Origin of the sequence: Kitasatospora sp. NPDC101447 (genome assembly GCF_044767225.1) — a bacterium.
Classification (GTDB): domain Bacteria; phylum Actinomycetota; class Actinomycetes; order Streptomycetales; family Streptomycetaceae; genus Kitasatospora.
This window is the reverse complement of sequence record NZ_JBIWNL010000045.1, coordinates 1-57,671: the sequence shown is the minus strand read 5'-3', so window position 1 is coordinate 57,671 and position 57,671 is coordinate 1. Positions and strand designations below refer to the sequence as shown.

The 57,671-nt window shown below is 73.9% G+C and carries 40 protein-coding genes and 1 pseudogene (1 of these 41 running past the window's edge); 20 read left to right on the top strand and 21 right to left on the bottom strand.

The window, feature by feature from the left end; translation table 11 throughout:
- The 3 genes in view from ACIRST_RS37330 to ACIRST_RS37320 are tightly spaced (each overlapping or abutting the next) and all read left to right on the top strand, a layout consistent with a single transcriptional unit that may run on beyond the window.
- Positions 1–2,675, top strand: the 3' portion of a protein-coding gene (locus ACIRST_RS37330) for a hypothetical protein (RefSeq protein ID WP_402808276.1). The gene continues 607 nt to the left of window position 1, outside the view; only the last 2,675 of its 3,282 coding nucleotides appear in the window; the start codon falls outside the window, past its left edge; the stop codon is at positions 2,673–2,675.
- Positions 2,657–7,942: a hypothetical protein gene (locus ACIRST_RS37325; RefSeq protein WP_402808274.1), complete on the top strand. Its 5,286-nt coding sequence runs from the start codon at positions 2,657–2,659 to the stop codon at positions 7,940–7,942. Before ACIRST_RS37330 ends, ACIRST_RS37325 begins: the two co-directional genes overlap by 19 nt.
- The gene (locus ACIRST_RS37320) at positions 7,935–9,773 is read left to right on the top strand and encodes a hypothetical protein (RefSeq protein WP_350525819.1); all 1,839 of its coding nucleotides are present in this window, start codon (positions 7,935–7,937) and stop codon (positions 9,771–9,773) included. The genes ACIRST_RS37325 and ACIRST_RS37320 overlap by 8 nt, the downstream gene beginning before the upstream one ends.
- Before the next feature lie 115 nt (positions 9,774–9,888).
- Here ACIRST_RS37320 and ACIRST_RS37315 read toward each other — a convergent pair whose 3' ends face one another.
- Entirely contained in the window at positions 9,889–11,049 is a 1,161-nt protein-coding gene (locus ACIRST_RS37315) for an iron-containing alcohol dehydrogenase (protein WP_402808271.1), read from the bottom strand.
- A 135-nt stretch (positions 11,050–11,184) separates the two neighbouring features.
- On the opposite strand from ACIRST_RS37315, the gene ACIRST_RS37310 reads away from it, so the two are divergent.
- A complete protein-coding gene (locus ACIRST_RS37310; protein ID WP_350525821.1) occupies positions 11,185–12,153 on the top strand; it encodes a LysR family transcriptional regulator in 969 nt (322 codons plus the stop codon).
- Positions 12,154–12,320: 167 nt separating this feature from the next.
- Here ACIRST_RS37310 and ACIRST_RS37305 read toward each other — a convergent pair whose 3' ends face one another.
- The 5 genes from ACIRST_RS37305 to ACIRST_RS37285 all read right to left on the bottom strand — a co-directional run bounded on the left by ACIRST_RS37305 (position 12,321) and on the right by ACIRST_RS37285 (position 17,955).
- Positions 12,321–14,321 carry a putative Ig domain-containing protein gene (locus ACIRST_RS37305; RefSeq protein WP_402808268.1) on the bottom strand — a complete coding sequence of 667 codons (2,001 nt, stop codon included), beginning with the start codon at positions 14,319–14,321 and terminating at the stop codon, positions 12,321–12,323.
- Between the two features lie 485 nt (positions 14,322–14,806).
- Positions 14,807–15,622: an anti-sigma factor family protein gene (locus tag ACIRST_RS37300; RefSeq protein ID WP_402808265.1), complete on the bottom strand. Its 816-nt coding sequence runs from the start codon at positions 15,620–15,622 to the stop codon at positions 14,807–14,809.
- Positions 15,619–16,179 carry a sigma-70 family RNA polymerase sigma factor gene (locus ACIRST_RS37295; protein ID WP_402808262.1) on the bottom strand — a complete coding sequence of 187 codons (561 nt, stop codon included), beginning with the start codon at positions 16,177–16,179 and terminating at the stop codon, positions 15,619–15,621. The genes ACIRST_RS37300 and ACIRST_RS37295 overlap by 4 nt, the downstream gene beginning before the upstream one ends.
- Positions 16,180–16,236: 57 nt before the next feature.
- Positions 16,237–17,244 carry a DUF1996 domain-containing protein gene (locus ACIRST_RS37290; RefSeq protein WP_402808260.1) on the bottom strand — a complete coding sequence of 336 codons (1,008 nt, stop codon included), beginning with the start codon at positions 17,242–17,244 and terminating at the stop codon, positions 16,237–16,239.
- A gap of 72 nt (positions 17,245–17,316) precedes the next feature.
- Entirely contained in the window at positions 17,317–17,955 is a 639-nt protein-coding gene (locus tag ACIRST_RS37285) for a hypothetical protein (RefSeq protein ID WP_402808257.1), read from the bottom strand.
- 396 nt (positions 17,956–18,351) lie between these two features.
- Between ACIRST_RS37285 and ACIRST_RS37280 the strand changes: the two genes are divergently transcribed.
- On the top strand, positions 18,352–19,692 hold the full coding sequence (locus ACIRST_RS37280; RefSeq protein WP_402808255.1) for a GH1 family beta-glucosidase: 1,341 nt from the start codon (positions 18,352–18,354) through the stop codon (positions 19,690–19,692).
- 175 nt (positions 19,693–19,867) lie between these two features.
- Here ACIRST_RS37280 and ACIRST_RS37275 read toward each other — a convergent pair whose 3' ends face one another.
- Entirely contained in the window at positions 19,868–20,356 is a 489-nt protein-coding gene (locus ACIRST_RS37275) for an inorganic diphosphatase (RefSeq protein WP_350524457.1), read from the bottom strand.
- A 219-nt stretch (positions 20,357–20,575) separates the two neighbouring features.
- On the opposite strand from ACIRST_RS37275, the gene ACIRST_RS37270 reads away from it, so the two are divergent.
- Complete coding sequence (locus tag ACIRST_RS37270) at positions 20,576–22,969, top strand: sodium-translocating pyrophosphatase (RefSeq protein WP_402808253.1); 2,394 nt, start codon at positions 20,576–20,578, stop codon at positions 22,967–22,969.
- Positions 22,970–23,087: 118 nt separating this feature from the next.
- Here ACIRST_RS37270 and ACIRST_RS37265 read toward each other — a convergent pair whose 3' ends face one another.
- The gene (locus ACIRST_RS37265) at positions 23,088–23,582 is read right to left on the bottom strand and encodes a universal stress protein (RefSeq protein ID WP_402808250.1); all 495 of its coding nucleotides are present in this window, start codon (positions 23,580–23,582) and stop codon (positions 23,088–23,090) included.
- A gap of 251 nt (positions 23,583–23,833) precedes the next feature.
- Entirely contained in the window at positions 23,834–24,061 is a 228-nt protein-coding gene (locus ACIRST_RS37260) for a hypothetical protein (protein ID WP_350524404.1), read from the bottom strand.
- A gap of 502 nt (positions 24,062–24,563) precedes the next feature.
- Here ACIRST_RS37260 and ACIRST_RS37255 point away from each other — a divergent pair.
- Together ACIRST_RS37255 and ACIRST_RS37250 are read left to right on the top strand one after the other, a co-directional pair.
- The gene (locus ACIRST_RS37255) at positions 24,564–24,767 is read left to right on the top strand and encodes a cold-shock protein (RefSeq protein WP_045694210.1); all 204 of its coding nucleotides are present in this window, start codon (positions 24,564–24,566) and stop codon (positions 24,765–24,767) included.
- Positions 24,768–25,138: 371 nt separating this feature from the next.
- Entirely contained in the window at positions 25,139–26,644 is a 1,506-nt protein-coding gene (locus ACIRST_RS37250) for a DEAD/DEAH box helicase (RefSeq protein ID WP_402808247.1), read from the top strand.
- A gap of 141 nt (positions 26,645–26,785) precedes the next feature.
- Here the strand turns inward: ACIRST_RS37250 and ACIRST_RS37245 are convergent, their stop codons facing one another.
- Positions 26,786–27,520, bottom strand: a complete 735-nt coding sequence (locus ACIRST_RS37245) for a DUF899 domain-containing protein (protein WP_402808245.1) — start codon at positions 27,518–27,520, stop codon at positions 26,786–26,788.
- A gap of 272 nt (positions 27,521–27,792) precedes the next feature.
- On the opposite strand from ACIRST_RS37245, the gene ACIRST_RS37240 reads away from it, so the two are divergent.
- Genes ACIRST_RS37240 through ACIRST_RS37220 form a run of 5 tightly spaced genes read left to right on the top strand, consistent with a single transcriptional unit; the run spans position 27,793 to position 31,975 of the window.
- Positions 27,793–28,353, top strand: a complete 561-nt coding sequence (locus ACIRST_RS37240) for an RNA polymerase sigma factor (protein ID WP_402808242.1) — start codon at positions 27,793–27,795, stop codon at positions 28,351–28,353.
- Complete coding sequence (locus ACIRST_RS37235) at positions 28,350–29,174, top strand: zf-HC2 domain-containing protein (protein WP_402808241.1); 825 nt, start codon at positions 28,350–28,352, stop codon at positions 29,172–29,174. Before ACIRST_RS37240 ends, ACIRST_RS37235 begins: the two co-directional genes overlap by 4 nt.
- A 28-nt stretch (positions 29,175–29,202) precedes the next feature.
- Positions 29,203–30,012, top strand: coding sequence for an ABC transporter ATP-binding protein (locus ACIRST_RS37230; RefSeq protein WP_402808239.1), 810 nt, complete (start codon positions 29,203–29,205; stop codon positions 30,010–30,012).
- Positions 30,009–31,406, top strand: coding sequence for a hypothetical protein (locus tag ACIRST_RS37225; protein WP_402808237.1), 1,398 nt, complete (start codon positions 30,009–30,011; stop codon positions 31,404–31,406). The genes ACIRST_RS37230 and ACIRST_RS37225 overlap by 4 nt, the downstream gene beginning before the upstream one ends.
- On the top strand, positions 31,403–31,975 hold the full coding sequence (locus tag ACIRST_RS37220; RefSeq protein ID WP_402808235.1) for a hypothetical protein: 573 nt from the start codon (positions 31,403–31,405) through the stop codon (positions 31,973–31,975). The genes ACIRST_RS37225 and ACIRST_RS37220 overlap by 4 nt, the downstream gene beginning before the upstream one ends.
- A gap of 83 nt (positions 31,976–32,058) precedes the next feature.
- Here ACIRST_RS37220 and ACIRST_RS37215 read toward each other — a convergent pair whose 3' ends face one another.
- The 4 genes from ACIRST_RS37215 to ACIRST_RS37200 form a co-directional block, all read right to left on the bottom strand.
- On the bottom strand, positions 32,059–32,532 hold the full coding sequence (locus ACIRST_RS37215; protein WP_402808233.1) for a hemerythrin domain-containing protein: 474 nt from the start codon (positions 32,530–32,532) through the stop codon (positions 32,059–32,061).
- A gap of 108 nt (positions 32,533–32,640) precedes the next feature.
- The gene (locus ACIRST_RS37210; protein ID WP_402808230.1) at positions 32,641–33,852 is read right to left on the bottom strand and encodes a nitrate/nitrite transporter; all 1,212 of its coding nucleotides are present in this window, start codon (positions 33,850–33,852) and stop codon (positions 32,641–32,643) included.
- 111 nt (positions 33,853–33,963) lie between these two features.
- Positions 33,964–34,410, bottom strand: a complete 447-nt coding sequence (locus ACIRST_RS37205; protein WP_402808228.1) for a hypothetical protein — start codon at positions 34,408–34,410, stop codon at positions 33,964–33,966.
- Positions 34,411–34,414: 4 nt separating this feature from the next.
- On the bottom strand, positions 34,415–34,873 hold the full coding sequence (locus tag ACIRST_RS37200; RefSeq protein WP_402808226.1) for a radical SAM protein: 459 nt from the start codon (positions 34,871–34,873) through the stop codon (positions 34,415–34,417).
- 187 nt (positions 34,874–35,060) lie between these two features.
- Here ACIRST_RS37200 and ACIRST_RS37195 point away from each other — a divergent pair, with 187 nt between their 5' ends.
- The 6 genes and pseudogenes from ACIRST_RS37195 (at position 35,061) to ACIRST_RS37170 (ending at position 43,497) form a co-directional block, all read left to right on the top strand.
- Complete coding sequence (locus ACIRST_RS37195; RefSeq protein WP_402808224.1) at positions 35,061–38,756, top strand: nitrate reductase subunit alpha; 3,696 nt, start codon at positions 35,061–35,063, stop codon at positions 38,754–38,756.
- Positions 38,756–40,285, top strand: coding sequence for a nitrate reductase subunit beta (gene narH, locus ACIRST_RS37190; RefSeq protein WP_402808221.1), 1,530 nt, complete (start codon positions 38,756–38,758; stop codon positions 40,283–40,285). Before ACIRST_RS37195 ends, narH begins: the two co-directional genes overlap by 1 nt.
- A complete protein-coding gene (gene narJ, locus ACIRST_RS37185; protein ID WP_402808219.1) occupies positions 40,282–41,094 on the top strand; it encodes a nitrate reductase molybdenum cofactor assembly chaperone in 813 nt (270 codons plus the stop codon). Before narH ends, narJ begins: the two co-directional genes overlap by 4 nt.
- Positions 41,091–41,849: a respiratory nitrate reductase subunit gamma gene (gene narI, locus ACIRST_RS37180; protein ID WP_402808217.1), complete on the top strand. Its 759-nt coding sequence runs from the start codon at positions 41,091–41,093 to the stop codon at positions 41,847–41,849. The genes narJ and narI overlap by 4 nt, the downstream gene beginning before the upstream one ends.
- A gap of 119 nt (positions 41,850–41,968) precedes the next feature.
- Positions 41,969–42,238 (top strand): annotated as a pseudogene (locus ACIRST_RS37175) (DUF6457 domain-containing protein); the annotation flags it as partial.
- Complete coding sequence (locus ACIRST_RS37170; RefSeq protein ID WP_402808215.1) at positions 42,235–43,497, top strand: molybdopterin molybdotransferase MoeA; 1,263 nt, start codon at positions 42,235–42,237, stop codon at positions 43,495–43,497. The pseudogene ACIRST_RS37175 and the gene ACIRST_RS37170, both read left to right, overlap by 4 nt.
- Positions 43,498–43,767: 270 nt before the next feature.
- Here the strand turns inward: ACIRST_RS37170 and ACIRST_RS37165 are convergent, their stop codons facing one another.
- Positions 43,768–46,404, bottom strand: a complete 2,637-nt coding sequence (locus ACIRST_RS37165) for a SpoIIE family protein phosphatase (RefSeq protein ID WP_402808212.1) — start codon at positions 46,402–46,404, stop codon at positions 43,768–43,770.
- A 131-nt stretch (positions 46,405–46,535) separates the two neighbouring features.
- Positions 46,536–48,791, bottom strand: a complete 2,256-nt coding sequence (locus ACIRST_RS37160) for an MMPL family transporter (RefSeq protein WP_402808209.1) — start codon at positions 48,789–48,791, stop codon at positions 46,536–46,538.
- 169 nt (positions 48,792–48,960) lie between these two features.
- Between ACIRST_RS37160 and ACIRST_RS37155 the strand changes: the two genes are divergently transcribed.
- On the top strand, positions 48,961–49,650 hold the full coding sequence (locus ACIRST_RS37155; protein WP_402808206.1) for a TetR/AcrR family transcriptional regulator: 690 nt from the start codon (positions 48,961–48,963) through the stop codon (positions 49,648–49,650).
- Positions 49,651–49,717: 67 nt separating this feature from the next.
- Here the strand turns inward: ACIRST_RS37155 and ACIRST_RS37150 are convergent, their stop codons facing one another.
- From ACIRST_RS37150 to ACIRST_RS37130, 5 genes are all read right to left on the bottom strand, one after another.
- Entirely contained in the window at positions 49,718–52,258 is a 2,541-nt protein-coding gene (locus ACIRST_RS37150) for an acyl-CoA reductase (RefSeq protein WP_402808203.1), read from the bottom strand.
- An 86-nt stretch (positions 52,259–52,344) separates the two neighbouring features.
- A complete protein-coding gene (locus tag ACIRST_RS37145) occupies positions 52,345–53,511 on the bottom strand; it encodes an acyl-protein synthase (RefSeq protein ID WP_350524416.1) in 1,167 nt (388 codons plus the stop codon).
- A 19-nt stretch (positions 53,512–53,530) separates the two neighbouring features.
- Positions 53,531–54,682 (bottom strand): GNAT family N-acetyltransferase, encoded by a 1,152-nt coding sequence (locus ACIRST_RS37140; protein ID WP_350524417.1) that lies wholly within the window; start codon positions 54,680–54,682, stop codon positions 53,531–53,533.
- Positions 54,679–56,097 carry an MFS transporter gene (locus ACIRST_RS37135; protein WP_402808200.1) on the bottom strand — a complete coding sequence of 473 codons (1,419 nt, stop codon included), beginning with the start codon at positions 56,095–56,097 and terminating at the stop codon, positions 54,679–54,681. The genes ACIRST_RS37140 and ACIRST_RS37135 overlap by 4 nt, the downstream gene beginning before the upstream one ends.
- Positions 56,094–57,356 (bottom strand): phenylacetate--CoA ligase family protein, encoded by a 1,263-nt coding sequence (locus tag ACIRST_RS37130; protein ID WP_350524419.1) that lies wholly within the window; start codon positions 57,354–57,356, stop codon positions 56,094–56,096. The genes ACIRST_RS37135 and ACIRST_RS37130 overlap by 4 nt, the downstream gene beginning before the upstream one ends.
- Positions 57,357–57,671 lie beyond the last annotated feature (315 nt).

Here is a 57,671-nt window from a genome sequence, read left to right as displayed (position 1 = left end):
ACCGCGCCTGCTCCCGGCTGGTCTGCCCGCGCCACCTCCGGCAGGACCGGACGTACGAGGCGTTCCTGGTGCCCGCCTTCGAGACCGGCCGGCTCGCCGGGCTCGGCTTCGACCCGGCCCTCGCCCCCGGCGCGCTGTACTCCGCCTGGGGCCCGCACTACCCCGACCGCAAGGGCGAGGGCCGACTGCCCTACTACCACCGGTGGTCCTTCACCACCGGCGCCACCGGCGACTTCGAGTACCTCGTCCGGCTGCTGCAGCCGCGCCGCCCCGCCCCCGAGGTCGGCCGCCGGGACATGGACGTCCACCGCCCGGCCGGTCCCGGCCTGCCGCCGATCACCACCCCGGCCTCGATCGGCGGCGTGCTGCGGCTCGGCGGCGCGCTCCAACTGCCCGAGCAGCCGGTCGACGACTGGGAGAACTGGGACAACTGGTACGACAAGCCGGTGCCCGCCGCGCCCTACCCGCACCCCTTCCAGCAGGCGCTCGCCAACCTGGTCAACCTGGCCGAGGCCTACCGGGACCGCACGCCGGCGGCCGCCCACGCCGCGCTGCCCGGCGACCAGGCGCAGGCGCTGTCCGCCGGGGTCGACCCGGTGATCACCCCGCCGCTGTACGGCCGCTGGCACGCGCTCACCTCCCGCCTGCTGATCGACGACGCCGGCCACCCGCTGCCCTCGCCCGCCAACCGCGCCTGGGTGCACCGGCTCAACCTCGACCCGCGCTACCGGGTCGCCGCGAACTTCGGCACCCGGGTCGTCCAGGCCCGGCAGGACGAGTTCATGGACGCCGCCTGGGCCCAGATCGGCGACGTGCTGCAGGCCAACGCGCGGATCCGCGAGGCCCAGCTCGCCCGCGAGGTCGGGCACCGGCTCCAGGTCAGGCACCTGGAACCGCCCGCCGCACCGGCCGGCGCGGTGGCGCCGCCGCCGCCCACCGGCAAGTACCTGACCCTGACGGCGCCCGCACACCCCCGGGTCACCACCCCGGCGACCACCCCGACCGGCCGGCCCGCCGGGCCGGACCGGGCGGACGCGTCGGACGGGACCGACGGGACCGACGCGGCGGACGGCGCGGCGGAGCAGCTGGCCGTCGGCTTCCAGGTGGCGACCAGCCGGGTCGCCGCGGCACCGCTGTCCGCCCCGATGCGGCGCCTCACCCGCCCCGGCGCCCGGCTGATGCGCTCGCTCACCTTCCCGCCGGACCAGCCGCGCGAGGCACTGGTGCCGCGGATGGACGCCGCCACCGCAGCGGTCACCGCCGCCGCACCCAAGGTCAAACCCGCCGCCCTGGTGACCCCGGGCCAGCTCGACCAGGTGCTGCACCCCGTGGTCGGCGTCCGGGCGGCGGCCCCCGCCGACCCGGTCGGCTCCCTCCCGAAGAGCCCGGACTTCGTCATCAAGGAGATCGGCGACCCCGTCCCGCCGACCACCGGCGGCGACCGGGACAGCCCCGAGGCCCAGCGGTTCAAGGGCGCGCTGAACGAGCTCTACGCGGGCTGGGACGCGTCCGCCGCGGTCGGGCAGCCGGCCGTCCGGGAGCGGCTCGGCGTCGCCGGGACCACCGATGCGGTGCTGTCCCGGCTGCGCTCGGACACCACCGTCCCGAGGAGCCTGCTCGGCGCGGTCGACCTGCCCGACCGACTGCGGCCGTTCGCCGAGGAGTTCATCGAGGCGATGGCCTACCCGGTGATCGACCTGCCGATGTACCAGTCGCTGATCGACCTCTCGGTGGACGTGTTCGCGCCCAACCTGAACCTGATCCCGGCGAACTCCATCACCCTGCTCGCCAACAACCGCCGCTTCATCGAGTCCTTCCTGGTCGGCCTCAACCACGAGATGGCCCGGGAGATGCTCTGGCGCGAGTACCCGACCGACCAGCGCGGCACCCCGTTCCGCCAGTTCTGGGACCCGCGCGCCGTCCTCTCACCGCCCGGCGAGACCCCCGAGCAGCGCCGCGAGCGGCTGTACGACATCCGGCCGATCCACCGCTGGGCCCCCGCCGCCCTGCTCGGCCAGAACGACAACCGGCAGCAGCAGGGCACCACGCAGAAGGAGGACCTGGTGCTCGTCATCCGCGGCGAGCTGCTGAAGAAGTACCCGAATACGGCGGTCTACGCGCACAGGGCGGTCTGGCCGCTCGACGACGACGGCAACCCGGTCACCACCGGCGAACGCGTCCCAGCCCCGCTGCCCGACGAGGACCACCCGACCGCCGATCTGGTCCGGCTGCCGCTCTACGAGGCCAAGGTCGAACCCGACATCTACCTGCTCGGCTTCGACCTCGACGCGGCCGAGGCCCGCGGCAAGCCCCCCGGCGACCTCGGCTGGTTCTTCGTCCTCAAGGAACGCCCCGGCGAACCCCGCTTCGGCGTCGACGAACCCGAGGGCCCCCTGCCGCCGGTCGAGGTGTGGAACGACCTCACCTGGCAGCACGTCGATCCCGACCACCTCGGCTTCGTCGAGTTCACCGACGCCACCCACGTCCCGCTCGCGCCCTTCGACGGCTCCGAGGACGACCAGGAGAAGCAGCGGCAGCGCACCGAGGACGACGCGCTGCCGCTCTGGTACTCCCGGCTGAGCTCCGCCGACATCGCCTACATCCTCTTCCAGGCGCCGGTCATGGTCGCCGTCCACGCACAGGAGATGCTCCCGGTATGGCCGACAACGACCTGAGCGACGACTATCCGGTCCTGCTGGGCCCGGTGCGGATCGAGACCAGGTTCACCGCCACCGAACTGCTGGTCCGCGTCTTCCCCGACGAGTGGTCGGTCGACTCCTTCGAACCGCGGCCCACCGAGGCCGAACTCGGCGCACTCGACGCCTACTGGACCGCCCTGTGGCGCACCGGCGGCGCCGCCGTCGGCGACCGGGCCGCCTGGCACGAACTGGTCGGCCGGATCGCCGCCGGCCGCGCCGCCTGGCTGCTGCGCGACCACCGGCCGGCCAACCCGGCCGACCGGCCGGTGCCCGTCCCCGCCGGCGCCACCGTGCTCGTCGTCCTCAGCGACACCGCCCTCCCCGCCGACGACCGCGGGCCCACCGCCGACTACTGGACGGCTGTCTGGCGCGCCCACGGCGACCGCGTCGCGCTGCGCACGGCCAACGCCGCGCTGCTCACCGCCGTCGGCCCGACCAGGGCGGCGGCGATCCGCGCCCGCCGACCCGCCGGCATCGAGGCGGCCGCGGTCGCCACCGGCGACACCGCCCTGGTGGCCTTCCTGGTCGTGCCCCGCCCGCCCGCCTCCGGCATCGCCCCGCAGTCCTGGACGGTCGCGGCCCGCGCAGGCCTGCTGCCCGACCACTTCCGCGTCCTCGGCTGGGCCGGCGGCCGCAAGGTCGTCGACCTCGACGGCGAACCCGTCCCGGCGAGCCTGCCGGTGAGCCCCGACCCCGGCTCCGACGACCACCTGACGGTCGACGAGACCACCGGCGTGATGACCGTCCCCGACGAACTGCGCTGGCTGACCGAGTTCGGCCGGGCCGTCACCGTCGGCATGGGCTTCCGCATCCAGCTCACCGCCGACCTCCGCGGCGGCCTCGACCGGCTGGTGGTGCTCGGCCTGCGCCGGCGGTCCACCCCGGACCAGTCCGCCGCCGACCTCACCGCCCAGCTCACCCGCCAACTCCGCAGCCCCGCCGGGCTCAGCCTGCTGCCCCAGGGCACCCCCACCAACAACACCGCCCAGGCACCCGCCGGCCTCGACCGCGCCCAGGAGGCCGACGCGGGCCTGCGCTCCGCCACCGGCCTGCGGGCCGCCGAGGCCGGCACCGACTGGACGACCCGCACCGACGGCCAGTGGTTCGCCGAACTGCTCGGCCTCGACCCGGCCGACCTCGCCGGCATGCCCAACGCCGACGGCACCGACCAGCGCGACGCCCGCGCCGCCGACACCGCCCTGTGGCCCGCGACCTGGGGCTACCACCTGCAGACCACGCTCCACCCGATCCTCAGCCGCGCCGTCGTCGACCGGACCCGGCAGTTCTACCTCCGCCACGTCTCCGGCCGCGGCCCCGTCCCCGCGGTCAGGATCGGCCGACAGCCGTACGGAATCCTGCCCACCACCGCCTTCTCCCGGCTCGCCTGGCCGGACACCGCCGCCACCGCGACCCACCGCCGAGGCCTGCACACCGTGCTCCAGGCCGCCGCCGCCGACTGGCAGACCGCCGCCGCGAAGGTCGCCCACCTCGGCGGCCGGGCCGACGACGCGCACCAGCACCTGCTGGACATCCTCGCGCTGCACCCCACCTCGGCCGAGTACTACCAGCGGTACGCGCAGAGCGTCGAGGACATCTTCAACCGGGAGAACCTCGGCGCGCTCGGCCCGACCGTCCTGACCGCCCTGGAACGGCAACTGCACATGCCCGACCCGATCCGCGCCCTGCTGACCCGCCTCGGCCACCCCGACAGCGGCCCCGCCCAGGACCCGGACCTGATCCGCCGCCTGTTCCTCGACACCCAGCACCCGCTGCTCGCCCCGGCCGTCGACGACCGCCCGCTCTCCGAGACCGACCCGGTCCGGCCGTACACCACCGACGGCGCCAACTACCTGCAGTGGCTCGCCGCCCACGCGCGCACCGACCTGGAGACCGTCCGCACCGAGGCCGGCTTCCCCGAGGACGACCGGCCCTCCGCGCTGCTCCACCTCCTGCTGCGGCACGCGCTGCTGCTCGGCTGGGCGGACGCCGCCACCGAACTGGCCATCGCCGCCGGCGTCGCCACCCCCGCCGAGATCGCCGCCGCCGACCCGGCGTTCATCCACGTCAGGATCCCGCAGCCCGGGCAGGGCATCCCGAGCGAGAGCCGGTTCCGGCGGCTCTACTCACCCGCGCCGGAGATCACCGGAAACCCGGACCGCCTGGTCGTCGACCACATCCCCCGGGTCCTCGGCACCGCCCCCGGCACCGCCCGCCTCGCCGAACAGGCCGACGCCCTCGACCTGCTGGCCACCCTGCCCACCGCCCGGCTGGAACGCGTCCTGGCCGAGCACCTGGACTGCGCCACCTACCGGCTCGACGCCTGGCGCCTGGGCCTGGCCAACGAACGCCTCGCCGAACTGCGGTACGGCCCCGACGGCACCGCCCCCGCCGCACGCGGCCTCCACCTGGGCGCGTACGGCTGGCTGGAGGACGTCCGCCCCCGCGAGCGGCAGCTCACGGAAGTCACCCTGACCGGCCCCCTCGCCGACGTCTTCCGCGGCAGCCGGCCGCTGATGCACGACGAGAAGAACGGCGGCCACCTGCACGCCCCGTCACCCGCCCAGGCCCGCACCGCGGCCGTCCTGCGCGCCGGCTACCTCGCCAACGGCTCACCGCAGAACCCCGGGTCCTTCGCGGTCAACCTCAGCTCCGAACGGGTCCGGATCGCGCTCGGCCTGCTCGACGGCATGCGCCAGGGCCAGTCCCTGGGCGCCCTGCTCGGCTACCGGCTGGAGCGCGCCCTGCACGACAGCCACGAACGGGCCGAGGTCGACTTCGTCATCTCCGCCCTGCGCCTGAAGTTCCCCCTCCGGGCCGGCCGGATCGCCCAGACCGTCCCGCACCAGGCCGACCAGCCGGACCCGACGAAACCCCTCGCGATCGAGCAGATCGAGGCCCACAACGTCATCGACGGCCTCGCCCTGGTACGCCGCGTGACCCGCGGCGACGCCCCGAACACCTACCCCTTCGGCCTGGACGGCCTGCCCGGGCTCGACGACACCCAGCAGGGCGTCGTCGACCGGGCCGTCCTGGGACTGCTGGACGTCCACGACGCCCTCGCCGACCTTGCCGTCGCCGAAGGCACCCACCAGGCGCTGCTCGGCAACCCCGAACGCGCCTCCGCGACGCTCGACGCGTACGCCAAGGAAGGCCTGCCCCCCGAACCCGCCGTCGTCGCCACACCCCGCAGCGGCACCACCCTCACCCACCGCCTCGGCCTGCGCCTGACCCCCGGCCTCCCCCCGGACGCCGGCGCACCGCCGCTGTCCCACAACACCCCCCGCGCCCAGGCCGAACCCGCCGTCAACGCCTGGCTGCCCGCCCTGCTCCCGGCACCCGTCACCGTCGTCGCCCAGGTCACCTGGACCGACCCGCTCACCGGACAGCCCCGCAGCCGCGCCGTGACCCAGGCCGACACCGGCCTGCAGCCGATCGACCTGCTCTGGGCGCTGCGCCCGGTCGGCGAAGGCGCCATGACCGACCTCGACGACCGCATCGTCGGCGTCGTCCTCGCCACCGACAACCCCCGGCCCGACGCCGAACTCACCATTCGCTACACCGACCGGGTCGCCGGCCGGATCACCTTCTTCGAACTCTCCCCGCTGATCGCCGCGTTGCGCTCACTGCTGACCACCGCCCGACCGCTGCGCCCCAGCGACCTGGTGCCCGCCTCCGGCCCCGCCCCCGCCGACCGGGCCGCCGACACGGCCGTCTCGCTGCCCCGGGAGCGCCCCGCCGCGGTCCGCGCCTCCCTGGACGCCCTGCGCAAGAACGTCGAGAACTACCTCGCCACGCTGGCACCGCTCTACCCGGCCGACGCCCAGCCCCAGCGCGACCGGATCCTCGCCGCCGTCGACACCCTGCTCACCGGATACGCCGGACTGGTCACCACGGCCTCCGGCTTCGGCATGGTCCGCAGCGGCTGGGGCGAACTCGCGATGTGGCGCCGCGGCGTCTTCACCGACGTCCTGGCCGCCGTGGCCGCGGCCGCGGACCGCATGACCGGGGCGCTGACCAGGGCCGACGCGCTGCTCGCCGGCTACGACGCGCTGCCGGCCGCCACCTCCGCCGCCGAACGGTTCCGGCTGCTCCAACAGGCGGAACGCCTGGTCGCCACCAAGCCCACCGCACCGCTGCCCGCCCAGCCGGCCACCATGCGCGCCGTCGTCGCCAACCGGCGGCAGGCCTTCAACGCCAAGCTGCAGTCGCTCAGGTCCGAGGCCAGGACCACCCGGACGACCCTCAGCGGCCTGCTCGCCGAAGTCGCCGCCAAGCTCCCGCTGACCGACTTCGACCCGACCGACCTCAGCCTCCGGCCCTTCCAGGACCGGGTCGTCCTGCTGGGGCGCGACCTGCTGGACCGCGCGACCGCGCTGCGCACCGAGGTCCTCGCCCGGCTCGCCGCCGCGGACACGGCCCTCGCCGCCCACGACGCGGCCGTCACCGGGCCGGACCGGGTCGGGGCGGCGACCGACGCACTCAGGGCCCTCCTCGGCCAGGACGTCCTCGCCGTACCGGAGTTCACCCCCGACCCGCAGCTCGCCGCGGACTGGACGAAGGCCCGCGCCGACAGCGGCAAGCTCGTCCAGCACCTCACCCAGCCGCCGTTCGGCCGGGACTTCCCCGTCGACGACTGGGCGCACGGCATCGCCCGGGTCCGCGAGAAGCCCCGCCTGTGGGAGAAGGCCGTCGTGCTGGGCGACGCCCTGCGCGGGCCCGGCGGGATCCTCGGCGACCTGCTGCAGTCCGCCGAACCGCAGCTGGTGCCGATCCAGCTGCCGTACCGGCCGGACGACCACTGGCTGGCCATGGAGTTCAAGCCCGGCACGGCCATCACCGAGGACAAGGTGCTGTTCACCGCCCACTACGCGTCGGACCCGCTGATCCCCCCGCCCACCCAGGTCGGCCTGCTGCTCGACGAGTGGACGGAAGTCATCCCCGCCGAGCGCGAGACCACCGGGATCGCGCTGCACTACGACGGACCGGACTCCGAACCGCCGCAGGCGATGCTGCTGGTCGTGCCGCCGGTGCGCACCGGCACCTGGAACACCGACGACCTGATCGCCGCGATCGGGGAGACCCTCGACCTGGCCAAGTCCCGGGGCGTCGAACCCGAGCACCTCGACGGCACGGCCTACGCCCAACTGCTCCCGGCCACCGTCATGTCCGCCACCCGGCAGCCGATCACGATCTCCACCGACCTCGCGATCGCCAACCAGCGCTGGAAGGCCGCCCATGCCTGAGCCCCGCATCGACAACCTGGCCGAGGCGCTCGCCGCCCGGGACCGCCCGGCCGTCGGGGTGTGGAACCGGCTGGAGGGCCGGCCGCGCACCACCGACTTCGAGCGGGCGCTGCGCGCCGAAGTGCGGGACCCGCTCTGGCTGCTGACCCGGCAGTGGCAGCTCGGCGAGTTCCGCGGCAGCGACGGCGGTTCGCCGGTCACCGCGACCTACTCGATCGCCGTCGCCCGGCCCAGCCGCTTCCGCCCGGCCGGCGGGACGCCCGAACCGCTGCCGCCGGACCGGCCGTTGGAGGCGCTGGCCGAACGGCGTCCGGTGCCGTTCGTGGCGGGCGCCGACCGGATCGCCTTCGACCTGCGGCTGGCGATCGGCCGGCGGTGGCTCAAGCTGCTGGGCCGCTCCCCGGTGCTGGGCAGCGTGGCCTTCGACTTCCGCGGCCAGTACGTCCGGCTGTACCCGATCGCGCTGCCCGACCCGGCCACGGACGCCGACGCCCCCCGGGTCGCCGACCCGGAGGTCTGGTCGACCCTGCAGGCCGTCGCCGGGCGCCGGATGGACGGCTACCTGCTCTACCGCCACCTCAAGGACGGCGGTCACGCATCGGACGGCATCAGCGACCTGCTGCACCTGCACCGCCCCGCGCTCGACGCGCTCGGCGACCGCCTGGTCGCCTGGTTCGACGACCTGATCGACCAGCCGGACGCCGACGGCGCCTGGGACCCGCGCCGGCTGGAGCACCGCTTCTCGGTGGCCGGCTCCGCCCCGGGCGGCGGCGAGAAGGTCCTCACCGCGCAGGAGTACCCGGGCGGCGAACTGGACTGGCACGCCTTCTCGCTCGACCCGGCCGCCCCGGTCGGCGGCACCGAGCCGCCGCTGCCGCCGATCAACCGCACGGTGTTCCCGGCGCCGCTCCGGTACGCGGGCATGCCGCTGCCGCGCTGGTGGGCGGTGGAGGACGGCGCCACCAACTTCGCCGCGGTGTCGCCGGACAGCACGGACCTGGCCCGGCTGGTCTTCCTGGAGTTCGCGCTGGTCTACAGCAACGACTGGTTCCAACTCCCGTGCGAGCTGCCGGTCGGCACCGTGGCGACGATCCAGGGCCTCGCCGTCACCGACGTGTTCGGCGAGCGGCTGTGGATCACCCCGGCGGGCACCGGGCTCGACGACGACTGGCAGCGCTGGTCGATGTTCACCCTCGACACGATCGACAGCGCCCCCGGCGCGGCCGCCGACACCGGCCTGTTCCTGCCCGCCAGCGTGCCGAAGGTCGCCGACGGCCCGGCGCTGGAGGAGGTGTCGCTGATCCGCGACGAGAACGCGAACCTGGTGTGGGGCATCGAACTGACCGTCCCGCGGGCCACCGGCGAGGGACGCCGGGGCAGCGAGGTCGCCGCCGGGATCCAGGCCCGGCACCTGCGGCTGCACCCGCCCACCGCGCCGGGCGGCCCGCTCGCGCCGATCGCGTACGAGGCGATGAACTCCGTCCCGGAGCACTGGATCCCGTTCATCCCGGTGCACGTCCCCGGGGACAACCGCACCATCCAGCTCCAGCGTGCGGCGATGCCGAACGTCGTCGACGTGCTGCCGCCCGTCCAGCCGCGGACCTCGTTGCTGCGCGAGGGCCTGGACGCGACGCCGCCGCAGTCGTACTTCGTCAACCAGGAGGAGGTCCCGCAGTCCGGCACCCGGCTCGCCGTCGCCTACAACCGGACCCGTTGGCGGGACGGGCGGGTCTGCGTCTGGCTCAGCGCCAAACGCGGCACCGGCCGCGGCGAGGGCTCCAGCGGCCTCGCCTTCGACCTCCTCGTCGACACCCCGGCGACGGCGCACTGACGCGGCTGCCCCGGCCGTGGCGCCCCCGATGCGCTCCGGCCGGAGTGCCACGATGTGCTCCGGCCAGGGGGCCCGTTGCGCTCCGGCCGGGGCGCAACGGGGCACGGCGCCGCGGTCAGCCGTAGATCCGGGCGTAGAGGTCCTGGATCTGCTCGGCGGTCGGGACGACGGGGTTGTTGGCGGGGGAGCCGGACGCCAGGGCCTGCTCGGCCATGAGGGGCGTCAGCCGCTTCCAGGCGGCCTCGTCGACGCCGTACACGCGGGGCGTGGGGACCTCCAGGTCCCGGCAGAGGACGCGGAGCGCGTCCACGAGCTTGTCGGCGGCCGCGTCGTCGGAGTCCGCGGCGGTCGCCGCGCCCAGCGCGCGGGCGCAGTCGGCGTACCGGCCGGGCGCCGCGGACACGGAGAAGGCGGTCACCGCGGGGAACAGCATCGCGTTGGACAGGCCGTGCGCGACGTGGAAGTGGGCGCCGATCGGGCGGCTCATGCCGTGCACGAGGGCGACGCTGGAGTTCGAGAAGGCGATGCCGGCCTGGGTCGCGGCGAGCATCATGGCCTCGCGGGCCTCGGCGTCGGAGCCGTCCGCGTAGGCGCGGCGCAGGTGGCGGCCGATGGTGCCGATCGCCGTGAGGGCGAGGCTGTCGGAGAAGGGGTTGGCCTTGCGGCTCACGTACGCCTCGACGGCGTGGGTGAGGGCGTCGATGCCGGTGTCGGCGGTCAGCCGGGGCGGCATCGACATGGTCAGCTCCACGTCGACCACCGCGGCGAGCGGCAGGAACGCCGGGCCCAGGCAGAGCATCTTCTCGTCGGTGGCGCTGTCGGTGATGATGGTGAACTGGGTCGCCTCCGATCCGCTGCCGGCCGTGGTGGGGACGGCGATCACCGGCAGCGCCGGCCCGACGTTGACGCGCGGCGCCTTGAAGTCGCGCATGTGGCCGCCCTGGACTCCGAGCAGGGCGAGGGCCTTGGCGGTGTCCATGGGGCTGCCGCCGCCGAAGCCGATGACCGAGTCCGCCTCGTGCTCGTCGAGCGCCTTCACCCCCGCGGCCAGGGAGGCGGTCGTCGGGTCGGGCACGGTGTCGGAGAACACCCGCGGGTGCAGACCGGCCTTGTGCAGAGTGGCCGTCAGGCGCTCCGCCGCGCCCGTCCCGACCAGGAACGCGTCCGTGACGACGAGGGGGCGGTTCAGCCCCAGCCCGAGGATGACGTCGCCCAACTCCTCGGCGGCGCCCGGCCCGACGCGCAGGATCCGGGGCAGGGAAAGGCTGGCAACCATGGAGGACCTCTCGACGGTGGGGGAGGGTGGGTGGGCGCTCCGCCCGGCGCGGGTTCGACTGTGACGCCCGCGCGTTGTGCGTTCAATCGTCAATCGCGCAGACCTGGTGTGCAGAAATGCAGATACGCTGGCCGGGTGCACCCCCGTTCCGGCCCGGTCGGCGAGGATCCGGCCCCACCGCCGCAGCCGGACCGCGGCGGGATCGACCCGCGCAGGCTCCGCGCGGACGACCTCCGCTACCTGCTGGCCGTCGCCCGCACCGGGCGCCTGGTGGCGGCGGCCGACGCGCTCGGCGTGGACCACACCACGGTGTCCCGCCGCATCACCGCGCTGGAGCGCAGCCTCGGCGTGCGGCTGATGGAACGCGGCACCGAGGGCTGGGCCCTGACGGAGGCCGGAAAGGCCGTCGCCCAGGGCGCCCGCGCGATCGAGGACGCCCTCGTCCACGTCGTCGACGCGGTGTCCGGTCAGGACGCGCCGTCCCTCCACGGCACCGTCCGGGTGAGCGCCCCGGACGGCTTCGGCACCCTCGTCGTCACCCCGGCACTGGCCCGGCTGCGCCGGCACCACCCCGGACTTCAGGTCGAACTCATCACGGCCACACGGCAGTTGACCCTGCGCCCGGCCGGTTTCGACCTCGCCCTGGCGATCGGCAGGCCGCCCAGGAGCCGGTTGGTGACCGAGCACCTCACCGACTACGCGCTGGGCCTGTACGCCAGCGAGGAGTACCTCGCGCGTTGCGGGTCCCCCGGGACGGTCGCCGACCTGCGGGACCACGCGCTGGTGTTCTACATCGAGTCGATGCTGCAGGTCGGCGACCTCGACATCGAACGCCATCTGCCGGGTGTCACCCCCGCGTTCTCCTCCACGAACGTCTTCGCACAGCTCGAAGCCACCCGCCTGGGGTCCGGCATCGGCGTGCTGCCGGCCTTCCTCACCGGTCGGGTTGGGCTGCGGCGGCTGCTGGCCGACGAGGTCGACATCCGCCTGCCGATCACGCTGGCCGTCCGGCGGGAGGCGGTCACCCACCCCGCTGTACGGGCGGTGCGCGACGCCCTGCACCAGGAGGTCGCCGACCGCCGCGCCGAACTGCTCCCGGAGTAGCCGGGCCCGGCCGCCCCCGCCCCCGCCCCCGCCCCCGCCCCCGCCCCCGCCCCCGCCCCCGCCCCCGCCCCCGCCCCCGCCCCCGGTGCCGGTTGTCGGGCGGTCGGTCGGACGGCGTCGGGGGCCGCGGCGTGCGCACGCCGCGGCCCCCGCTTGCCGTCGTCGGGTCAGGAGGTGGTGAGGGCGGTGTCGTCGAGGACGAAGCTGGTCTGGAGGGAGGAGTCCTCGGTGCCGGTGAACTTGACGGTGACGGTCTGGCCGGCGAACGCGGACAGGTCGTAGCTGTGCACGGTGTAGCCGGCGGCCGCGTTGAGGTTGCTGAAGGTCGCCAGGGTGGTGGAGCCGGCCTGGACGGTCAGCTTGTCGTACTGGGTGGAGGTGGTGCTCTCCGCGGTGTCGATGTGCAGGTAGAAGCTCAGCGTGGCCCTGCAGCCGGCCGGCACGGTGACCGACTGGCTCAGCGTGTCGGTGTGCGTGCTGCCGTAGCCGTCGAGCCAGGCCTTCCAGCTGCCGCCGTGCGCGGGTTCACCGCTGGAGTTGTCGATCACGCCCGAGCTGGCCGTCCAGGGCGAGGCGCTGCCGGTCTCGAAGCCGGGGTTGCCCAGCAGCTGGGTGCCGGTGCAGCCGCCGCCGGTGCCGGTGACGGTCCAGCCGAAGGTGGTGGAGCCGCTGGCGCCGGTGCCGTCGGTGGCGGTCACCGTCACGGTGGAGCTGCCCGCGGTGGTCGCGGTGCCGGTGATCAGGCCGGTGGAGGCGTTGATGGACAGCCCGGCCGGCAGGCCGCTCGCGCCGTAGCTCAGGGTCTGGCCGGTGGCCGAGTCGGTGGCGTGGATCTGCAGGCTGGCCGAGGAGCCCTGGGCGGTGCTCTGGTTGCCCGGGTTGGTGACGGTGACGGTGTTGCCGCCGGTGCTGCCGGAGGTGAAGGCGGCGGTGCCGTTGGGGGTGCCGAGCCCGGTCGGGCCGTCGTAGCCGGCGCCGGCGGTGCACAGGTAGGACGGCGAGCAGCTGCCGTTGGCGCCACTCGTCACGTCGAACAGGGAACCCGTGTGCGCGTACGGGTAGGAGGCCGGGGTGGTGCCGGAGGCCGGAGCGCCGGCGAGGGCGTAGACCGCGGCGATGATCGGGGAGGAGGCGCTGGTGCCGCCGTAGACGTTCCAGCCGGAGCCGCCGTAGGTCTGGTAGACCGCGACGCCGGTCGCCGGGTCGGCGACGGCCGAGACGTCGGCGACGGTGCGCTTGCCGCAGCCGGAGTCGTGCTGCCAGCTGGGCTTGGCGTCATAGGCGGAGCAGCCGGAGCCGGCGCCGTCACCGCCCGAGCTGCTGCCCCACACCGACTCGCTCCAACCACGGGTGTTGGAGGCGTGGTTGAGGCTGGTGCCGCCGACCGCGGTGACGTACTGCGAGGCCGCCGGGTACTCGACGCCGTAGCCGGAGTCACCGGAGGAGACGGTGATCGCGACGCCCGGGTGGTTGAAGTAGCTGGAGTCGGAGGTCGGGTCGGTGGAGTCCTCGGAGCCGCCGTAGCTGTTGGAGACGTACTTGGCGCCCATCGAGACGGCCGTGTTGACCGCGGCGCCCAGGTTGTCCATGGAGGCGTCGTCGGACTCGACCAGCAGGATGTGGCAGTTGGGGCAGACCGCGCTGACCATGTCGACGTCGAGCGAGATCTCGCCGGCCCAGCCGCTGTCGGCGGTCGGGTAGCTGGTGCCGCCGCGCTGGTCGACCTTCTTGAAGCAGCCGTTCGCGGTGGTGCACGCCGGCAGGTTGTACTGCGAGCGGTAGGTGGCGAGGTCGGACTCGGCGTTGGGGTCGTCCTGGGCGTCCACGATGGCGACGGTGGCGCCGGAGCCGGCCGAGGCGGGGAGCTTGTACGCCGAGGCGAGGTCGCTCGGGCCGTACCCGGACGGGTTGATGTTCGGGGCCAGCGTCAGGTGCTGGGCCAGGTCGGTGCGGACGAGGGCCAGGCAGGCCATCTCGCCGGGGTGGCTCGGGGCGGCACAGACCCGCTTGGTGGCGGCGCCGGCCGTGGGCGCGTCGCTCTGGGCGTTCGCGCTCGGCGCGGCGATCGCGAGCAGACCGGTCGCGGCCATGGCCATGGCCGGCAGGGCGGCGAGCAACCTGCGCGCCCTGGGCGGGCGCAGGCTGCTGCTGGGGGAGTGGGAGCGCAAGAGTCGACCCTCCGTGGGGGACGAGGGCGCGGCCGGTGCCGGCAACGGGGTGTTCGCCGGTACGGGCTCGGGCCCGTGCTGACGGATCGCGGCATGTGCTGGCCGGCCCCGGCGGTGGCCGCGGACCGGCGTGGTGCTTGCGCTGTACGGGAGGTGGGGGGATGGCCCCGGAATGCGGCATGTCAGGCGCATGACAGCCGAGATGGCATCGGGGGGCCGCACCGCAGGCGTTCCTTGTCGCGCGGTGTCGCCCCGAGGTTACTGACGGGTCTTCCGGCGCCTCAAGGCGTCGCGCGCAGCCTTTACCGGGCTTTGTCCATGAATTGCCCAGCGAATGACGCGGGTTGGCCGCCGGTGCGTCGCCGTCCGCGGCGGGAACGCCCCACCGGACGGCACCGGGCCCCGGCCCGCCCGCTGGGCCCCGGCCCCGCCCGCTGGGCCCCGGCCCCGCCTGCCGGACCTCGGGCCCGGCAGGCGGGGGAGCCCTACACCGGGACTGTCACGAAGGTCTGCCCGGACTCGTTGACGACCGACACCGAGGCCACGTCATCCGGTGCGACGATCGCCGAACCATCCAATGTGGTACCGGACTTGGCGCCCACGGTGGAGACCAGCCAGCTGCCCGCGTCCGCCGTCGCCCCGCTCCTGGCGTTGACCACCAGGTGGCAGCGCTGGCCGGCCGGGATTCCGGTGACCGCCGCGTTCACCCGCACCCAGCCCATGGCCGGGGTCACGGTCAGCGTCATTCGGGCACCGGTGGCCGGATCCGTCACGGAGCCGCTCCTGGTCCCGGCCGGTGGTGGGGTGGCGGTGGCGATGGAGGTGGCGGTCGGGCCGGCGGCCACCGGCGGTGTGGTGACCGTGCCGCGGCCCACGGTGATCCCGAGGATCAGCGCCGCGGCCGCCGCGACGGCCGCGACCGCGCCCACCCGGGCCCGGCGCCGGCGCAGCGCCGAGCCGCGTTCCGTCCGTGCCTGCCGCAGGGTGCGCTGCAGCAGCAGGTCACCGCCCGCGGGCGGTCCGTCCACCAGCAGCTCGGGCGGCACCTCGCCCAGGACGGTCTCCAGCTCCCGCAACTCGGCCACCTCCTGACGGCAGGCCGGGCAGTCGGCCAGGTGCCGTTCGACCGCCGCCGACTCGTCCGGGTCGAGCACGCCCAGCACGTGGGCGCCGACGAGCTCGGCGATCCGCTCGTGCGGCACCGCGCCCGTGCCGTTCGCGCCCGCACCGTTCGCATCGGTGCCGTTCGTGGTCACATCTTCAGTGCCCATGCCGCCCGTGTCCGCGTCGTCCCTGGTCACACCGACACCTCCTGCCACGTCCCCGTCCTGTCGGTGTACGAGCGCTTGAGCGCCCGTAGCGCGTAGTGCGCGCGGGATTTGACCGTCCCGGCCGGTATTCCCAGCTGCTGCGCGGCCTCGGTGACCGACAGCCGCTGGAAGTAGATCGAGCGCAGTACCTCGCGGTGTTCGGGCGAGAGGCGCTCCAGTGCCTGCGACATCACCAGTGTCTCCACCACGCCCTCGGCGTGGTCGCGTTCGACCGGTACGGTGGCCGCCGCCTCGGAGACCTCCGCCACCTCGGCCGGTCGGGCGGCCCGGGCCCGGAACCGGTCGGTGATCAGGTTGCGTTCCACGGTCAGCAGCCAGCCGCGCACCGATCCGCGAGCCTCGGTCAGTGCCTCGGGGTTGCGCCAGGCCCTGATCAGGGTTTCCTGCACGGCGTCCTCGGCCGCCGCGCGGTCGCCGGTGAGCCGGACGGCGTAGGCGAGCAGTGCGCCGCCGTGCTGCTCGTAGAGCGTTCGGATCAGTGCCTCGTCGGCGGCGTCCTGCCGCCTGCCCGGTCGTGTCCTCGCCATCCGCCATTCCTCCGTCGTCGGGTGCCACGTCCAGCACGTACGCGGCGGCCGTCCGGTTCAACCGGATTCCCGACAGCTGCGGTCCTCGTTGAGGCAGGCCACCACGGTGGCCGTCTGCCGGTCGGTCATCAGGTCGACGAACACGCCGTGGTCGGTGAGCGGGCTGTGCTGCTGCTCGGGGAAGGCGTCCAGGGCGAAGGCCCGGGGCGGGGGCGGGCGGTAGCCGATGGTCACCCGCAGGTGCGGGATCGCGAAGGTGTCGTGCGGGCAGAGGCCGGTGGCGGACGGGAACCGCACGTGGGAGCGGTGGCCCGGGCTGTCGGTGCCGCGCCCGTCCCAGCAGCTGGGGAAGTCCAGGGTGCGGGTGAGCAGGCTCCCGGCGGGGCACAGCGGGTAACGGTCGGTGGTCGTGCGGCCGGTGAAGCCCGTACAGCCCCAGCGGGCGCCGGCCTCGGCGCCGCCGTCGGTGGCCGCGGTCGGGTCGCCTTCCAGGAGTCGGAGGAAGCGCGGCATCGGCACGACCTTCGCCCACGGGTTGCCGAGGTACTCGATGGTGACCGTCTCGGGGACGAGGATCTCGCCGGTGTTGCCGTGCGGGGCGTCGGCCGCCTCGGCGGTGTGCGTCGCCGGGCCGCCTCGGTCGGTGCGGCGCAGCACCGGCCAGTAGTACGTCGAGCGGTCGCCGTCGGTGCAGGTGGTCGCGGCGGAGGCGAGGCTGTCGTCGGTGGAGTTCGCATCCGTGGAGAGGTTGCCGACGTAGTCGTGTACGTGGTGGGCGCCGCCCACCGTCCCCGGGGAGACCACCACGTTGTCGGCGTTGCGGTGGCCCTCCTGATTGTGTCCGCAGTCCTGCGTGTACGAGCCGCCGGAGGCGTCCGGCCCGACGGCCGGCGGGGCGAGTGCGGTGGCTGCCACGGTGGTGATGTCGACGAACCCGGACGCCGGTTCCGGCCCGCTCGGCCGGAACCTGACGACCAAGAGCGACAGTCCCAGCGCGAGACAGAGCAGGACGCCGACCGGGAGGGCGACACCCCCCGCCCGGTGGTGATTGCGGTTCTGCTGCACCGCGACAGTCTGGGCGACCGGCCACCGCACGGGCAAGGCGGCGCCGGCCGCCTCGCCGTCGTGTGCGGCCGGTCAGTAGCCTCCGGAGTAGCCGCCGCCCTGCGAGGCGCTCGGCGACGCGGCCGGGGCCGATGGCTGCCCGGTCGAGCTCGGCGCCTTCTTCCCCTCGGGCGTGCTCGCGAACCACGTGCCGCCGACGCCCTGCCCGTTGGTCTGCCCCGCCGCGGTGTCCCCCGCGAAGCGGTAGAGCGGCCAGCCGTTGAGGGTGACCTGCTTCGTGCCGTCCGGCCGGGCCACACTGCCGACCAGGGTGGAGTCCACGCCGGTGACCTGCACTGCGTCCTGGGCGGTGAGCGGCGGCCACTTCGCGGCGCAGGCGTCGACGCAGGTGCTCGCGGACGGCTTGGCGGTGTCCTTGTCGAAGCGGTACAGGGTCCGACCGGCGGAGTCGGTGACGACCGGCCCGAGCGTGGCCGACTTCACGGCCACGAGTCGGACCCCGCCCGAGCCGCCGGTGGCCGTGGCGGACGACGTGGCGGCCGCAGTCGGAGGGGCGGCGGTGGGCGCTGCCGCGCTCCCGCCGGAGCCGTCGGCCGTGTCCGGCCCGCAGGCGCCGGCGGTGAGCGCGAGCACGGCGACGCCTGCGGCGGCGAGCAGGCGACGCGCGGCGAACCCGGGCACGGCGTACTTGGGCATGGCGTACTTGGGCATGACGAACTCCCCCTGGAGGACGGGTGTTTGACGATCCGGGCGGGATTCGCCCAGGCACTCTCCACACGAGTCCCGAGCGGGAACGGTTCAACGTCGACGAGAAATGTTTTCGCCTTCGGGTGCGGTTGATCGCCCCGCGGGTCGGCCGGCCTTCGGCACGGCCGGGACGCCACGCGCGGTTCGAGCGGGGTGACGGGCGGTTGGGAGGCCGGGAGGTGCGGTCGGCGCCGTGCCGGTGCGGGGCGTCGCGCGGGGCGCAGCAGGCCTCGGTGCGGCCGTGCGGCGATGGGGTGTTCCGATCCTGATCGATTGTCGGCGTGCTCATCCGGTTGCCTCTGGTGCTTCAGCGTGGCGTCAGTAACATGAGCAGTCCTCATATTCAATCAGGAGGTCGCCATGCCGGACCGCTACGACCTGCCGCCGGGGTTCCGCTGGGGTGCCGCCACCGCCGCCTACCAGATCGAGGGGGCAGTGGCGGAGGACGGGCGCGGGCCCTCCGTGTGGGACACCTTCGTCGCCCGGCCCGGGGCCGTCCGCGACGGGCACACGGGGGCGGTGGCCTGCGACCACTACCACCGCTATCCCGAGGACATCGAGCTGATGCGCGGCCTCGGCCTCGACGGCTACCGCTTCTCCATCGCCTGGCCCCGCATCCAGCCCACCGGCGCGGGCGCCGTGAACCCCGCCGGCCTCGCCTTCTACGACCGCCTCGTCGACGCCCTCCTCGACGCCGGCATCACCCCACTGCCCACCCTCTTCCACTGGGACCTCCCGCAGGCCCTCGAAGACACCGGCGGCTGGCTCGACCGTGACACCGCGTACCGCTTCGCCGAGTACGCCACCGTCATGGCCGACCGCCTCGGCGACCGCATCCCCACCTGGATCACCCTCAACGAGCCCTTCGTCCACACGGTGTTCGGCTACGCCCTGGGCACCCACGCCCCCGGCCGCGCCCTGATGTTCGAGGCGCTCCCCGCGGCCCACCACCAGCTCCTCGGCCACGGCCTGGCCGCCGCCGCCCTCCACGAGCGCGGTCTCGCGGTCATGCTCTCCAACAACCTCACCCCCGTGCAGCCGGCCTCCGCCTCGGAACCCGACCTGGCCGCCGCCGCGGCCTACGACACCCTCCACAACCGCCTGTTCACCGACCCCGTCCTCCTCGGCCGCTACCCCGACCTCTCCGTCCTGGGCGTCCCCGACGACGTCTACGGCGCCGTCCGCCCCGGCGACCTGGAGCTCATCCACACCCCCGGCCTCGACGGCCTCGGCGTCAACTACTACAACCCCACCCGCATCGCCGCCCCCACCGACCCGGCCCTCCCCTTCGACCTCGTCGACATCCCCGACGTCCCCCACACCGCCTTCGGCTGGCCCGTCGTCCCCGACGGCCTCCGCCACCTCCTCGTCCACCTCCGCGACACCTACCGCGCGGCCCTCCCGCCCCTCACCATCACCGAGAACGGCTGCTCCGTCGACGAGACCGCCACCCCCGACCACCCCCGCATCGACTACCTCGCCACCCACCTCGACGCCCTCGCCCAGGCCGCCGCCGAAGGCGTCGACGTCCGCGGCTACTACACCTGGTCTCTCCTCGACAACTTCGAATGGGCCGAGGGCTACCACCAGCGCTTCGGCCTCGTCCACGTCGACTTCGCGACGCAGCGGCGGACGCCGAAGGCGTCGTACGCGTGGTACCGCGACCTGATCTCTGCTCACCGGTCAGGTCGTGAACGGTAGTTGGGTGCGGCGGTGGAGGGGAATGACAGGGTGTTCAGCAGGTCCGGAAGCCGGCGCCAAGGGTTCTGTCAGTGGTCGAAACCATGTGCAAGGCCGGTCTTGACCCGGCGAGACAGGTCGTCCGACCCTGCGGGCTGCGGGACGACCTGTAGTGCTCAGCGCCGAGCTCCCGGCGTCAGCTGCCCCCGGTCGCCGCGCGGGCGCGGGAGGCCTCGATCTCGGCGTACGCCTCGGCCTTGTTGGCCCAGTGCGAGCCCTCGACCGACTTCCCGGGTTCGAGGTCCTTGTAGACCTCGAAGAAGTGGGTGATCTCCATGAGGTCGAAGGAGCGTACGTCCTCGATGTCCTGCAGGTGGGAGAATCGAGGGTCGTGCGCGGGCACGCAGAGCACCTTTTCGTCCGGCCCCTTCTCGTCGGTCATCACGAACATGCCGATGGCGCGGCAGGTGACGCTGCATCCCGGAAAGGTCGGCTCCCCGACGATGACGAGCGCGTCAAGAGGGTCACCGTCCCCGCCGAGGGTGTGCTCGATGAACCCGTAGTCGGCTGGATATCGCGTAGCAGTGAACAGCATCCGGTCCAGGTGGATCCGCCCGGTCTCATGGTCCATCTCGTACTTGTTGCGCGAGCCCTCGGGGATCTCGACGATCACTTCGAAGTCCATGGCGGTGTCTCCCAGCGCGTTCGTCGGCGTCATGCGTCGCCGCCGGCCCCTAGGCCTCCATTCTCGGGCGGGTCAGCAGTGGTCGCACGGTGGGTCACCCGGTTGGCGCCGATGCTCTGAGGGCCTCTGGCACCAGGGGTTAGCCTCGGTTTGAACAGGGGCCAACCCCTGACGGGCGCCTGGCGCAGGGCGCACCAGCGCAACGTCAAGGAGGACGGCATGGTCGGTGTCCGGACCGCGGTCGCACCGGTGCTGACCGGGTCGGACCGAACCCTTGTGATCGTCGTCGCGGCCATCGCGGCCGGTGCCCTGGTGGTGGCCTGGGCACTGGCACGGCAGGTGCTCGCCGCAGATGAGGGCACCCCGACCATGCGGCAGATCGCCGGAGCCGTGCAGGAAGGCGCGAACGCCTATCTCGCGCGCCAGTTCCGCACGCTTGGGGTGTTCGCCGGGGTGGTGCCGTTCGTGCTGTTGCTGCTGCCGGCGGACAGTTGGGGGCAGCGGATCGGCCGTTCCGTGTTCTTCCTGGTCGGGGCCGTGTTCTCGGCGGTGACCGGGTACGTGGGGATGCAGTTGGCGGTACGCGCCAACGTTCGAGTGGCCGCGGCGGCGAGGGCGGCCGCGACACGGGCGCCCGCCGAGGGAGAGGCGTCGGCCGCGCCGCAGGCGGTGCGCTCGGATTCGCACCAGGCGATGCGGATCGGCTTCGGCACCGGCGGGGTGGTCGGTATGTTCACCGTCGGGCTCGGCCTGCTGGGGGCCACGGCGGTGGTGCTGATCTATCAGGCGAACGCACCCGAGGTGCTGGAAGGGTTCGGCTTCGGCGCGGCACTGCTGGCGATGTTCATGCGGGTGGGCGGGGGGATCTTCACCAAGGCCGCCGACGTGGGGGCGGATCTGGTGGGCAAGGTGGAACAGGGGATTCCGGAGGACGATCCGCGCAACGCGGCCACGATCGCCGACAACGTGGGCGACAACGTCGGGGACTGCGCGGGCATGGCGGCAGACCTCTTCGAGTCGTACGCCGTGACCCTCGTCGCGGCACTGATCCTGGGCCGTGTCGCGTTCGGCGACGTCGGGCTGGCCTTTCCGCTGGTGGTGCCCGGCATCGGGGTGCTCACGGCGGTGCTCGGCATCGCCCTGGTGTCGCCGCGGGCCGGTGACCGCAGCGGGATGACCGCGATCAACCGCGGTTTCTTCGCCTCCGCCGGCGTATCGCTGGTTCTCGTGGCCGGCGCCGTATTCGCATTCCTGCCGGCCCACTTCTCCGGTCTCCACGGGGTGCCGGCCGAGATCACCCTGCACGCGGGCAGCCCGCGGCTGTTCGCTCTGGCCGCAGTGGCCATCGGTATCGTGCTGGCAGCCGTGATCCAGCAGCTCACCGGCTATTTCACCGAGACCAGCCGCCGCCCGGTGCGGGAGATCGGTAGGACCTCGCTGACGGGCCCGGCGACTGTGGTGCTCTCGGGTGTCGCGCTCGGCCTGGAAGCAGCCGTGTACTCCGCGGTGGCCATCGGCGCAGCCGTGTACGGCGCCTACCTGCTCGGCGGCGGCTCGCTGATCCTCGCACTCTTCGCGGTCGCGCTGGCCGGCACCGGGCTGCTGACCACCGTAGGCGTGATCGTCGCGATGGACACCTTCGGTCCGGTCTCCGACAACGCGCAGGGCATCGCCGAGATGTCCGGCGACGTCACCGGCCGGGCCGCCCAGGTGCTCACCGAACTGGACGCGGTCGGCAACACCACCAAGGCGATCACCAAGGGCATCGCCATCGCCACCGCCGTACTCGCGGCCACCGCGCTGTTCGGCTCCTACACCGACGCCATCAACACCGCGGAGGCCCAGGTCGGCCCGGCCGCCCACGGGTCGAGCCTGAGCCTGGCCATCGACCAGCCCAACAACCTGGTCGGTCTCCTCGCCGGTGCCGCCGTCGTCTTCCTCTTCTCCGGCCTGGCCATCAGTGCCGTCTCGCGCTCCGCCGGTGCGGTGGTCTTCGAGGTCCGCCGACAGTTCCGCACCCGGCCCGGGATCATGGACGGCACCGAACGGCCGGAGTACGGCCGGGTGGTGGACATCTGCACCCGCGACGCGCTGCGCGAGTTGGCCACGCCGGGCCTGCTCGCCGTCATGGCCCCGATCGCGATCGGCTTCCTGTTCGGTGTCGGCTCGCTGGGCTCGTACCTCGCCGGTGCGATCGGAACGGGCACCCTGATGGCCGTCTTCCTGGCGACATCGGGCGGTGCCTGGGACAACGCGAAGAAACTGGTCGAGGACGGCCACCACGGGGGCAAGGGCAGCCCCGCCCACGCGGCCACCGTCATCGGCGACACCGTGGGAGACCCGTTCAAGGACACCGCCGGACCGTCCATCAACCCCTTGCTGAAGGTGATGAACCTGGTCTCGCTGCTGATCGCCCCGGCCATCGTCAAACTCAGCTTCGGTTCCCACGCCAACCTCGGCCTTCGGCTGGCCATCGCCCTGGTGGCGCTGGCGGTCGTCATCATTGCGGTGTGGGTCGCCGAGCGCCGCGGCATCGCTCCCGGGACCGAGGAGGAGCCCCCCGGCACCCGGGCGCCGGAGGAACCGGCCCCCGTCCCGTCGTCGCCGGTCTGACCGCAGATCGACGTTCGAACGCCGGTGGTCGCTCTGCGCCGACTGCTGACGGCGGTGGAGCTTGAGCGGATCGCCCTCGCGGAACTCGGCCCCGGCCCACTGTCGGCCATGAACCCGCTCAGGAAGCTGCGGTGTCGTGTTCCGCCGGGACGACGACGACCGGGAGACGGGCGTGGTGGACGACCTCGGTACTGGTCGATCCCAGGGCGAGGCGTCCCCAGGCACCCGACCCTCGGGAGCCGACGACCAGCAGGCCGGCGTCCTTGCTCGCTTCGAGGAGGACTTGCGCCGGGCGGCCTGGTTCGCAGACGATCTCCACGTTCACGAACGGTTCGCCGAGCTGCTCCTGCAGTTCCTTGACGGAGTCGGCCACCGCCTGCGTGACGAGGTCGCGCTGCTGGGGGACGGGGCCGCGGTCGGGGCCCGAGGAAACCGTCCATTCGAAGCCGGAGCGCCGGGTGGGGGTGTACTCGTACGCGCAGACGGCCCGCAGGCCGGTGGCGCGAAGTCGGGCCTCGCGGAGCGCGAAGGTCACGGCATTCCGGGCCTGGGGCGAACCGTCCGTGCCGACCACGATCGGGCCGAGCGTGTGGCGGGCAGCGGGATCGGCCATGGGTGACCTCCAAGGACTCGGTGCGTGGAGTGGAGTGCGGCCGGCGCGGCCCGTAACGGCTGCGGGTCCGATCGGCCGTCCGTCGCGGGGTGCACTTCTCAGCCTGCCCCTGTCCGTCCATGGGCACCATCGCTGCCCATGATCTGTGTCCGCCCGCGCGGGCACGCCCGGCCCGCCATGTGGCGACGCCTCCCGGGCGCTCCACCCGGGAGGCGTGTGCGCCCTTGGCGCGGGGGCCGGGGGCGGCCGGGTCAGAGCACGAACAGCGTGCTGTACGGCGGGGAGACGCGTACCCGCTGCGATCCGAAGTCGACGAGCACGGCGGTGTCGCCGTCGCCTTCGACGCCGATGACGCGGCCGAGGCCGTACCGGTCGTGGGTGACTCGGTCGCCGACGGCGAAGTGCTTGCGGGGCGCCTCGGGCGGGGCCTTGAAGGGGCTGTTCGGCAGGGGGCGGCGGGCTGCTGCGAAGTTGTTCATCCCCTCCAGTATGCGCCGGAAATCGCGGGAGCGGGCCCATTCGGTGCACTTGCGTTCGAGTGAGGGGTGATAATGCCGCACGCGCAGTCCGGGGCGCCCTGAGCGGTGCCGGCGAGCGCGAGGTGATCACTTGTGCGGCGCCGTCGGGACGAGGGGGCTCGCCGTGTCCGCCGGGATCGTCCTTCCGGGCGCTCGGCGCCGGAACCTCGCGGACGTGTCAACGAGGCTGCTGTCAAGGCGTGTTGAGGACCATGACGGCTCAGGCCCGGCGATCACGGGGGCGCCCCCCGGAAACTGTGGGCGAAATGTTCACCCGAAGCGCGCTCGGGCCTGCTAGAGTCGTTTTAGTTGCAGTAGTGGTTCCCATGAACTTTGTGTGCGCCTGCTGATGTATTCGCAGGCGTATTTTTGTTTCCCGGCTCTTCCCGGGTGGGCGCTTCCCGCGGCGACTCGGAGCGTGCGCTGTGCGCGCTTCGGACAGCCCCTTGAAGGAGATTTCTTAATGGCTAATGGCACTGTGAAGTGGTTCAACTCGGAAAAGGGCTTCGGCTTCATCGAGCAGGAGGGTGGCGGCCCGGACGTCTTCGCCCACTACTCGAACATCAACGCCAACGGCTTCCGTGAGCTGCTTGAGGGCCAGAAGGTCGAGTTCGACGTCACGCAGGGCCAGAAGGGCCCGCAGGCCGAGAACATTCGCCCGCTGTAGTTCTTCTGCCACGGCACCCGCCAAGCAGCGAGGGGCCCGCACCGCGCACACGCCCGGTGCGGGCCCCTCGGCATTGCGCCACGACGCGCTCCCGGCCGCTCAGGCCCCCTGACTCCGACTCCGCGGCGGCGGTCACCCCCCGCGCGAGACACGGCGCCGCGTCCCGACCGGCGCCCTGCCGTGGCAGCTCACGGTTCGCGGTCGTTCGCTCCCGCACCGTGCGGTGAGCGCCGACCTCAGGTGACGTGCCGCACGGTTCCACCGTCCACGCTCCGACCGTCACACTTCCGGCCCGTTTCCTCGCGGTCTCCGCCGTCGCCCCGCGCCACGGAGCCTTCCTCGTGACGTGCCGCCCCGAGGAAGGCTCCTGCATGAACCGCTCCAGTCGCTCCCCGTACCAGAACGCCGGCTCCCGTTCCGGCGGCGGTTCCTTCCCCGGCACCCGGGCCGCCCAGGGCCGGCGCCCCTCCGGTCGCAGCGTCGGCCGGGGCCCGTCGGCGCCGGGCGAGTTCGCGATGCCGGTGAGCACCACCCCGGCGCTGCCGGCCGCCGTGTCCTTCGAGGAGCTGGACATGCCGAAGGCGCTGCTGCCGGTGCTGGCCCGCCGGGGTGTCACCGCGCCGTTCCCGATCCAGGCCGAAACCCTGCCGAACTCGCTGGCCGGCCGTGACGTCCTCGGACGAGGCCGCACCGGCTCCGGGAAGACCATCGCGTTCGGCCTCGCCGTGCTGGCCCGCACCGCCGGGCACAGGGCCGAGCCGCGCCGTCCGCTGGCCCTGGTGCTGGTCCCCACCCGCGAGCTCGCGCAGCAGGTCACCGAAGCCCTCACCCCCTACGCCCACGCGGTGCGCCTGCGGATGGCGACCGTGGTGGGCGGGGCGTCGATGAGCCGCCAGGCATGGGTGCTGAACCGTGGCGCGGAGGTCGTCGTCGCCACCCCGGGCCGGCTCAAGGACCTGATCCAGCGGGGTGACTGCCGGCTCGACGGGGTCGGCGTCACCGTGCTCGACGAAGCCGACCAGATGGCCGACATGGGGTTCCTGCCGCACGTCACCGAGCTCCTCGACCAGGTCGCCGAAGGCGGCCAGACCATGCTGTTCTCCGCCACCCTGGACCGCAACGTCGACCGCCTGGTGCGGCGCTTCCTCAAGGACCCGGTCACCCACTCGGTGGACCCGTCCGCGGGGGCGGTCAGCACCATGGAGCACCACGTGCTGCACGTGCAGAACTTCGACAAGAACGCCACGATCGCCCACATCGCGTCCCGCGACGGCAGGGTGATCATGTTCACCGACACCAGGCAGGGCGCGGACCGCCTGGTGGAGGACCTGCTGGCGAACGGTGTGAAGGCCGCGGCCCTGCACGGCGGCAAGCTCCAACCGCAACGCACCCGTACGCTGGAGCAGTTCCGCACCGGCCAGGTGACCGCGTTGATCGCGACCAATGTCGCCGCCCGCGGCATCCACGTCGACGGGCTCGACCTCGTCGTCAACCTGGACCCGCCGGTCGACCACAAGGACTACCTCCATCGGGGCGGCCGCACCGCCCGGGCGGGTGAGTCCGGCACCGTCGTCACGCTGGTGCTGCCCAACCAGCGCCGCTCGATGGCCCGCCTGATGGCAACGGCCGCCATCACCCCCGTCACCACCAGGGTCAGCGCCGGCGGCGAGGACCTGGCCCGCATCACCGGCGCCCGCGTGCCCACCGGCATCCCCACCGTGATCCCCGACCCCGTCATCGAGCGGCCGCGCCGCAGCCCGTCCGCGCGCCGCCCCCGCCCCGCCCGCACCGCGGGCGACACGCCGGCCGCCTCCGGTCGCGACAACCAGGGCTCCGGCCGCCGCCGGGCGCCCCGACGATCCACCCTCGCCGTGTAGCACCACGGATCCGCGTCAGGGGCGGTGGCGACCGCGGTGGCGACCGCTTGCCCGGCGGCGGAGCACGCCCGTTCGTGGGGGGCGGGCCGTCGCGGGGGGCGAAGACAGAGTGGCCGAAGACAGTGTGGCCGGAGACGGTCCTCAGGTGTTCCCGTACTCGTCATGGCGGCGTAGCCAGTGGGTCTCCTCGCCCTCTTCGTGCCGGCCCATCGGTGTCCGGTCGAGGAGGCCGTAGTAGGCCATGGCGGGCTCAAGGCCGCGCGCAGTGGTGACGTACGTCCGGTGGACGGTTCCGTTCGAGAGCGCGTAGACGCTCAGTCCGGGGCCCTCGGTGACGTACCCGAGCACGTCGGTGCCGCACGCCTGCGCCATCTGACGCACGGTCGGCGGGACGTCACCCCGGAGGAACGGCCCCAGCTCCTCCTCGGTGTACTGGAAGCCGAGGTCGCGGTGGAAGTCGCTGCCGGCGGCGGAGATCCAGTCGAAGCGCCAGCCCATCCGTTCGCGGTAGGCGAGCAGTCTGTCGATCGGCGCGCGCGAGGAGCAGATCAGCGTCACGTCGCGGGCTTTCAGGTGGACCGCGTTGGGGCTGAGGGTGTCCGCGATCGATGAACAGACCGGGCATCCGGCCTCGTAGGACGGGCCGAACATGAAGTGGTAGACGAGCAGTTGCGAGCGCCCGTCGAAGAGGTCCGCGAGCGACCTGGTCCCGTCGGCGGTCTCCAAGCCGTAGTCCTTCTCGACCGGCACCCAGGGGAGCTCCCGCCGCTTCCGTGCGAGCTCGTCACCGAGTCGGGTGAGCCTCTTCTCCTCCGCGAGCAGCTCCTCTCGGGCCGCCTGGAACTCCTCCTGCGTGCCGATCCTGTGCTCGGGCATGGCCTTCCCTCCTGTGTGGGAGCAGAACGCCGCATCGCGGCGTGCAGTCGTCCGCGGTGGCAGCCGGAAGTGCCTGCCACCGGCTACCCGCCCGGCCGTACATCCACCGTACGCGCGTGGCGGCGGGCCCTCGCGACCACGCCACACGGCCTGCTCGGCGGCGTGCTCACGCAACGAGGCGGATCGGAGCCGCCAGCCGGCCGGGATTCCGGACTGTGACGCAGGTCACCGCCGGGGCAGAACCTGTGCGCCGCAGCGGGCGTCTGGCTGGTGTGAGATCACGCAGGAGAGCATGGGACGAGCTGGACGAGGAACGCCTCGTCCGGCTGGTGGCCAGAGGCGACCGCCGGGCGTTCGACGAGTTGTACCGGCGCACGTCGCCGTGGCTCGCGGTGCGGTTGCGCCGCCGTTGCGCGGACGAGCAGATCGTCGCCGAGGTCATGCAGGAGACCTATCTGGCGGTGTGGCGCGCGGCCGGCGCGTTCGCCGGGAGCGCGGTCGGCGGGACGGCTGTCGGGTGGCTGTGGACGATCGCGGCGCGGCGCCTCGTCGACGCGTTCCGGCGCCGTGCCCACCACGCCGAACCGCCGGCGGCCGCCGCCGAGCGGGCGGTGGTGCCCGCCGCGGAGGACGAGGCGCTCGCCGGCACGGTCGGCGGCGACGTCGGCGACGCCCTGCGGCGACTGGCGCCGGAACTGCGCGAGGTACTGCAGGCCACGGTGCTCGACGGGCTCTCCGTCCGGGAGACCGCCGTCCTGCTCAGACTGCCCGAAGGCACGGTCAAGACCCGTGCCCGCCGGGCCCGGATCGCGATGCGGGAGGCGCTGGCATGAGCGGGGAACACGCGTCGAGGCGGTTGATCGACGACTACGCACGCGGTGACACGGACATGGCCGCGGACACGGTGTGGGCGTTGGAGGCCCACCTGGAGGCGTGCGCGCCGTGCCGGCGCCACCTGGCGACCTCCGTGACCACCGAGGCGCCCGACGTCGCCGCGCTCCTCGACACCGTCCGGGCCGGTCTGGAACCGCAGCTGGACGCGGCCGTCAGGACGCCTTCGCGGCGGCACCGCCCGAGGTGGGCGTCGGCCTGGCTGACACCGGTCGTGGCGCCATGGCTGGCCATGACCGTCGCCGTCACCCTCGCGGCGCTGCTGCTGGACGCCGTCGCTCCGTCGAAACTCTTCGGCGACGCCTCGCCGGTGTTGCTGATCGCGCCCGTGCTGCCGATGTGCGGTGTCGCCGCATCGTGGTCGCGCGGCCTGGACCCGGCGTACGAACTGACGGCCTCGACCGCCAGGGCCGGCCTGCCCCTGCTCCTCCGGCGCACCACGGCGGTGCTCCTGGTCGTCCTGCCCGTGCTCCTCGCCGGGGGATGGCTGACCGGGACCATGACGGCCGCGCAGTGGTTGCTGCCCTCCCTGGCCTTCACCTCCACCGCCCTGGCGCTGGGCAGCGTGGTCGGCGTGACCCGCGCCGTCGTCGGGCTGGTGGTCGCGTGGGGCGTTGCCGTGGCACCCGCGTGGGACACCGGCCGCGTCCCCCTCGCCCTGCAGCTCGTCACCCAGCCGGAGGTGCTGCCCGCGTGGGGGCTGCTCCTCGCGCTCGGCGTCGGTGCCGTGATCGCCCGCAGAAACGCCTACTCAACGCTGTGAACCCCTCCTCGACCCCGAAAGGGACCGCATGACATCCCTGACCAGCGCGGCTGACACCGCGCCGAAGACCTATGCCTGGGAGATCCGGGCCAGCGGGCTGAAGGTCCGCGTCGGACGGAAGAAGATGGCCGTCGACGGGCTCGACCTCACCCTGGGCACCGGCGCCCACGGCCTCCTGGGGCCCAACGGAGCCGGGAAGACCACCCTGATCCGGACGCTGGCCACCGTGCTGCGCCCCACCGAGGGCGACCTGGAGCTGCTCGGCACCTCCGTGCGTGCGATGGGCGACCACCGGGCCCTGCGCCGCCGGATCGGCTACCTGCCGCAGGAGTTCGGCTACTACAAGCGCTTCACGGTGCGCGAGTTCGTCGAGTACATGGCCTGGCTGAAGGAGGTGCCGAAGGCGGAGGTCCCCGCAGCCGTCCAGCGGGCCGTGGAACGGGTGGGCCTGGCGGACCGCGCCGACCACCGGATGAAGACCCTGTCCGGAGGAATGGTGCGGCGGGCCGGCATCGCCCAGGCCATCGTCAACGACCCCGAGGTGCTGCTGCTGGACGAGCCGACGGCCGGCCTGGACCCGGCGCAGCGACTGCGCTTCCGCGAACTGCTCCAGGACCTGGGCCGCGACACGTGCGTGGTCGTCTCCACCCACCTGGTCGAGGACGTCGCGGCCGCCTGCTCGGACGTGGTGCTCTTCGCCGACGGCCGCCTCGTCTTCCAGGGCACGCCGGACGACCTGGCCGCGGCGGGCGGCCCCGAGCACCCGGGCGACAGCCCCCTGGAGCGCGGCTACTCGGCGCTGCTCCGCGACTTCGGCCAGCCGGGAGGCATCTGGTGAACGGGCGTCTCCTGCGCGTCGAACTGAAGCGCTCCGCCGCACCCTGGGCGGGCCTCCTCGTCCTTCTCGGCAGCCTGGCGGTCTTCTTCCTGATCGACGGGATCTGGTGGAGGGGCACCGCCGGGTGGGCGGCCCAGTGGACCCCCATGGCCATGTGGACCCGCTACCTGCTCGCCTTCTGGTGGCCGCTCGTGGTGGGCGTGGGCGCGGTGTACGGGCTGCGCGACTCCCGCTCGCGGGTGGCCGAACTGCTGTCGACCACGCCGCGGCCGGCCTGGCGCCGCGCGGCGGTGCCCGCCGGTGCGATGGCGCTGCCGCTGGCGGTCGGCTTCGGGGTGCTGGTCCTCGTCGGCGGAGTCCAGGTGGCCCTCGGCCGGACCACCTACACCACCCTCGGATGGCTGCCGATCTCGCTGGTGGCGGCGCTGGGCCTGGTCGCGGGAGCCGTGTTCGGCATGGGCGTCGCGCGGACCCTGCCCCATGTGCTCACCCCGCCGGCCCTGGTGGTGCTCGTCCTCGTGCTGACGAACCTCCTCCGACCGGCCATGGAGGGCCTCGTGCCGGCGGGCAGGGCGCCGAACCGGCTCGTCCTGTTGTCCCCGGCGGTCCCGGAGCCCCGGGAGATGCTGCTGACCCTGTCCGGCGCCGTGCACGTCGGGCAGACGCTCTGGCTGCTCGGTCTGCTCGCCACCGGCTTCGCCCTGCTGTCGGCCGTGACCCGCCGGGCCAAGCTGCTCGCGATCGTCCCGGTCCTGGCCGGTGCGGCCCTGGCCCTGCCGGTCCTGCCCGGCGCTCCGCGCGACACCTACGTCGTCGACAAGACCGCCGCCGCCCTGGTCTGCGACGGACCGGTCTGCGTGACGCAGGCGAACCGTTCACGCCTGCCCGAGCTCGCGCTGCGCAGCAAGGAGGCGCTGAGCGTGCTGCACGACGTGCTGGGCGATGCGGCACCGCACACGGTGCGGGAGGACAACAGGCTGCGCGCGCTCGGCGACGACCGGGAGCTCTCCGACGACGTGGTGCTCGTCGACTTCGACGAGCGACTGTTCGCCGACGCGAAGGGCGAGGCACTGACCCGCGCCCTGATCTCCCAGGGGCTGGCGCCGAACTGCCACGGGAACAACGACCGGGAAGGCTCCGGGAGCGGTGACGTCGCGTCCCAGAGCATCGCCGTGAGCTGGGTCCTGCACGATCCGCAGCTCCGACCGCTGACCGACAAGAGTGCCGACGCCTACGCGCAGAAGACCTGGGCGGACGCCGACACGGCGTGGCGGAACCTGATGGCGGCATCACCGGACGAGCAGCGCTCCCGGATCCTCGGACTGCGCGCCGGTGCCTTCTCCTGCGCGCCGGGCGATCCGCTCCTGCTGCTCGCGGGGGAGGCGTCCCGATGAGGTGGCTGACCCTGTACGCCCGGTCACGGCAGGTACCCGCCTCGACCGCCGCGGTCACACTCGTCGCGCTGACGGTGTGGGCCCTCGACCGGCACGGTGCCGGTCCGATGGACCTGGGGCTCGCGGTCCTGATCCTCACCGCGAACGTGGCGGCCGCTTCCGTCGGGCTCGGCGGGCCGGACGTCGTGCTGGAGAGGACGGGCGCGATCCGGTGGGTGCCCCGCCGGGCTGCGCACGTGCTGCTGGTCGGCGCGTTCGCCGGTGCGGCGCTGCTGACGGTCCAGGCGGCGGGAGCGAAGCCGGCCCCCACCGAGGTCATCGTCCGGGACGCCGCCGGGCTGGTCGGGTTGGCCGCTCTCGGGGCCGCGCTGTGCGGTGCGCACCTCGCCTGGACCCTGCCCACCGGCTGGCTCGGCTTCACCCTCTTCGTCCCGACCCCGAACGGCACCGTCGGAGAGGTCGTGAACTGGATGCTCTTCCCGCCCGGTACGACGGCGTCGGCCTGGACCGCGTGGGTCCTGCTCGCGATCGGCACCGTGGGGTACGCCGTGGCAGGGCCCAGACGGTGACGGGCACGCCCCCGGTGGGCGGCTCACCGGGGGCGGGTACGGGGCAGCGGCGAGTGGCCCGGTGGGCCCGGGCGGGCGGGCGGTCAGTCGGCGGGGCCCGGCAGTGCCGTGCCGACCCGGGTGCGCACGGCCTCGACCGCCTCCCATTCCTCCCCGCTCAACTGGGCGAGGGCGGCGGGGAAGACGCCGTCCTGCTCCTTGAGGATGTGCGCCCGCAGCCGGCCGAGGGTGTCCAGGAGCCGCCGCGGCCAGGTGGGGTCGGTGGGCGTGCCGCCCGCCGCCTCGCCGAGGACGGCCTCGATGTGCCGGTGTTCGGCCTCAAGGACGGCAATGTGGTCGGGGAACTCGACGGCCATGAACGGGAACAGGCCGCGCTCCTCGACCTCGGTGTGGGGGCGGAGCACCGCGGCGATGGCGCGGGCGGCTGCGGCCATGCCCGGCGCGTCGCCGTCGTGGTGCGCGGTCCGGACCGCGCCGATCAGGTTGACGACGGCGTCGTGTTCGGCCGTCAGGTCGCGGATGGTGGCCAGTGCCTGGCAGCCGCAGTACTCGCACATGTCGAGAGGTCCTTCCGCTCGGTCGATGGTCGATGGTTGGTGGCCGGTGGCCGGTGGCCGGTGGCCGGTGGCCGGTGGCCGGTGGCCGGTCGGTCGGTCGTCGGCCGGTCAGGCCCGGACGGTGCGGCGGACCCGGGTGGCGGTGAAGACCGCGGCGGCCACGGCGACCGCGGTGAGCGCGGCCAGCCCCGCCGCGTACGAGTGGTAGCTGCCGTACAGGGCGCCCATCGCCAGCGGTGGGACGAAGCCGCCGAGACCGCCGGCCGCACCCACCACACCGGTGACGGAGCCGACCCGGTCCGCCGGCGCGACCTGGGCGACCAGGGCGAACGTCGCCCCGCTGCCGGTGCCCAGGGCGGCGGCCATGGTCAGGAACGCCACCGTGCCGAGCGGGGCCAGCGGCGGGGTGAAGCCCTGCAGCAGGGCGCCCAGCGCGACCACGCCCAGCGCCCAGCTCAGCACCCGCACCGGGCTGGTGCGGTCCGACAGCCAGCCGCCGACCGGCCGCATCACCACGGCCAGCAGGACGAACCCGGCCATCCGGTTCGCCGCGTCCGCCTGCTGGAGGCCGTACGCGGTCTTCAAGTAGGTCGGGAGGTAGACCGAGAAGGCGACGTAGCCGCCGAAGGCGACGGCGTACAGCGCCGAGGCCTGCCAGGTGACGCGCAATCGGAGCGCACCGCCGAGGCGGCGGGCCAGCGGTTCGTCGGGCACCGTCCGGCCCGGGGCGTCGCGCAGCAGGACGAACGCCACCACCGCGTACCCGGCGAGCACGATCGCGGTGAGCACGAAGGGGGCGGCGACCCCGTGGGCCTTGACCAGGTTCACCGTGGTCAGTGCGCTGATCGCGGTGCCGCCCATGCCGGCCCCGAAGATCCCGATGGCCGTGCCGCGCCGCTCCGGCGGGAACCAGCCGTTGACGAAGGGGACGCCGATGGCGAACGACGTACCACCGATGCCCAGGAAGAACCCGCCGATGAGCAGCTCCGTCAGCGACGAGTGCCCGGCGAGGCCGAGGTACAGCACCGGCACGATCGTGGCGGTGGACACCAGCGGGAACATCACCCGGCCGCCGTAGCGGTCGGTGAGCGCGCCCACCGGGATGCGGCCCAGCGAGCCCACGATCACCGGGACGGCGACCAGCAGCGACTGCTGGAACGAACTGAGGCCGAGCGAGTCCTTGAACCGTGTGCCGAGCGGGCTGATCAGCGCCCAGGCCCAGAAGTTGAGGGCGAACCCGAGGGTGGCCAGGGTCAGCATCAGCGTCCGCTGCCCGGAGGTCGGCGCGGCGGGTCTGCTTCCGGTCGGGCGGGTTTCCATGGCGGGGTCTCCGTTTCTCCGATGGGTGCGACGGTGCGTGGGTGGGGGCGGCCCGCAGGTGGGGCCGCGGGAGGCGAACGGGGGTCGGGTGGGGCCGGGGAGGCGGACGGGTCAGGTGACGGGCAGCGCGGCGGCGAGCAGGACGACGCCGAGCGAGCCGACCAGGGAGCCGACGGCCAGGGCCCGGGCGAGTTCGGCGCGGCCCCTGGCGTGGGCCCAGCCGTGGAGCGCGGCCGCGAGCATCACGGCGGTGAACAGGCCGAGCTTGGCCGCGAGGATCCGGCCGTAGCCGGGCTCGGCCAGCGAGGCCCAGGTGACGCCCCGGTGCCCGGCCAGCGCGATGCCGGTGCCGAGCTGCGCCGGCAGGAACAGCACCCCGGTGAGCAGCCCGAACCGGCGGCCCACCGCTTCGGCGAACCGGCCGGCGACGTCGGCGGGGAACTGACGGCGGGCCAGCGGGAGGATCACGGCCGACAGGGCGAGCTGCCCGCCGACCCACAGGACGGCGCCGCACACGTGCGTGAAGCGGACCAGGGTCCAGAGTCCGATCCCGTCCATCACTTCACCTCCAGGAGGCCGCGCGCCCGTGCGAACGGGCCCGCCGGGAGGATCGCCCGGGCCGGGGTGCGCATGACCGGTCCGCCGGCCCGTGCACCGACGGCAGGTTGTCCTCGGTGAGGGTGGGGGTGCCCGAGGGGGAGACGGCGACGCGGACGCCGGTCCGCGTGGCGTGGGTGATCAGCTCCAGGAGGTCCGGCCGCTGGAAGGGGTCGCCCCCGGTGATCACGAAGAGCGGCGCGGGGGAGCCGAAGGACGCCACCTGGTCGATCAGGTCCGTGGCGGCCGCGGTGTCGAGCTCGCGCGGGTCGCGGTCCGGCACGGCCTCGGCGCGGCAGTGGCGGCACGCGAGCGGGCACGCCCTGGTCGACTCCCAGATCACGATGAACGGTCGGTCCGCCGCGTCCTGATGCTGCAGACGGACGACGCGGGCCCCGGCCGGGCGCTGCTTCGGGTCGTACACGCTGGTCACCTCCGGTTCGATCAGGCATCAGCCTGCTGTGTCCGGAGGCTCGCGAGGCCCTTCCGATGGTCCTGGTCGGAGGGACCGGAAGCCCCAATTCCGGCCGGTGCAACCGGGCCTGCCGGCGACGTCAAGAGGGACCTTCGGCCCCCGCGCGGGCGGCCCGGCGCTGCCTACCGTTCGGCCCATGGAGCAGGAGAAGACGACGGGTGACTCCGGCACCCGAGAGCAACAGCACTGGCCGCTGGCGGCGAGACGTCTGCTGACGCGCCGCGAGGTGTCGGCCGACGGCCGGGCGGTGTTCGGCACGGGCGGCACCGAGTGGGAGGGGTTCTACCGGGACCGCTGGTCCCACGACCGGGTGGTGCGGTCGACCCACGGCGTCAACTGCACGGGCTCCTGCTCGTGGATGGTGTACGTCAAGGAGGGGATCATCACCTGGGAGCACCAGGCGACCGACTACCCCTCCATCGGCACCGACTGCCCGGAGTACGAGCCGCGCGGCTGCCCGCGCGGGGCCTCGTTCTCCTGGTACACCTACTCGCCCAGCCGGGTGCGGTACCCGTACGTGCGCGGCAAGCTGCTGAAGCTGTGGCGCGAGGCCCGCCGACGGCTGGGCGATCCGGTGGCGGCGTGGGCCGAGATCACCGGCGACCCGGCCAAGGCGCGGGCGTACAAGTCGGCGCGCGGCAAGGGCGGCCTGGTGCGCGCGGACTGGGACGAGGTGACCGAGCTGATCGCCGCGGCCCACGTGCACACCATCCGGGCGTACGGCCCGGACCGGGTGGCCGGCTTCTCGCCGATCCCGGCGATGTCGATGGCCTCCTTCGCGGCCGGCTCGCGGTTCATGTCGCTGATCGGCGGCACCCTGCTGTCGTTCTACGACTGGTACGCCGACCTGCCGATCGCCTCCCCCCAGGTCTTCGGCGACCAGACGGACGTGCCGGAGTCCGCCGACTGGTGGAACACCGGCTACCTGGTGATGTGGGGTTCCAACATCCCGGTCACCCGGACCCCCGACGCGCACTTCCTGACCGAGGTGCGCTACAACGGCACCAAGGTGGTCGCGGTCAGCCCGGACTACGCGGACAACGTGAAGTTCGCCGACGAGTGGCTCTCGCCGCACCCGGGCACCGACGGCGCGCTGGCGATGGCCATGGGCCACGTCATCCTGCGCGAGTTCCTGGTGGATCGTCAGACTCCCTACTTCGCGGACTACTTGCGCTGCTACACCGATGCGCCGTTCCTGGTGACCCTGCGCGAGCACGGCGACCGGCTGGTGCCCGACCGTTTCCTGACCGCGGCGGACCTCGGCCGGGAGGGCGAGCACGCCGAGTTCAAGACCGTCCTGCTGGACGCCGCCGACGGCGAGCCGGTGGTGCCGAACGGCTCGCTCGGCTTCCGCTGGGGCGAGCAGGGCGAGGGCCGCTGGAACCTCGAACTGGGCGACACCGTCCCCGAACTCAGCCTGCTGGAAAGGGCCGAGGACACCGTCGCCGTCGCGCTGCCGCGCTTCGACGAGGGCGACACCGAGGGCGGCTCGGTGATGGTGCGCGGCGTCCCGGTCCGGCGCCTCGGCGGGCGCCTGGTCACCACTGTCTTCGACCTGATGCTTGCGCAGTACGGGGTGCAGCGCCCCGGACTGCCGGGCACCTGGCCGGCCTCGTACGAGGACGCCGACGAGCCGTACACCCCCGCCTGGCAGGAGACGATCACCTCCGTCCCGGCCGCGCAGGCCGCCCGGATCGCCCGCGAGTTCGCCCGCAACGCCGAGCGCACCGAGGGCCGTTCGATGATCGCGATGGGCGCGGGCACCAACCACTGGTTCCACTCCGACACCATCTACCGGGCGTTCCTCGCGCTCACCACCATGACCGGCTGCCAGGGCGTCAACGGCGGCGGCTGGGCGCACTACGTCGGCCAGGAGAAGGTCCGCCCGCTCACCGGCTTCCAGCACCTGGCGTTCGCCTTCGACTGGCAGCGGCCCACCCGGCACATGGCCGGCACCTCCTACTGGTACCTCAACACCGACCAGTGGCGCTACGAGGCCTTCGGTCCCTCCGAGTTGGCGTCCCCGCTGGGCGAGGGACGGTTCGCCGGCAAGGCCTTCGCCGACTGCCTGGCCCAGGCCGTCCGGCTCGGCTGGACCCCGGGCCACCCGGGCTTCGATCGCAACCCGTTGGACCTCGCCGACGAGGCGGCCGCCGCGGGCCGCCCGGTCGCCGACCACGTCGTCGACGAACTCCGCGAAGGCAGGCTGAAGTTCGCCGTCGAGGACCCGGACGACCCCGCCAACTTCCCCCGGGTGCTCACCGTCTGGCGGGCCAACCTGCTCGGCTCCTCCGGCAAGGGGAACGAGTACTTCCTGCGTCACCTGCTCGGCGCCGACAGCGCCGTACGGTCCGCCGAGGCCCCGCCGGAGGCCCGGCCGAAGGACGTCGTCTGGCGCGAGGAGGCACCCGAGGGGAAGCTCGACCTGCTGGTCGACGTGGACTTCCGGATGACCTCCACCGGCCTGTTCGCCGACGTGGTGCTGCCCGCCGCCACCTGGTACGAGAAGGACGACCTGTCCAGCACGGACATGCACCCCTTCGTGCACGCCTTCACCCCGGCCATCGCCCCGCCCTGGCAGGCCCGCACCGACTACGACACCTTCCTCGCCATCGCCGACCGGTTCAGCGAGCTGGCCGCCGAGCACCTGGGCACCCGCACCGACGTCCTGGCCGTACCGCTCCAGCACGACACGCCCGACGAACTGGCCCAGCCCGGAGGCGTCGTCCGCGACTGGAGGGCCGGCGAGTGCGAGCCCGTCCCCGGCCGCACCATGCCCAAGCTGGTCACCATCGAGCGGGACTACGCCGCCGTGGCCCAGAAGATGCGCGCTGTCGGCCCGCTGCTCGACACCCTCGGCACCACCACCAAGGGCATCACCGTCCACCCCGACCGGGAACTCGCCGACCTGCGCCGCCGCAACGGCACCGTCGCGAAGGGCGTCGGCGCCGGACGGCCCTCGCTCGCCCGCGCGGAGGACATGTGCGAGGCCATCCTCGCCCTTTCCGGCACCACCAACGGCCGGCTCGCCGCGGCCGGCTTCCGGGAACTGGAGAAGCGGACCGGAACCCCGCTCGCCGACCTGGCCACCGAGCGCGAGGGCGAACGGATCACCTTCGCCGACACGCGCGTCCAGCCCCGCGCCGTGATGACCTCCTACGAGTGGTCCGGCAGCGAGACCGGCGGGCGCCGCTACTCGCCGTTCGTCATCAACGTCGAGCACCACAAACCCTGGCACACCCTCACCGGCCGCCAGCACTTCTTCGTCGACCACGACTGGCTCGCCGAACTCGGCGAGCAACTGCCGGTCTTCCGGCCCCCGTTGGACGCCCGCCGGCACTACGGCGACGAGCACCTGCGCGACGGCGACCGGGCCGAGGTGACGGTGCGCTACCTCACCCCGCACTCCAAGTGGTCCATCCACTCCGAGTACCAGGACAACGCGTACATGCTGGCGCTCTCCCGCGGCGGCCCGGTGATCTGGATGAGCACCGCCGACGCCGCGAAGATCGGCGTCAAGGACAACGAGTGGATCGAGGCCTACAACCGCAACGGCGTCGTGGCCGCCCGCGCGGTGGTCAGCCACCGGATGCCCGAGGGCACGGTGTACATGTACCACGCCAAGGACCGCACGGTGAACGTGCCGAAGACCGAGGTCAGCGGCAAGCGCGGCGGCATCCACAACTCGCTCACCCGGCTGCTGCTCAAACCCACCCATCTCGCCGGCGGCTACGCCCAGTTCACCTACGCCTTCAACTACTACGGCCCCACCGGCAACCAGCGCGACGAGGTCACCGTGATCCGCCGCCGCTCCCAGGAGGTGGAGTACTGATGAGGGTGCTCGCGCAGATCGCCATGGTGATGAACCTCGACAAGTGCATCGGGTGCCACACCTGCTCCGTCACCTGCAAGCAGACCTGGACCAACCGCACCGGCGTCGAGTACGCCTGGTTCAACAACGTCGAGACCAAGCCCGGCGTCGGCTACCCCCGCCGCTACGAGGACCAGGAGCACTGGAAGGGCGGCTGGACGCTCGACAAGCGCGGCCGGCTCGTGCTGCGCTCCGGAAGCAGGGGCAAGCGGCTGCTCTCGCTGTTCGCCAACCCCGACCTGCCCGGCATCGAGGACTACTACGAGCCGGTCACCTACGACTACGACACCCTGGTCAGCGCCCCCGTCGGGCAGGACGTCCCGGTGGCCCGCCCGCGCTCGGTGCTCACCGGCGAGCCCACGGCCATCACCTGGGGCGCCAATTGGGAGGACAGCCTCGGCGGTACGCCCGAACACGGCTCGGGCGACCCCAACCTGCGCGGCGGCCTGGCCGAGAAGGTCAGGTTCGAGTTCGAGCAGACCTTCCTGTTCCACCTGCCCCGGCTGTGCGAGCACTGCCTCAACCCGGCCTGCGTCTCCGCCTGCCCGTCCGGCGCCATGTACAAGCGGGAGGAGGACGGCATCGTCCTGGTCGACCAGGACCAGTGCCGCGGCTGGCGGATGTGCGTCACCGCCTGCCCGTACAAGAAGGTGTACGTCAACCACGCCACCGGCAAGGCCGAGAAGTGCACCTTCTGCTTCCCGCGGATCGAGGCCGGGCAGCCGACCGTCTGCTCGGAGACCTGCGTCGGCCGGCTGCGCTACCTCGGCCTGGTGCTCTACGACGCCGACCGGGTCGGCGAGGCCGCGGCCACCCCGGACGAGCGGGACCTCCTCGACGCCCAGCGCAGCCTCCTCCTCGACCCGCAGGACCCCGAAGTGGCCGCCGCAGCCCGGGCCTCCGGCATCCCCGAGGACTGGATCGACGCCGCCCGCCGCTCGCCCGTCCACGCCCTGATCTCCCGCTACAGGGTCGCCCTGCCGCTCCACCCGGAGTACCGCACGATGCCGATGGTCTGGTACGTGCCGCCGCTCTCCCCGGTGCTCGACGCGGTCGGCGAGGCCGGCGGCGACGCCGACGACCCCGACCACGTGTTCGCCGCCGTCACCCGGCTGCGGATCCCGCTGGAGTACCTGGCCAATCTCTTCACCGCCGGGGACACCGACGCCGTCGCCGGTGTGCTGATGAAGCTCACCGCACTTCGCAGCCACATGCGCCGGCACGCCCTCGGCGAGCCGGTCGACGAGGCCCTGCTCGACGCGGTCGGCCTCACCCCCGAGGACGCCGGATCGCTGCACCGGCTGCTCGCCGTCGCCAAGTACCAGGACCGCTACGTCGTCCCCGCCGCCCACAGGGAGGACGCCGCCGTCCTCAGCGGGCTGGAGAACCGCTGCCCGGTCGAGGCCTCCGACGGCCGGCCGCCGGCCGGCGACGGCAAGGTGATGCTCGGCCTTCCCGCCCTGCGCCGCACGACGGGAGGCCGGCCGTGAACGCGCCGCGCACCCCCGACCGGACCGAGGCCGGGTCAACCGGTTCGACCGGGTCGGCCCGTCCGGCTCTCGGGTCCGCGGAGACCGAGCAGCGCGTGCTCCTCCTGCGCCTGCTCTCGCTGCTGCTGCAGTACCCGGACGCCGAACTCGTCGCCGGACGGGAGGCGCTGGCCGGCGCCGTCGAGGCGCTGCAGCCGTCACCGGCCGCCGCCGACCTGACCGCCTTCACCGCCTGGTTCGCCGAGCAGCCCCGGGACGCCCTGGAGCGCCACTACGTCGAGGTCTTCGACCTGCGCCGCAGGAGCAGCCTCTACCTGACGTACTACCTGCACGGCGACACACGCCGCCGCGGCACGGCCCTGCTCGCCCTCGTCCAGCGCTACCGAGCGGCCGGCTGGGACGCCGACGCCGCCGAACTCCCGGACCACCTCCCGGTCGTCCTCGAATTCGCCGCGCTCGAAGGGACAGGCCGCGGCGAGGCACCGCTGCGGCAGCACCGGCGCGGACTGGAACTGATCCGACACGCGCTGGCCGACGTGGACTCGCCCTACCGGCACCTGCTCGCCGCGCTCCTCACCCTCCTCCCACCGCCGACCGACGCCGATCTGGCGGCGGTCGCCGAGCTGGCCGCGCAGGGCCCGCCCGCCGAGGAGGTCGGCCTCGACCCCTACGCCGGCCACCTGTTCGCGCCGCCGCAGACCTTCGTCCCGCCCGAGACCGCCCCGCTGCGGGCCGGTGCCGCGCCCGAGAGCGCCCCGCCGACGCTGATCCCGCTGCTGCCGACCAGAACCACGGAGAGCCACCGATGAGACCCGCGGGCACCGCACTCGCCGCCGCGAGCGGCGCCGACCTGATCCTCTGGGTCGCGTTCCCCTACGCCTGCCTCGCCGTCTTCGCGGTGGGGCACGTCTGGCGCTACCGCCAGGACCAGTTCGGCTGGACCTCGCGCACCAGCCAGCTCCTGGAACACCGCTGGCTGCGCTGGGGCAGCCCGCTGTTCCACCTCGGCGCCTTCGCGGTGATCGGCGGCCACGCCGTGGGCCTCGTGGTCCCCGCCTCGTGGACGGACGCGGCCGGGATCTCCGAGCACACCTACCACCTGGCGGCCGTGTCGCTCGGCACGGTGGCCGGAGTGGCCATGGTCGCCGGACTGGGCCTGCTCTGCGCCCGCCGGCTGCTGACCCGTCGGGTCCGGCTCACCACCGACCGCAGCGACAAGCTGCTCTTCCCGCTGCTCTCGCTGACCGTCCTGCTCGGCTTCTCCGCCACCGCGGTGCACAACCTCGTCGGCGGCGGCTACGACTACCGGTCCACCATCTCGATCTGGTTCCGCGGCGTCTTCGTCCTCCATCCGCACCCGGAGGCGATGGCCGGCGCCCCGCTGCTGTTCCAGCTGCACGCGGTCTCGGCCTGCCTGCTCTTCGCCGCCTGGCCGTTCACCCGGCTGGTCCACGTGTGGAGCGCTCCCATCGGATACCTGGCCCGCCCGTACCTGGTCTACCGCGGGCGCACCCGGCCGGCGGGCCGTGGCCGCGGACCCGCGCCGCTGCGCCGCCGGGCCTGAGGTGAGGTGCCGGGCCCGGACGCACCGGGGCCGGGAGTACGAGTGCCCGAGGAACACGAGTGCCCGAAGAGCACGGGACGAGGAGCACGGAATGAGGAGCACGGAATGAGGAGCCCCGCATGACGAACTGGATCGACGCGGTCAAGGACGAACTCGGCATCGACCTCGACGTCGACGTCGCCGAACTGCTCGACATGACCCGGGTCGTGGCGCACGGCGTGGCCCGCCCCGCCGCTCCGCTGACCGCGTTCCTGGTCGGCTACGCGGCCGGCCGCACCGGTGGCGGCCCGGAGGCGGTCACCGGGGCGGTCACGGAGGCCAACCGTGCGGTGTCCGGCCTGGCCGAGCGCTGGACGGCGGAACGGCCCGAGGACACGGGGACGGCATGAATCACCTGACGCTCCCCCAGCGCACCGAGCACGACGCGCCGCACCGGCCCGCCGCCGTCGCCCAGGGGATGACGTGGGAGCGGGCGCGGACGACGGCCCGGAACAGCGCCGGCCGGCCGCTGCCCGCCGTCGCCCGCGCCCTCTCCGAGGCCCTCGGCCACACCCTCGCCGAGCCGCTGACGGCGCTCACCGACCTCCCGCCCTTCGACACGTCCGCCATGGACGGCTGGGCGGTGGCCGGGCCGGGACCTTGGCGGCTGCGCGGCGGCGGCGTCCTCGCGGGCGACGCGCCGACCGGGCCGCTCCAGCACGGCACCGCCGTGCCCATCGCCACCGGTGCCCCGTTGCCGCCCGGTGCGACGGCCGTCCTGCGCTACGAGCACGGCGGTTCGACGTTGGCCGACGACGCTGTCCTGCACCACCTCACACCGGACGGGCCGGCCACGGGCCGCGACGTCCGGCCCCGCGGTCAGGAGTGCCGTCACGGCGACGTGCTCCTGCCGGCGGGTACCGCCGTCACCCCGGTCGTCCTGGGCCTGGCGGCGGCCGCCGGCTACGACCGACTGACCGTGCACCGCCGGCCGACCGTGGAACTGCTGGTTCTCGGTGACGAGTTGATGACCTCCGGCCTCCCGGCGGCGGGCCGGGTCCGCGACGCCCTCGGCCCCCTGCTGCCGCCCGTGCTGCGGAACGCCGGCGCCGACGTGATCGGGATCCACCGGGTGGCGGACGACCCGGGGGCGCTCGGCGACGCGCTCCGCAGTTCGCGCGCCGACGTCGTGGTCACCACGGGCAGCACCGCCGCCGGGCCGGTGGACTTCCTGCACCGGGCGCTCACCGAGGCGGGTGCCCGGCTGCTGGTCGACTCCGTCGCGGTACGGCCCGGCCACCCGATGCTGCTCGCGGAGCTGACGCCCACCGCCGCGGGTCGGCCCCGCCGGCTGGTCGGCCTGCCCGGCAACCCGCTCGCCGCCGTGGCCGGCACGCTGACCCTGGCCGTGCCGCTGCTCGGGCGGCTGGCCGGCCGGACGACCCCGACCCGCCGCGTCACCGCCGCCGCCGAGCTGTCGGGCCACCCGCGGGACACCCGGCTGCAGCCGGTGGCACTCGCGGCCTGCACCGCTGTGCCGCTGCCGTTCGACGGCCCGGCGATGCTGCGCGGTCTGGCCCTCGCCGACGGCCTCGCGGTCGTCCCACCCGGCGGGCTCGCCCCGGGCGCCACCGTCGAAGTGCTGGACGTCCCCGGCCACCGGCCGTGACCCGCAGGCGGCCGGCCGAGCCCTTGACTCCCCGGCGAGGCGATCGGCTGTCCTGGGGCTTGCTTCGAACCGGTGCACCCCCCGCCTGGCAGGTTCCGGTGCCCTCTGATCCGGCCTCCGCATGCCCCCCGTGGCCGGCTACAGGTGGGGGAGGACGAAGTCGTACCCGGCGTTGCTGTCCACGGTCAACGGAGTGCGGGCGCACACCAGCGGGTCGGGTGCGCCCGGTGCGCCGTGCCCCCGTCCGTCGGCCGGCCGGTCCGGCGGGGGTCAGCCCGGGTCGGGGTGGTAGGCGGTGAGCAGCAGGGCGATGTCGTCGGAGCGGTGGGGGGAGCGCCGGGCCTTGCGCAGCAGGTGGTCGGCGAGTTCGTCGAGGTCCGCGGCGCGGGCGTGGGCCAGCGCGGCGCGCAGCTCGTCGACGCCCAGGTCGAAGTCGCGGCCGCGTTCCTCGACGAGGCCGTCGGTGTAGAGGGCGAGGACGGAGCCGCGGGGTAGGTCCAGTCGGGTCTCGGGATAGCTGCTGGTGCCGACGACGCCGAGGAGCGGGCCGCCGGCCAGCTCCAGCACCTCGGTGCTGCCGTCGGGGTGGCGCAGCAGCGGCGGGCAGTGGCCGGCCCGGACGGCGTAGGCGCAGTCGCTGCCGGGCTCGATGCGGAGGTAGCAGCAGCTGGCGAGCAGCCCTGGGTCGAGGTCGGCCAGGAGCCGGTTCGTGCCGGCCAGGACCGCCCCGGGGGAGTGGCCGGCGGTGGCGAAGGCGCGGACGGCGCTGCGCAGTTGGCCCATGGTGCCGGCGGCCGCGATGTTGTGGCCCTCGACGTCCCCGACGACGAGCGCCACGCCGTCCCCGGTGGGGATGACGTCGTACCAGTCGCCGCCGATGTCCATCCCGCTGGTGCCGGGCAGGTACCGGCCGGTGGTGAGGATGCCCGGCAGGACGGGCAGGCGGTGTGGCAGCAGCGCGTGCTGCAGGCCGTGGGCGAGGGCGTTCTTCGCGTCGTAGAGACGGGCGCGTTCCAGTGCCTGGGCGATGAGACCGCTGAGCGCGGTGAGGATGCCGCGGTCCTTGGTGGTGAGGTGGTGGGCGTCGTCGAATCCGAGGAGGCAGGCGCCGACGGGACGGTTGGAGGCGATGAGCGGCAGGTAGGCCCAGGCGCCCACGGCTTCCCCGGGTCCTTCGCCGGGTCCTGCCCCGGCTCCGGCTCCGCTGCCGGTCGGGCGGCCGCCGGGCGGGTCGGGCCGGTCCTCGATGAACAGGGGCACGCCGAGGGCCGGCGCTTCCGTTCCGGGCAGTGGGGTGTCGAGCGGTCGGCCCTCCAGGCGGTGCAGGAAGCGGTCGTGGTGGCCGGTGCGGAAGAGCAGGTGCAGCCGGCCCTCCTCGATGGCGTAGACGGCCAGGTGCTGACCGCCGAAGGCCGGCAGGAGCTGGGCGGAGACGACCTCGCACACCTCGTCCATGGTGACCGCCGCGGTCAGCGCGCTGCCCAGCTGCATCATGCGGTAGATGGCGCCGAGGCGTGCGGGTGCGGCCAGGTCGGTCGGTGGGTCGTCGGGGTCCGCCCCCGGCTCCGCCTCCGCCGCCGCTTCCGGCGGCCGGGACCCCACCGGCGGTCCGGCGGCCTGCGGAGGGGCGGCGGGCGCCACCCTGCCGGTCACGCCGTTGGCGTCCGGGTGCAGGGAGAAGGCGAGCCACCGGTCGGGTGGGCGGCGGACCAGGAAGGTGGCGGGCTGCTGGGAGACCATGGCAGCGCGGTGGCGGTCCTCGAAGACGGGATCGGACAGCCAGGGCACGACCTCCCACAGGCAGTTGCCGAGCAGCTCCGGGCCGGACACCCCGAGCAGCTGCTCCAGGCCGCGATTGGTGTAGGCGACCCGGCCGTCCGGGGCGAGGGAGAAGAGTCCGTCCCGGAGCCGTTGGACCGCGGTGACGGCCGCGGCGCCGGCCCCGATGTCGAGCACGCTGCCGACCAGGTGGGACCGCGCCTCCTCGCCGGGCACCTCCGGTACGCGCCCCCACAGCTCCACCGTGCGGTATCCGTCGGCGGTGCGGACGCGCAGTCGCCGGGCGAGCACCCTGCCGTCCGCACGGGCGCTCCGGGCCGCCGCCCGGAGCGACAGCCGGTCGCCGGGGTGGAGCCGGGCGGCCAGCGTCTCGGCCCGGCCGTCGAACGTGCCGGGCGTGAGGCCGAACAGCGCGCACAGCTCCTCGTCGGCGACCACGGCCCCGGTGTCGAGCCGCCAGTCGAACAGGCCGACCCGCACCGACGGCGCGTCGGGAGCCGGCACCTGGAGGGGGACGGTGCCGGCGTCGCAGTCGAGGGCGCCCCCGCGGGCCCGGAGGTCGGCGAGGGTGGCGCCGAGCCGGCCGGCGATGGTCCGCAGGTGACGGAGCTGGGTCCGGGACAGCCCCGGGTGCCCGGACGCCGCCGCCCACACCACCGCCAGCGCCCCGAGGCTCTCCTGCCCCGCCCGGACCGGCACCGATGCCGAGCCGAACGCGTACGGCAGCGCCACCGCGAGCTGGGGGTACCGGCGTACCGTTTCGGCGGCGTCGGCCAGGTGGACCGTCCGGCCCGAGCGGTAGGCCACCGCCACCGGAATGGGGCTGTTCACCGGGATGAGCCGCCAGCCGCCGAGCAGGGAGGGCGGGGTGCCGCAGGCGGCGGCCAGTACGACGGACCTTCCGTCCCGGGAGCGGAGGAAGACGCTCCCGGCGTGGGCGCCGCTCTCCGCGACGGCCTTGACCACGGCCGTCACCAGGGCGTCCTCGCACTCGGTCCGCATCCGGTCGGACTCGTCTGCCCCGGGTGCGCGCTCGGGGCCAGCGGTGCCCGCCGCGGCGCCCGTGGCCGTACGGGCCGCCGTGCTCCCGTGCGGTCCCGCCCGTTCGCCGGGGTCGTGCCGGTTCATGCTTCCCCGTCTACGTCCGGCCGACGCCACTGTCAAGCGGGGCCGGTGCGTGGCCGGCGGGTGCGGGCCGGGCGGGCATCGCCGCAGCCCGGCCCGCACCCGGTCAGCCGACCACCGTCAGCCGGCCACCGTCAGCCGACCACCGCCGGGGAACGGGGTGCCTCGGACGCGGCTGCCGGCCGGTAGTGCTCGGTGTGCCCCTCGACGTGGAGCTGGGGCAGCCGACGGTCCAGCCAGGCCGGCAGCCACCAGTTGCCGCGTCCGAGCAGGTGCATCACGGCCGGCACCAGCAGCAGCCGGACCAGCGTGGCGTCGATCAGGATGGCCGATCCCATCCCGACCCCGATCACCTTGATCGGCAGGTCGGGGGACGGGACGAAGGCCGCGAACACGGCGACCATGATGGCCGCCGCTGCGGTGATCACCCGCGCGGTGCCCGCCAGCCCGCTGACGATGGACTCCGCGTTGTCGCCCGAGTGCAGCCAGGCTTCGCGCATGCGACTGACCAGGAACACCTCGTAGTCCATCGAGAGTCCGAACAGGACGGCGAAGGTCAGCACGGGGACGAAGGCGGGCAGCGGGGTGGGGTTGTCGATGCCGATCAGCCGCCCGGCGGTGCCGCCCTCCAGGACGAGGGCGACCACGCCGTACGCGGCCCCGACCGAGAGCAGGTTCATCACGGCGGCCTTGAGGGCGACGGCCAGGCTGCGGAAGGCCACGAGCAGCAGGAGCATCGAGACCGTGACCACGCCGCCGACGAGCAGCGGGATGCGGCGGGCGATGTTGTCGGTGCTGTCGATCGCCGTGGCGGTCGCCCCGCCGACGTGCACCCGGACGCCGGGGCCGGCGGCGGCGGGGATGACGTGTTCGCGGAGGTCGCGGACCAGGGCCTTGGTCGCCGTGCTCTGCGGCCCGCCGTCCGGAACGACGGTCAGCAGCAGCGAACGCCCGTCGGAGCCCGGCACCGGAGGGGTGACGGCCGCGACGCCGGGCGCCGCTCGCAGCGCGGCGGGCAGTGCGGCCGTCGCGTCGGCGGGGGCGTCCGGCGACACCTCGGCGACCAGCAGCAGCGGCCCGTTGCTGCCCGGCCCGAAGCCGGCGGCCACCGAGTCGTACGCCAGCCGGTTGGAGCGTCCGGCGGGGTCGTTGCCCGCGTCGGGGAAGCCGAAGCGCACGCCGAGGAACGGCGCCGCCAGGGCCAGCAGCACGACGACCCCGATGACGGCACCGAGGACGCGGTGGCGTTCGACCAGTCGGCTCCAGCGCAGCCAGCCGGCGGCGACCGTGCTCCCGGGCTGCGCGACGCGGCGCCGGGGCAGCGGCAGCCGCAGGCGCTCGATGTGCCGCCCGAGGTAGCCGAGCAGGGCGGGGAAGAGGGTGGCGGACGCGGCGAGCACCACGAGCACGGAGAGGATGGCCGAGACCGCGGCACCGCGCATGAACGACAGGCCCATCGCGAACAGCCCGAGCATGCTGACCACCACGGTCATCCCGGCGACCACGACCGCGCGGCCGGCGGTGTCCAGCGCGGCGACCGTGGCGGCCTCGGGCGCCAGCCCCTCGTCGCGCCACTCGCGGAACCGGGTGACCAGGAGCAGCGCGTAGTCGATGCCGACGCCGATGCCGAGCATCGCGGCGAGCGAGGTCGACCAGTCCGGCACCGGCATGACCGCCGCGAGGACCGGCAGCAGGGTGCTGCTCACTGCGAGTCCTCCGAGCGCCGTGAGCAGCGGCAGGCCGGCGGCCACGACCGAGCCGAAGGTGAGCACCAGGATCAGGGCGGCGGCCGCCATGCCGATGCCCTCCGAGCCGATCGAGCCCTGCTCGGTCTGCTGGACCGTCATGCCCCCGAGGTGGACGTGCAGTCCGCCGTCGACCGGCCGGGCGAGGTCGAGCAGCCGTCGGGTGTCCGCCTTGGGCATGTCGGGGGCATTGGCGACGTCGAGGTGGATCTGCCCCAGGGCGGTGCGGCCGTCGGCCGACACCTTGCCGCGCGGACCGTACGGGTCGTCGATGCCGCTGACGTGCGGCACCTCGGACATCCGGGTGAGCAGGCCCTGGACGCGGGCGCGGCTCGCGTCGTCGGTCACGCCGTTGTCGGAGGTCAGCACCAGGCTGATCGTTTCGCCGCCCAGCCCCGGGAAGTCCTGGGCCAGCAGTTCCTGGGCCTGCTTGGAGTCCGAACCGGGTGCGGAGTAGTCCGCGCTGTACTTCGCGCCGAGGCCGACCGAGAGCCCGAGGGCCACGCCGGCGGCGAGCAGCCACAGCAGCACCGTGCGGCCGCGGTTGCGGAAGCTCCAGCCGGCTATTCGGCCCAGCGGGCCGGGCCGGTGCGGCCCGGCGTCACCGGCGGCCGTGCGCCGGTCGCCCTGCGGTCCCTGGGACATGGGGTCCTCCGTACGTCGTGCGGGGCTCCGCCCCAGCAGAGCGTTACGCTTCATAACGCTTCTGATGTGGCGTAACGTTTCCTGTGACGGGTACGGATTGTCAATGCCGTGACTGCCGCACGGAGCCGATGGAGACGCGATGACGGGCGGGGCGAACGGGGTGAACAGGATGAACGGGTCGAACGGGTCGAACGGGGTGAGCGGGGTGAGCGGCGGGCTGAGCCGCCGTGAGCGGGTGCGGGCCGGCACCGTGGAGGAGATCAAGCACGCGGCCCTGGGCCTGATCGTCGAGCACGGCAGCGCCAACCTCCGCTTCACCGACATCGCCCGCAGCATGGGCATGACCCCGCCCGCGCTGTACCGCTACTTCGCCGACCGGGACGAGCTGCTGACCGCCCTGGTCGCCGATTCCTACGACGGCCTGTCGGGCGCGCTGGCGGCGACGCGGGACACGGTCCCGCCGGAGGACCTGGACGGTCGCTTCCTGGCCACCTGCACGGCCTACCGCGCGTGGGCGCAACGGAACCCGGAGCGCTTCGCCCTCATCTTCGGATCCCCGGTGCCCGGGTACGCGGCCCCGGAGGACGGCCCGACCGTGGCGGCCGGCCGGCGGGTGATGGAGCACGTGGCCGAGATCGTCGCGGACACGGCCGAGCGCGGCCGGCTCGGCAGCCCGCTGGTGCCCGACGCCGGGGAGGCGATGCTGCTGGCGTGGGCCACCGTGCACGGCTTCGTCACCCTTGAGGCGCACGGGCACTTCGACTCCCTCGACCGGGAGGCGCGGGACCGCCTCTTCACCGCCCAGGCGCGCCTCGCCGCGCGCACCGCGGGTCTGGCACCGCCCGAGGACCGGCCGTGACCACGGCCGTGACCACGGCCGGGGCCCGGTGTCCCGGGCCCCGGCCGCGTGCGGTGCTACCGGCGGATCACAGCGTGAGCTGTCGCCGGTCGATCACCGTGCGGAGCTTGCCGCTGGTGGCCGTCCGCTCGAAGGCCCCGCTGCCGGCCGTCTCGACCGTGAAGGCGAGCAGGTCCTCGTCCACGGCGGAGGCGAGCTCGGGGATGGCGGCCGGGAAGGCGGCCGCCGCGGCCGCGGGGTCGGGGGCGTACCTCTCGTCGAGGCGGACGGTGACCCGCTCCCGGCCGTCGCCGGCGTCCAGGATCAGCTGCAGCTCGCCGCGGTAGCCGAGGCGCTCCTCCGCCACCGCGATGAAGCGCCGGACGTTGAGGAAGTACGTGCCGACCCGGACGACGTCCCCGTACCGGCCGAGGAGTTCGATCCGCGGGGTGTGGCTGCCGCACGGGCAGACGCCCTCGACCGAGCGGCCGAGGTCGCCGATCTGGTAGCGCTCCAGGCGCTGCCCGGCACGGGTGCGGCTGGTGAACACCAGGCGGCCCGGCTGACCGGCGGGGGCCGGGCGGTCGGTCTGCGGATCCAGGATCTCCAGCGTGTGCAGGTCGGTCAGGACGTGGTGGACCGAGCCCTCGGCGTGCGTGCACTGGTAGCCGAGCGGCCCCAGGTCGGTGCTGCCGTACGCCGCCGAGCGGATCACCTCGACGCCGAACTCCTCGGTGAGCACCCGGCGTTGCTCCGCCGTGAAGTGCTCGCCGCCGTAGAACACCTTGCGGATCCCGCCGTAGGCGCGCAGTGCCGCGCCCTCGGCGTGGAACAGCTGCCAGAGGTAGGAGGGCATGCCGAACACCGCGTCGGCGCCGTGCGTCACCAGCGCCTCGGCGGTGGCGGCGTGGTCGGGGCCGGCGGCGATGGGCAGTTGGGTGGCGTTGAGGCGTTCCAGGATCGAGAAGAAGCTGATGAAGCTCCCGTACATGCCGCCGCAGTAGAAGAGGTTGGCGGCGCGGTCCCGGGCCGGGTCGAACCCGGCGGCGAGCAGGCCGTCGGCGGCGGCCCGCATCTGGGTGTCGTAGTCGGCGTTGGTGAACACCGACAGGGCCGGGGCGCCGGTGCTGCCGCCGCTGCGGAAGTACAGGTGGGCGTGGGCCGGTTCGAGGGTGCGCAGCTGCTCCTGCACGCCGGCCTTGTCGAGCAGCGGGCCGCTCGGAGCGGCCGGGACGACGGCGGGGGCCGCCAGGTCGTCCAGGCAGGCGGTGGTGGTGAAGGCCTCGTCCGCCCGGACGCTGACGCGCCGGCTGTAGCGCTGGAGCGCGTAGACGCCGTCGTGGGGCTCGCCGTGGTAGCTGTCGAGCATCCCGCCGACCGGGGTGACCCGCAGCGCGCCCGCGGCGAGCACGGCCTGCGACAGCCGGGCGACGTCGGCGCGGCTGCCGCCGATCGCGGCGGTCTGCAGGTAGCGGCGCATCGGGCGCAGCACGGTCATCACGGCGGTGCGGGGCAGCGGCTTGACCCAGACGCTGCGGTTGAGCGGTGAGGCCGCCAGGGCCGGGCGGGTGTCGGCGAGGACGCGCCAGGACCCGTCCTCGGCGGCGATGACCCGGGTGAGGCCGAGGTGTTCCTCCAGCCGCGCGACGAGTTCGGTGGTGGTGATCTCGGCGTGCTCGGCCGGTTCGAGCTCGGGCCGGGGCAGCTCGGCGGAGGTGGCGGCGAGGTGGGCCGCGAAGCGTTCGGCGAACGCGAAGACCTCGGTGTGGTCCTCGGTGTCGAGGTAGACCACCTGGGGGCTGGAGCAGGCCTGCTGCTCGAAGCGGCAGACGTCGGCGGCGAGTGCGTCCAGCGTCGCCCCGTCCGACCAGGCGTCACGGGTCAGGTAGGCGAAGGAGATCCGGTGGCCCCACTCGATCAGCCGGCAGCCGGCCGGCACCAGCTCGGCGACCGAGCGGACGGCGTCCTCGCCGCCCCAGACCGCCACCGCGTCGGCGGACGCGCACAGCAGGCGCAGCCACGCGGTGCGGGCGGAGGAGAAGCGCAGCACGACGATGCGGCGGGCCAGGGTGCCGGTCGGGTCGGCGGCGGCCAGCTCGGCGAGCAGGTGCTGGGCGAGCAGGGTGTCGCCGCTGCTGGTCTTCAGCACGTTGAGGTTGCCGGTGAGCAGACCCTCGATGACGCTCAACGGCGCGACGGCGGCCGCGTTGCCGGGGGCGATGTGGACCAGCAGCCCGACCGGTGCCCAGGCCTCGAAGGTGGTCTCCCGGGCGTCGGGCCGGGTGAGGCGCTCGGGGTGCAGCCCGCCGAGTTCGCGCCGGAGCTTGCGCTCCAGGGCCGGACGGCCGATCGCGTCGGCGATCTCGGAGAGGGTCGCGGCGGCCTCCTCCGGGTCGGTGCCGCCGTCGGTCAGCACGCCGAGCAGGCGGGCGCGGACGGGGCCGTCCGGCGCGCCGAGGGCGTCGGCGAGGTGCCGGCAGGCGCTCAGCACCAGTTCGGTGGGCAGCGGTTCGGCGAGGGTGCGGGCGGCGAGCTCCGGGAGCTCGGCGAGCCGGCGGGCGGCCTCCTCGTCGTCGACGAACGAGCCCTGCCAGAAGTGCACTCCGGCCGCTGCGAGTTCGGGGTTCACGGCCTCGGACTCCACAGCGTCAGACTCCACAGCCTCGGCGTTCACGGCTTCAGACTCCACAGCCTCGGGGTTCATGGTTTCCGGGTTCACGACAGTCCCTTCAGGAGTTCGGCGGCGGCCGCCGCGCAGGTGCGGTTGCGGCTGACGCCGGCACGCCCGTGGACGGTGAACCACGGCGTGGGAAGCGGGCAGGGGCACTCCTGCGCCGGGTGCAGCGAGGCGAGGTCGCCCATGACGACGCTCTGCGCCGGCACCGAGGTGATGTACGGGGAGACCAGGTGGAGGAAGCCGCGTTCGCCGAACGGCAGTGGCTGCAGGGTGCGGGTGTCGCGCACCGCGGCCCGCGACCAGACCGGGACGTGCAGGCGGTGGTGCTCGCACTCGATGTACGGCACGCAGTGCTCGACCGAGCCGAAGGTGTCCCGGATCCGTTCCGAGGGGACGCCCAGCTGCTCGGTGACCGCGGCGTAGAACTCGTCCTTGCCGATCTGCCGGTCGGTGTGCCCCTTCCAGCCGCCGCCGAGCAGGACCAGCGAGCCTGCCGGCAGCTGCAGCGGCGGCAGGCCGAGGGTCCGCATCCGTTCCAGGGTGAAGTGCAGGAACGCGGGGAAGCCGAGGATCCGGACCGGCAGGCCGTCCTCGGCGTAGCGCTGCAGCGCGGCGATGCAGCCGTGGACGTCGAACTCGTGGCCGCCGCCGGTGTGCCGCAGGGCGTGCGTGGTGTGGTGGGCCGGGGCGAAGTCGCAGAGGTAGTTGTCGGTGAACGAGGTGCCGAGCTTGAGCTGCGGGGCGGGCTCGTAGCTGTAGAGCAGGTAGTTGACCGGCTGGTCGGGGGTGATCCAGCCGTAGTGGTCGAAGATCCGGGCCACCATGCGCTGGGCGGACCGGATCGTCCACGCGTCGAAGAACATCTGCGACTTCTGGCCGGTGGTGCCGGAGGAGGTCAGGTGGAGGAAGACCTCCTCCCGCGGGATGGAGAGCACCTCGTGCCGCTTGAAGAAGTTGGCGTGCACCAGGGGCGTGCGGACGTCCTCGCCGACGGTCGGCGCGGCGGCCTCCGCCGGGCCGTCCAGCAGGGAGCGGTAGAACGGCGAGCGCTGCGCGTGCCAGGCGTGGCTCTCCGCCATCGCGGCGGCGAACAGGCGGTCGGTCTCCGGCCCCGCCGCGTACGGGGCGGCCAGGTCGCACAGCTGCTGGACGTGCGGGAGCGCGGCGGGGTCCGGGACCTCGACGGGCGCGAGATGGATGTTCACGGGGCAACCTCGGGATCGGTCATGGGGCGACCTCGGCCAGGGGAAGGGGCAGGTAGGTCGAGGTCCAGGCGGTCAGGTAGGCCGGCAGGTACGGCTGGAGCGGGCTGCCGACGGCGGTGGTCCTGAAGTCGATCTGACGGCTGGTGCGGGACAGCACGACGTAGTCGTGGAAGCGTTCGCCGATCCGGCGCATCGCCGGGTAGACGGCGCTCGGGATGAACCCGGCCGCCAGGAAGGCGTGCAGCCCGGCGGTGTCGGACAGCGGCAGCAGCGTCTCGACGTAGTCGGCGCCCGCGCGGGTCACGGCCGCCATCAGCGGCTCCAGCGCACCGGTGACGGCGGCCGGGGAGGGGTGCACCGCCACCAGCGAGCAGCTCGCCGCGACCGGGTCCAGGTCGGCGTACGCCTCGAACGCGCCGTCCGGCGGAGTGAGGACGGCGTTCGGGACGTGCAGCGGGAAGAACCGCTGCGCAGGGTCGGGGAAGAGCTCCAGGAACCGGCGGCGGACGAAGGCGGGTGCGGTGATCAGCTCCATCGGCGCGGTCACCGGGGCGCTGCGCCCGCCGGGGGCGAGCGGGCCGTCCACCGGCTGCGGGTCGCCGTAGTGGACGCCGGTGCTCTGCCGCGCGGCCTCCAGCAGGGGGAGCAGGGCTCCGGGCACCAGGTCGACGCTCTCGCGTCGGGCCAGGACGCCGTCGGCGTGCCGGGCGAACAGCGCCAGGCTCTCGCAGCCCGCCACCTCGACCGCGTTCGGCAGCAGGCCGAGGGCGCGGAAGCCGTTGCGGGCGAAGACCTGCTGCGGGCCCGGGGTGACCACCCGCACGGTCGCGTAGATCGAGTCCTGGGCGCCGGTCGCGAAGGCGTCCGCGCAGACCGCGGCGGTCAGCCGGCCGGCCAGGCCGCCGCCGCGCTGCTCGGGGTGGACGGCCAGGCCGACCAGCTTGCCGATCCGGCTGCCGGGGTCGGTCTGCACGGCCACCGACCCGACCAGGTGGCCGGTGTCCTCGCGGCGTGCGGTGAGCCAGTGGGTGTGCGGGTCGGCGATCAGGCGGCGCATCTCGGCCGGGTCGCTGCCGAGCGCGACGGGATAGCCGTGGCCGTAGACGTCGAAGTAGAGCTGGCGCAGCTGGGCGACGTCCTGGGGGGCCGCGGGGGCGATCGTCACGGTCATCGGGCGTCCTCGATCGGTTGCGCGGCCGGGGCTCCCTGCGGGGCCGGCGCGGGGTCGGGGGTGGCCGGTTCGCGCCGGCCGGTCCACCACAGGGCGGCGGCGACCGGGAGGACGCCGAGGGCCTGGACCAGGCAGAGCGTGCGCGGCGAGAGGTGGTCGCCGAGCAGGCCGAACACCAGGGAGGACACCGGGAAGGTGGCGCCCAGCAGCGCCTGCATCACGGCGAAGAAGCCCGCCCGGTCCCCGGTCGGTACCAGCCGCTGGAACAGCGCGACGAACCGGACACCGATCACGCCCACGCACCAGCCGGCGACCGCCATCGACCCCACGGCCGCGGCCTGGTTGCCGAGCAGACCGGGCAGGCCGAGTGCGACGGCCAGCAGGCCGAGACATCCGGCGCCGACCGCGGTGGGGGAGCCCGGGACGCGGCCGCCGGTGAACGAGCCCACCAGGGTGCCGGCGCCGAGGGCCGCCTCCAGTGCGGCGACGGTCGAGCCGTCGGAGTGCAGCACCGCGCGGGTGAACAGGGGCATCACCACGAACACCGCCGTGGTGAACAGGTTCGCCGCGGCGAAGCAGAGCAACACCCGTCGGACGAAGGGGAGTTCGGCCAGGATCCGGCGCAGTGGCCGTGGCGCGGCGGGTCCGCCGCCGTCCGGGGCCCGGGCGTCCGTGGCCTGCTCCGTGGCGTGGGCGTCCTTGGCCTGGTCCGTGGCGTGGGCGTCCGGGCCGGTGGGGAAGCGGGTCGCGCCGATCAGGGCGGCCGCCAGCAGGTAGGCGCCGGCGCACCCGGTGATGATCCCCGCCGGCCCGGCGGCGTCCACCACCAGCGGGCCCAGCAGGCCGCCGGCCAGCCCGGCCAGCGACTGGGTGGCGAGCTCGAAGCCGGTTGCGGCCTCGATGTCGGCGTCCTCGACCAGCTCCGGCACGGAGGTGGTCAGACAGGGGTCGAAGAGCGCCTGGCAGCCGGCCAGCAGCAGCGCCGCGCCGTACGCGACGGCCATCGGCAGCGCCGTGCTGTACGTCCACACGGCCGTGCCGAGGGCGACCAGACCGGCGGCGGCGGCCGAGCCGCCCAGCACCGTCCGGTGCGGGCAGCGGGCGATGACCCTGGCCACCAGCGGCGCCAGCGCGACCGCGGGCAGGGTGCTGACGGCGAGGAAGACGCCGGACGCCAGGCCGCGGTCCGTGCCGCCGGCGTATCCCACCAGCCACCACACCGCGCCGACCTGGAACATCCGTCCGGCGGCCTGGGTGAGGACCTGGGCGGCCCAGACGGCGCCGAACCGCCGGTTGCGCAGTACGAGCGGCAGGCGGCGGCCGCCCGCGGCGGGGGCCGTCGCGGGGGCCGCTCCGGTGGCTGTCTCGGGAGCCGTCCCGGCGGCCGTTCCGTGGGCCGTTCCGTGGGCCGTCACGAGTGCGGCCGTTCGTCGAGGACGCGGATCAGCTTGCCCGTCCGCGGGTTGACGGCGAGTTCCTGCTGGCGTACCCAGCTGACGGACAGCGGGTGGACGTAGCCGGCGGCGACCGCCTCCGGGTACAGCGGTCGCGCCGCGTGGATCCCGGCCTCGACGGCGGCGGCCAGCTCGGGGAGGCCGCTCGGGTTCCCGTCGCAGGCCAGCCGCAGCACCAGGCCGTCCCGGCCGTCCCAGCGGCGCACGACCAGCTGCACACCGGTGACCCGGCCGGCCGGGTCGGCGGCCCGGACGAGGTCGAGCACGTCCTGGGTGTACAGGGACACCGGCCCGACCCGGACGCCCTCCTGGGCCCGGCCGAGGATGCGGAACTGCCCGGCGGCGGGGTCGGTCCACTCGGCGCGGTCCCCGACGGGGTAGCGCAGGACCGGCATCAGCCGTCGCCGCAGGTCCGTCACCACGACCCGCCCCGGCACGCCGGCCCGGGTGATCGGCTCGCCGGTGTGCTCGTCGAGGATCTCCACCACCGTCTCCGGGGTGAACACCCGGTGCACCCGGGTGTCCTCCCCGGCCACCGGTCGGCCGACCAGCCCGGCGTCGACGGCGGCGTAGCCGATCGAGGAGATCCGGGCGTTGGGGAAGACCTTGCCGAGCAGCGGCTCCTGGTCCTGGTACAGGCCCTCGCCGCCGAACAACAGCAGCTCCACGGAAGGGAGTTCGCGGCCGGTGGCCAGCAGGTGGTCGGCCAGTCCGCACAGCGTGGTCGGAGTGCCGGCCACCACCTCGACCGCGAACTGCTCCAGGGTCTGCGCGGTCGACTCCAGCGGCGCGGCCCCGCCGATCGGCAGCCGGACGTTGGCGACGGGCGAGCGGTGCAGGGCGTCGAGGATGAAGGTGTAGCTGGCGTACAGGTCGCCCGCGTAGAAGAGGTCGGCGACCCGGTGCCCCGGGCGCAGTCCGGCATCGACCAGCCCGGCGCCGAAGGAGGTGGTGAACTCCCGCCACTCCTCCCGGCTGTAGAACGAGAACTTCGGCGAGCCGGTGGTGCCACCGCTCTTGAAGACCACCGCCTCCTCCAGCGGTCCGGTGAGCAGCCGGTTGTCGCGAGGCGTGTTGGCCTGCCAGAAGTCGGCCTGCGGGACGACCGGGAGGTCGGTCAGCCGGACGGTCCGGTCCGGCAGGCCGGCGTACAGCTCCGCGTAGAAGGGCGAATTGCGGCGCGCGAACCGTACGAGTTCCGCTATTGGTTGAACGGGCATCAATTCCTGCTCTGAGGCTGTGAGGAGAACGGACCGAGCGTGCCGCATCACGAATCCGGATGCGCACAGATCATTCGGTCGACACTGAGGCGAAGTCAGGAGGAACTGGTCTCCTACTCGCAGGAAGAGAGGCTAGCACCTTGATGGACCTTCGGATCCCAGTCGACAGCCTGTCATTGGGTTGGTGATGGTGCGAACTGAGGCTTCATCAGCAGGGTTTTCCGGCTGCCCGGAATGGAAGGGTGACCTGCGTCTCAGTCGAGAATTCGACAGCCGCACATGAAATGTCTCGAATTAAACTAAAGGTAATCGCGC

Excerpts from the sequence above, each read along its gene's own strand:
- ACIRST_RS37210 (WP_402808230.1), bottom strand. The coding sequence starts at position 33,852 with ATGGAAACCCGCCCGACCGGAAGCAGACCCGCCGCGCCGACCTCCGGG.
- ACIRST_RS37315 (WP_402808271.1), bottom strand. The coding sequence starts at position 11,049 with ATGGTTGCCAGCCTTTCCCTGCCCCGGATCCTGCGCGTCGGGCCGGGC.
- ACIRST_RS37270 (WP_402808253.1), top strand. The coding sequence starts at position 20,576 with ATGGTCGGTGTCCGGACCGCGGTCGCACCGGTGCTGACCGGGTCGGAC.
- ACIRST_RS37255 (WP_045694210.1), top strand. The coding sequence starts at position 24,564 with ATGGCTAATGGCACTGTGAAGTGGTTCAACTCGGAAAAGGGCTTCGGC.
- ACIRST_RS37265 (WP_402808250.1), bottom strand. The coding sequence starts at position 23,582 with ATGGCCGATCCCGCTGCCCGCCACACGCTCGGCCCGATCGTGGTCGGC.
- ACIRST_RS37140 (WP_350524417.1), bottom strand. The coding sequence starts at position 54,682 with ATGACCGTGACGATCGCCCCCGCGGCCCCCCAGGACGTCGCCCAGCTG.
- ACIRST_RS37275 (WP_350524457.1), bottom strand. The coding sequence starts at position 20,356 with ATGGACTTCGAAGTGATCGTCGAGATCCCCGAGGGCTCGCGCAACAAG.
- ACIRST_RS37160 (WP_402808209.1), bottom strand. The coding sequence starts at position 48,791 with ATGTCCCAGGGACCGCAGGGCGACCGGCGCACGGCCGCCGGTGACGCC.
- ACIRST_RS37195 (WP_402808224.1), top strand. The coding sequence starts at position 35,061 with ATGGAGCAGGAGAAGACGACGGGTGACTCCGGCACCCGAGAGCAACAG.
- ACIRST_RS37320 (WP_350525819.1), top strand. The coding sequence starts at position 7,935 with ATGCCTGAGCCCCGCATCGACAACCTGGCCGAGGCGCTCGCCGCCCGG.
- ACIRST_RS37230 (WP_402808239.1), top strand. The coding sequence starts at position 29,203 with ATGACATCCCTGACCAGCGCGGCTGACACCGCGCCGAAGACCTATGCC.
- ACIRST_RS37205 (WP_402808228.1), bottom strand. The coding sequence starts at position 34,410 with ATGGACGGGATCGGACTCTGGACCCTGGTCCGCTTCACGCACGTGTGC.
- ACIRST_RS37260 (WP_350524404.1), bottom strand. The coding sequence starts at position 24,061 with ATGAACAACTTCGCAGCAGCCCGCCGCCCCCTGCCGAACAGCCCCTTC.
- ACIRST_RS37155 (WP_402808206.1), top strand. The coding sequence starts at position 48,961 with ATGAACGGGTCGAACGGGTCGAACGGGGTGAGCGGGGTGAGCGGCGGG.
- ACIRST_RS37165 (WP_402808212.1), bottom strand. The coding sequence starts at position 46,404 with ATGAACCGGCACGACCCCGGCGAACGGGCGGGACCGCACGGGAGCACG.
- ACIRST_RS37245 (WP_402808245.1), bottom strand. The coding sequence starts at position 27,520 with ATGCCCGAGCACAGGATCGGCACGCAGGAGGAGTTCCAGGCGGCCCGA.
- ACIRST_RS37215 (WP_402808233.1), bottom strand. The coding sequence starts at position 32,532 with ATGTGCGAGTACTGCGGCTGCCAGGCACTGGCCACCATCCGCGACCTG.
- narH (WP_402808221.1), top strand. The coding sequence starts at position 38,756 with ATGAGGGTGCTCGCGCAGATCGCCATGGTGATGAACCTCGACAAGTGC.
- ACIRST_RS37295 (WP_402808262.1), bottom strand. The coding sequence starts at position 16,179 with ATGGCGAGGACACGACCGGGCAGGCGGCAGGACGCCGCCGACGAGGCA.
- narI (WP_402808217.1), top strand. The coding sequence starts at position 41,091 with ATGAGACCCGCGGGCACCGCACTCGCCGCCGCGAGCGGCGCCGACCTG.
- ACIRST_RS37170 (WP_402808215.1), top strand. The coding sequence starts at position 42,235 with ATGAATCACCTGACGCTCCCCCAGCGCACCGAGCACGACGCGCCGCAC.
- ACIRST_RS37325 (WP_402808274.1), top strand. The coding sequence starts at position 2,657 with ATGGCCGACAACGACCTGAGCGACGACTATCCGGTCCTGCTGGGCCCG.
- ACIRST_RS37280 (WP_402808255.1), top strand. The coding sequence starts at position 18,352 with ATGCCGGACCGCTACGACCTGCCGCCGGGGTTCCGCTGGGGTGCCGCC.
- ACIRST_RS37250 (WP_402808247.1), top strand. The coding sequence starts at position 25,139 with ATGAACCGCTCCAGTCGCTCCCCGTACCAGAACGCCGGCTCCCGTTCC.
- ACIRST_RS37220 (WP_402808235.1), top strand. The coding sequence starts at position 31,403 with ATGAGGTGGCTGACCCTGTACGCCCGGTCACGGCAGGTACCCGCCTCG.
- ACIRST_RS37285 (WP_402808257.1), bottom strand. The coding sequence starts at position 17,955 with ATGCCCAAGTACGCCATGCCCAAGTACGCCGTGCCCGGGTTCGCCGCG.
- ACIRST_RS37130 (WP_350524419.1), bottom strand. The coding sequence starts at position 57,356 with ATGCCCGTTCAACCAATAGCGGAACTCGTACGGTTCGCGCGCCGCAAT.
- ACIRST_RS37235 (WP_402808241.1), top strand. The coding sequence starts at position 28,350 with ATGAGCGGGGAACACGCGTCGAGGCGGTTGATCGACGACTACGCACGC.